Here is a 56,935-nt window from a genome sequence, read left to right on the forward strand (position 1 = left end):
CTCGCCCGCCGCTGCGCCGGCCTGCCCGCCGCGCTCTACGTCGCCGGCCGCTGGATCCGCCGCCACCGGCGCCGCGAACTGCGCCGGCTCGTCGAGGACCTGACCACCGAACTCGACCGGGAGGGACTGCCCGTGGTGGAGGCCGTCTGGGACGCGGCGTACGCGAGCCTCGGCCCCGTCGCGGCGCGGCTCTACCGGCTGCTGCCGCACCACCCCGCCCCCGTCGTCGACGATCACGCGGCCGCCGCGCTGCTCGGCACCGACCTCGACGGGGCCGTCGACGCGCTCGACGAACTCGACACGGCCGGGCTGCTGGAGCGGCGGCCCGACGGCCTCGGCATGCACGCCCTGCTGCGCGGCCACGCGCTGCGCCGGGCGCGGGCCGCTTCGGCTTCCTCGGACGCCGTTGACGCGCGGCGCCGGCTGGTCCGCTGGTACCGGCGGCAGGCCGGGCGGGCCGACCTGGTCGCGGCCGGCCCCCGGCTGACCGTCTCCGCCCCCGCCGCCGAGGTGCCCGCTCCCGCCGAGGTGCCGGACCTCCCCTTCCCCGACGCCGCCACCGCGCTGCACTGGCTGGAGGCCGAACGGCTCGCCCTCTACGGCTGCGTCCGGCTCGCGGCGGAGGACGGGCTCGACGAGGAGGCGGTGGCGCTCTGCGAAGCCCTCTGGACGCACTTCCTCGACCACCGCCACTACGCCGACGCCATCGAGGCCTTCGGGCACGGTGTCGCCGCCGCCGTCCGCTCCGAACGGCTCGCCGCCACCGTCCGCATGCGCTGCCAACTCGCCCGCCCGCTCTGGGAGCAGCACCGCTACGAGCAGGCCGCCGACGAACTGCGGCTGGCCGTCAACGGGGCCCGGCTGCTCGGCGACTCGCCCGAGGAGCGCAAACTCCGGGCCTCCGCCGTCGAGTTCCGCGGCAAGCTCGCCTCCGTGCGCGGCGACTGGGCCGCGGCCGTCCCGGACTTCGAGGCCGCCCGCGAGGAACACCGGGCCATCGGCAACGCCTACGGTGTCATGCTGCAGACCTACCTGCTCGGCCGCGCCGCCGTCGCGATGGGCGAACTGCCGCGAGCGGTCGAGCTGTTGACCGAGGCGCACGCGGAGGCGACCGCACTCGGCCGGGAACGGATGGCCGCCCGGACCGGCTTCGAGCTGGGCAGCGCCCTCCGCGCGGCCGGCCGCCGGGAGCAGGCCGCGAGCCTGTACCGCGCGGCCCTGGCGGCGGCCCGCGAACGGCGCTCCCCGGGCGACGAACTGCGGGTGCTGGAGGCCCTGTCCGCGCTCAGCGAGGAGACCGGCGACGCCGAAGCCGCAGCCACCTACCGCACCGCCGCCGCCACCCTGCGCGGCCCCGACGGAAGCACCGCCGCACCACTCACCTGACGACACCCCGGACCGCGGATCCCAGGAAGTCGGCGGACCCGACTTCCGACTTCCCGCCCGCGGGCCCTCGCCGTCCGCCTGTGCGGGTGGAGCGGCCGCGGTGGTGGGGAGGTGGGCCGGCCTGTGTGCGGCTGGGGGGTGGAGTGGAAAGTCGGCGGGCCCGACTTTTGGGTCTCGCCCGCGGCTCATTGGACCGACGTGCGGCGGTTCGGTGCCCCTGTGCCGGTGCCTGGGCCCGCCTTCCGACTTCCCGCCCGCGGGCCCTCGCCGTCCGCCTGTGCGGGTGGAGCGGCTGCGGTGGTGGGGAGTGGGCCGGCCTGTGTGTGGCGGCTGGGGGGTGGAGTGGAAAGTCGGCGGGCCCGACTTTTGAGTGCCGCATGTGATTTCGCCGGGGCCGATCTATGCGCGTAGATGGGTGGCGAAGTGGGGGCGGTGGAGTTGAATGCCGGGCCCGAGCGGGGTGCGGGGCATGGGGTGCGCCGGCGGGTCGGTGGGGTGGAAAGTCGGCAGGTTCGACTTTTGGGTCTCGCGTGCGAGCCGCGATCCATCTATGCGCGTAGATTCAGGTCGATGGTGGCGGGGTGCAGGGGGTGGAGTGGGAAGTCGATGGGGTCGACTTTTGGGTGGGGGTGTCAGAGGAGGTGCTGGAGGTCGGCGCTGGTGGCTGGGGTGAGGTGGAGGTGGTAGGGGGTTCCGTTGATGCGGCAGGTCAGGGGTGTGGTCGGGGGGTGTTGGCCGCCGAGGAAGGTGTGGGCGGCGGAGAGGGCGGCGGCGGGGTCGGTGTACCGCACTCGGCCGGTGGTCCGGTGCGGGTCGATCCGGAGAGTGAGTGGTTCGCCGTTCCGGCGTCGGACCAGGCAGCGGGTGGGGGAGAGGATGACGGCGGCGGTGCGGCAGCCCGGGTGGTCGGCGAGCGCCTCGGCGGTCCAGTCGGCGGCGGTCCGGTACTCGTGGTGCCGGGCGGCGTCCGGCGGTGGTGCGCCGGTCGTCCGGCGGTAGAGCAGCGCCGCGCTCTGCGTCTCGCGGATCCCGGCGCGGCCGTACTCGGCGGCCAGGTGGTGGTACGGCAGGTCCGTCCACGGCGGGAGCCGGTCGACGTCGATGACGACGCCGTCGGCCCGGTCCGCCCGGTCCGCCCGGTCCGCCCGGTCCGCCCGGTCCGCCCGGTCCGACCGGGTGGCCTGGACGGCGAAGGCGGCCGGAGTGCGGGGCGCGGCCGGCGGGACGGCGAGCGGGCGCGGGTGTGCGGGCCGGGGCGGCGGGACGAGGCCGAGCAGTTTGTACAGCTCCGGGCCGAGCGTCGTCAGCGCTTCCCCCGGGAGGGCGAACGCGGCCTCGGCGAAGCGGCGGGTGCCCGCGGCGGCCGGTTGCGCGGCGAGCACGGCCGCCGCGTCGTCGCCGGACGGGTCCAACCGGGGTGCGGCGGCGAGCAGGCGGGCCATCGGGCTGCCCGGGACCAGCTCCGCGCCGCCGTCGCAGACCGCCACCACGGGCCGGTCGAGCGCGGCCGCGTAGAGGGCGGTCGAGCCGTGGTCGGTGACCACGGCGTCGCCGGCCACCAGTAGCGCCGCCCACTCCTCGTACGGGCCGGCCAGTACCAGTCCCGCGTCCAGCGCGGGCCGCAGTCGCCGGGCCAGGTCGAAGGAGCCCGTCCGGCTGTACTCGTTGGGGTGTACGACCAGCGCCAACTGGTAGGCGTCGTACGGGAGCCGGGTGGCGAGCAGGGCGGGCAGGTCAGGATGCCGCGCGAGCAGCGACTCCGGTCCCCAGGTGGAGGAGAGCACGACCAGCCGGCGTGGACCGGTGCCGAGCGCGGCCCGGAACGCCTCGCGCCGGTCCGGTGAGGCGAGGATCCGGTCGAGCGTCGGGTCGCCCGCCACCAGCGCCGTCGACCCGGCCTGCGGGCACTGCTCGATGAGCCGGGCGACCTGGTCGGGGTGGGCGAGGGCGTGCAGGTCGGCGATCGGGCGCTCGTCGGCGGTGAGCAGGAACGCCGGGTCCAGTCCGGACGGGAGGTGCGGCGAACCCTCCTCGGAGAGCGCCTTGTTGAACCCGGCACCGTGCGGCAGCAGGACCTTGGGGCCGCGCAGCGCGGCCAGCTCACCCTTCGGACTGGCCGTGAGGATCAGGTCGTGGCGGCAGGCCAGCGCCTCCGGCCAGGACAGGCAGCGCGCACCCGACGAGGCGACGGCGGCCAGCGCGTCGACGTCGAAGGCGGAACCGGGGACGAGGGTGAAGCGGCACCGGACCCGGGAGTCGCCGTCGAAGACGGGCAGCAGGTCGAGCAGCCGGTGCAGCGCGGCCGCCGAGCGGACGGCGAAGAGCACGCCGAACGGGGCACCGGGCGGCGTCATCGGATCTCCCGGGCCGGAGACCCGGGGCCGCGGGCCCGCTGCTGGCCGCTGGCCGCTGGCCGCTGGCCGCTGGCCGCTGGCCGCTGGCCGCTGGCCGATTCTCGCGCTTACCACGGCTCAGCGACGCCCGTCGAGCCGCGCCGAGCGGATGCTCGGGTGGCTCGGGGCGGTGCGGCGTCGGCGCGGGCATAGGGGCGATGGTAACCGGCGGACCGCCGACACGGGCCGGACCGCGTGGATCCCACCCCGCTCCGCCGCCACTCCACCCCGAGCCCCCGTCGATCGGACGTTCCGTCAGTCGGATCCGAATCTACGGGAGCGGTGCGCGCGGCGTTCGGGCAGGTCGGGCCGCAGGTGGGGCGGTGTCGGCGGTGCCGGGGCCCGGCGGATCAATCGGCGGTACCCGTCCGGGGTTCGTCGAGGAAGCCGGGCTGCGTTCGGGCGGGTGGCCGGGCAGCATGGCGGGATGCCGGATCTACTGCTGCGGGGCGGCGTCCGGCTCGGAAAGCCGGTGACGTCGAGCCCGGAGTCTGACCCGCTCCACCCAGTTCCGGGGTTCGATCCTGCGGCCGACGGAGTCGTACTGCCGGCGGGTCCGCACATCGGCTGACTGCCGTGGCCGGCCCAGCGGCGAACTCCCGCCTGCTCTGCTGGAACGCGGGGTTGCGCTTCCCGCTCCGGGCCGACGCTCAGCGCGGGGTGGGCGCCCGGTGGGTGCCGTGCACCGCCGCCAGGAGGCCCGCCACCGTCGGCGACCACGGTCGGCCGGCCGGGCCGGTGAGGGTCAGCGTCCGGTGCGCGGCCGGGCGGATCGGGACGAGCACGCAGTCCGCCGGCAGCATCGGCTGGGCCAGCGCCGGCATCACCGACACCCCCACCCCCGCGTGCACCATGCCGATCAGCGTGTTGAGGTCCCGGATCCGGTGCCGGGGCGTGAACCGGACGCCCGCCCGGCGGTAGGCGTCCCGGATGTGCCGCTCGCAGCCGCCCTCCGAGAGCAGGAAGTCGTCGTCCTCCAGGTCGGCCACGTCGACGGTCGGCTCGCCCGCGAGCGGATGGTCGCGGCGGAGCAGCGCGTGCATCGAGTCCGCGCCGAGCGCGACGGCCCCCGGCGGCACCGGGTCCGCGTCCACCAGGACCGCCGCGTCCACCGTGCCGGCCTCCAGCCAGACGCCGAGTTCGTCGTCCTCGCCCTCGAACACCCGCACCGTCAGCCGGGGGTGCTCGATCCGCCAGTCGCTCAGCAGTCCGGGCAGCAGCCCCTGGCAGACGGTGGTCGGCGCGGCCAGCCGGACGGTCCCGGTCAGCCCGCCCGAGTGGTGGGCGGCGATCGTCCGCACGGCGGTGGCGGAGGCGACCGCCGTCCGGGCGTGCGGCATGATCCGTTCGCCCAGCGGGGTCGGCCGGGCCGGTGCGCCCCGGTGCAGGACGGGCGCGCCGAGCGTCCGCTCCAGGGCCGCCACCGCGTGCGAGACCGCCGACTGGCTCACGCCCAGCTCGGCCGCCGCCGCCCCGAAGCCGCCCGCGTCCGCCACCGCGACCAGCGCCCTGAGCTGGGCGAGGTTCACCTCCGAGGCCATGAGACTTCCTCATCCGAGCAGCACTGTCACTTGTTGGACTCATGGTCGGCCGACCCGTCACCCTCTGTCCAGCGCGAAGCCGCGAGAGGCGAGGCGCGTCGACGAGAGCGGAAGGACGGGTGGCCGGGATGGGACGGCGCTGGTGGCCGGGGTTCGTGGCACTGTCGGCGATCTGGGGTGCGAGCTTCGCCCTGATCAAGGTGGCGGTCGACGCCGGGGTGCCCCCGGTGTGGGTGGCGGCCTGGCGTTGCCTGCTCGGCGCGGTCGCGCTCTGGGCGATCCTCGCCGTCCGCCGTGAGGCCGCTCCGCGCGACCTCGCCACCTGGGGCCACAGCGCCGTGGTCGCGGTGCTGCTGAACGCGGTGCCGTTCGTGCTCTTCTCCTACGGCGAGACCCGGGTCAGCTCGGTGCTCGCCGGGGTGATGAACGCGACCACCCCGCTGTTCGCCCTGCTCTTCGCGCTGGCCGCCCTGCCGGGGGAACCGCGTCCGGGGTGGCGTCGGCTCGCCGGACTCGCCCTCGGCTTCGCCGGGGTGCTCACCGTGCTGGGCGTGCAGCACGGGCTCGGCTCCGGTGCGGTGGGCGCTTCCGGTTCCGGGGTCGTGGTCGGCGGGCTCGCCTGCCTGGCCGCGACCTGCTGCTACGGCGCCGGGTTCGCCTACCTGCGCCGCCACCTCTCCGCCCGACCGCACTCGGCCGCCGCCCTGTCCACCGCCCAGATCACCTGCGCCGCCGTCGAACTCGCGGTCGTCGCCCCGCTCGCCGCCGGCGCCCCGCACTGGCCCGGTGCCGGGGCCGCCGTGGCGCTGCTGCTGCTCGGTGCGGTCGGAACCGGCATCGCCTACGTTCTCAACCTCGATCTGGTGCGCACCGCCGGGACGGCCGTGGCCGCCGCCGTCACCTATGTGACCCCGCTCTGGTCCACGGCCCTCGGCGCGCTGCTGCTCGCCGAGCCCGTCGGCTGGAACACCCTGGTCGGCGGCCTGGCCGTGATCGCCGCCGTCGCGCTCACCCGGCAGCCGCCGAGCGCCCCCGACGGCGCGGCGCGGACCGGACGCTGGGGCCGGAGAGGGCGTCAGCCGGTCGGTTAGGGTGGGCCGATGGGCGCGGGGCGGGCAGCGGACGGGGGCACGGGTGTGAACGTCGACGTGGACGTCGGCGTTGACGTCGGCGTTGATGTCGGCGTTGATGTCGACGGAGCCACCGGCGAGACCGTTGACCAGCCCGTCGACGCGACCACCGACGAGGCCGTCGACCGTGCGGCCGACGCGCCGCAGTCCCCGCCCACCGTCGCCGTCCTGGCGGCGCTGCGCGCCCGTCCGCTCCGCTTCCCGTTCACCCGTGACTCGCTGCGCTGCTGGGCCTACCTGGTCGGCGGCGCCCTGCTCGGTCTGCTGGTGGCCGTCCTGCTGGCGGCCCTCGTGGTCATCGGCCTCGGGCTCTCGGTGGTCGGCATCGGTCTGCCGCTGCTCCTGGCCGTCGCCCTCTCCGGCCTGCCGGTCGGCCGCCTGGAACGCCGCCTGCTGCGGCTCGTCGAACCGACCCCGCTGCCCGACCCGCACCGCGCACTGCCCGGGGCCGGCCGCCGCGCCCGGCTCCGGACCAGGCTGCGGGAACGCGCGACCTGGCGCGAACTCGCCCACACCCTGCTCGCCGGCCCGCCGCTCACCGCCGCCGGACTCGGCCTCACCGCCCTGCTGCTGCTCTCCGCGGCGCTGGTCGTCAGCCCCCTCGTGGTCTGGGCGATGGCCCCCGAGACCGTCATGCTGATCCCCGGCCACGCCGTCCCCGGACCGCTGTACGCCCTGCCCGCCACCGCCGTCGGCCTGGCCGGGCTGCTGCTCGCCGGCTACGCCGGGGCGCTGCTCACCGTCGTCCACGTCCGACTGGCCCGGCTGCTGCTCGGCCCCCGCGAGGAGGACCTCGGCCGGCAGGTCGTCGAACTGACCCGCTCCCGGGCCCGGCTGGTGGACGCCTTCGAGGCCGAGCGCCGCCGCATCGAACGCGACCTGCATGACGGCGCCCAGCAGCAGCTCGTCGCCCTCAGCATGACCCTCGGCCTGGCCGCCCACGAACTGCGCCAACGCGCCGGGGCCGCCGGTGCCACCGCCGTGAGCACCGGCGGCGCGACCCCCGGGGCCGGGCCGGTCGGCGACGACCCGGTGCTCGATCTGGTCGACCGGGCGCGCGGCGAGGCCCGGCAGGCGCTGGAGCAGCTGCGCGGCCTGGTCCGCGGCATCCACCCCCAGGTGCTCACCGACCACGGACTGGCCGCCGCCGTCACCGAGGTCGCGCTGCGCCACCCGATCCCCGTCGAGGTCGACCTGGACCTGCCCGGACGGCTGCCCGGTCCGGTCGAGTCCACCGCCTACTTCACCGTCACCGAGGCACTCACCAACGCCGCCAAGCACAGCGGCGCCGCCGCCATCACCGTCCACGGGCGGATCGCGGACGGCCGGCTGGTGCTCCAGGTGACCGACGACGGCCGCGGCGGCGCCGACCCGGCCGCCGGGGCCGGACTCCAGGGACTGGCCGACCGGGTCGCGATCCTGAGAGGACGACTGATGGTGACGAGTCCGACCGGCGGGCCGACCAGGCTCCGGCTGGAGGTGCCGTGCTCCGGCTAGTCATCGCCGAGGACGCCGTGCTGCTCCGGGCCGGCCTGGTCGAACTGCTCACCAGGGGCGGCCACCGGGTGGTCGCCGCCGTGGGCGACGCGGACGCGCTCGCCGCCGCCGTGGACGCCGAGCGGCCGGACGCCGTCGTCACCGACGTCCGGATGCCGCCCGGCTTCCACGACGAGGGGCTGCGCGCCGCCCTCGACCTGCGCGGACGCCACCCCGGCCTGCCCGTCCTCGTCCTCTCCCAGTACGTGGCCACCCCGTACGCCACCCGGCTGCTCGGCGCGGCCGGCGCGCAGCGGGCCGGGCTCGGCTACCTGCTCAAGGACCGGGTCGGTGAGGTGTCCGAGTTCCTGGACGCGCTGGGGCGGGTGGCGGCCGGGGAGACGGTGATCGACCCGGAGGTCGTCCGGGTGCTGCTCCGGCAGCAGTCCGCGGACCGCCCGATCACCCGACTCACCCCGCGCGAGCGCGAGGTGCTGGGGCTGATGGCGGAGGGCCTCAACAACCAGACGGTCGGCGCCCGGCTGAACATCACCGAGGCGTCCGTGGTGAAGCACTGCGGGAACATCTTCATGAAGCTCGACCTCGACCCGGTGGAGGGCAACCGGCGGGTCCTCGCCGTCCTGGCCCACCTCGCCGACCTGCGCGGCGAGTAGCCGGGCGGCTCGGCGGGGTCGGCTCGTTGTCGGTGGCGGGCGCTACGGTGCCCGCCATGACGCAATTCGTACTCGTGGCGGGTGCCTGGCTGGGAGCGTGGGCCTGGGCCGACGTCGTCCCCGGGCTGCGCGCCGCCGGACACGGCGTGCACCCGTTGACCCTCTCCGGCCTCGCCGAACGGCGCGGCCTGCCCGCCGGACAGCAGACCCACGTGCAGGACGTCGTCGACCTCGTGGAGGAGCGCGACCTGCGTGAGGTCGTCCTGGTGGGGCACAGCTACTCGGGCATCCCGGTCGGGCAGGCCGCGGAGCGGATCGGCGACCGGCTCGCCCACCTGGTCCTGGTCGACGCCAACGTTCCCGTCGACGGGCAGGCGTTCGTCGGTGCCGGGCCGTGGGGCGAGGCCGTCGCCGCGTCGATCGGCGCCAACGACGGCTACTGGCCGCCGCTCACCGCCGACGAGTTCGTGGGCCAGGGGCTCACCGACGCGCAGATCTCCCGGATCGTCACCGGCTCCACCGCGCACCCCGGCGGCACCCTCACCGAGCCCGCCGCCCTCGCCGGTCCGCTCGCCGCGATACCCGGGACCTACCTGACCTGCCTCCTCGACAGCCCCGAACCCCCGCCCGCCGTCGTCGCCCTGATCCGCGACGCCGGCTGGCACCACGCCACCCTCGACACCGGCCACTGGCCGATGTTCTCCCAGCCCGGGGCCCTCACCGAGCTCCTCCTGACCGCCGCCCGCCGCTGACCCGCCCGCCCGCCCCCCTGCTCCGCCGAGCGGCGCCCTGGTCGACCCGGGGCCGGGGTCGGGCCCGGCCCCGGCCCGGGCGAGTGGTCCGCTGTTGCCCTCCGGCGTGGGATTGCGACTGGGCCAGGTCGCCCTGGTCGCTGTGGCCGGGGCCATGGAGTCGGGGTGGTTGCCTGTCTCGGGGCGTGCTGATTGCTTCGGTGGTCCGGTCGGCCCGGCCGGGCCGGGGTGTGCCGTCGGGCGGGGTTGTGGTGGCCAGCTTGGCGGGGTGGGCGGCTTTGGTGGGTGGCTTGCTGGGGTGTGCCTCGGCCTGGCAGGCGGGGTGCGTGGGGGCACTGGCTGTGTCGGGTTGGCCCGGTTGGTCGGTGAGGGGCGCGGGGTCAGCGCCGGGGTTGGTCGGGGCGGCTGGGCTGCTGCTGCTGGTGGTGGTGTGCCTGCTCGGGCGGGGTGGGGCTCTCGGCCAGGAGGGTGGCCAGGCGGTGGGCGGTGGTGTCCCAGGACCAGTGGGTGCGGACCCAGTGGCGGCCGGCGGTGGTCATCCGGGCGCGGTCGGGGGCGGAGGCGCGGAGGATGCGGGCGATCGCGGTGGCGACGGCGGACGGGTCGCGGCCGTCGACGACCGTGCCGTTGACGCCGTCGAGGACGGCGTCCGGGGCGCCTCCGGAGCGGCCGACGACGACGGGCAGGCCGGCGGCGGCCGCCTCCAGGAAGACGATGCCGAGGCCCTCCGCCTCCAGGCCGGCCCGGCGGGTGCGGCAGGGCATCGCGAAGACGTCGGCCGCGGCGTAGGCGTCCGGGGTGTCGGCGTGTTCGCGGCCGCCGGCGAAGACGACCGTGCCGGGTTCGGTGAACCTGCGGGCGAGGTCGCGCAGGCGGCGTTCGTCCGGTCCCTGGCCGACCAGGACGAGGACCGCGCCCGGCACGGTCCGCCGGATCAGCGGGAGTGCCCGTATCAGGGTGTCCTGGCCCTTGCGCGGCACGAGTCGTGCCACGCAGAGGATCACCGGCGCCTGCGGGTCGGCCTCCCGGGGGCGTGGGCGGAACAGTTCGGTGTCCACCCCGGGGACCAGCCGTTCCAGGCGGGCCGCCGGGCCGAGCGCGGGCGCGATCCGCTCGCGGGTGTGGGCACCGAGGTAGGTGACGACGTCGACGCTGTCACCGATCCGCCGCAGCAGGCGCCGGGCTACCGGGGTGCGGGCCCACCAGATCTCGTGGCCGTGGGTGGTGGCGACGGTTCGCCGGATGCCGGGCGCCTGCCGCCGCAGCTCCGGGGTCATCGCGGCGAGCGGGGCGGCGGCGCCGAACCAGACCCGGTCGCAGCCGTACGCCCGGGCGAGTTCGGCGGCCCGGCGGGTCACCCGGGGCGTGGGGAGCAGGGTCCGGGACCGGTCGCGGACCACCGGGAACGGGAGCGCGGCGTCATGGCGGGCGGCGCCGGGCTCGTCCGAGGTGTAGACGACGACCTGGTCGGCGCGCAGCCGGGTGGCCATGGCGTGGACGAAGGTCTCGATGCCGCCCTGCCGGGGCGGGAAGTCGTTGGTGACGATGAGTGTGCCGGTCATGGGACGGGGACCACCTGGGGTGTGCGGGGGCGCGGGGCGGCGGACGGGACGGCGCGCGGAGTGGACTGCGGGCGGGGAGGACGGTGCGGACCGGTGACGAGGGGGAGGCGGGGGAGACGGGGGACGAGGGCCAGTACGGCGGGCAGGGCGAGGTAGCCGAAGCGGGTGGCGGGGGCGAGCAGGAACGCCAGGGCGAGGCCGAGCGCGAGCCGATCGGCGGCGGCGACGGTGTCCCGGGGCGGGGTGCGGACCAGCGACGCGGCGACGGCGAGCCCGGCGAGCAGCAGCAGGGCGAGCGCTGTGTACCAGCCGCCGGGGCCGAGGTCGGCGAGCAGCCGGCCGGGCAGCGGGCTGCTCGCCGGGGTGGGCAGCCCACCGCGACCGGTGGGGAAGGCGAACACCTGCTCCACCAGCGGCCCCGGTGCGCGCAGTGCGCCGGGCAGGACCAGCGCGGCCGTTCCGACGGTGGCGGTGGCGAACGCCCGCAGGGCCGACCGGCGTCCGGCCGTGGCGGCGAGCAGGGCGACGACGACCGCGACCGCAGGCCAGGCCGTCCACTTGAGCGCGCAGGCCAGCGCGAGGGCCGACCCGGCGGCGAACGGGCGGGCCCGTCCGGCCAGGGCGAGCGCGAGCAGGCAGAGGCCGGCCAGCGGCAGGTCGACCCCGCTGACGCAGAGCGGCAGCGCGACCGGTGGTGAGGCGACCAGCGCCGCCACCGCGAGAACGGGCACGTTCAGGCCGCCGCCGCCGCCGCCGACGCCGCCGGACGGGCGCACGGACGCGCGACCGCCGGCGTGCGGCGCGGCGCCGGGCCGTCCGGGGCGGACGGCGGCGGCCAGGCAGCCGAGGAACACGGCGGCGCACCACAGGCGGGCGTCGCCCAGCAGCCGGGCCGGCCAGCCGTCCGCGCCGAACAGGGCGCGGGGCAGCCCGAACAGTGCCATCCCGGGCAGGTAGGGGGTGTACTCGGCGACCGTGTGCGGCTCGGCCAGGTACGGAGTCCCGTGCCGGAGCAGCAACTCGCCCGACCGTTCGATGACGGCGACCTCGCTCTGCCCCTGCCCGGTCGCGACCAGGAGAAGCAGCGGCGTGAGCACCGCACCGGCCAGCGCGACCGTCACCGATCCGGCCCGCGCCCACCGCGGCGGCAGCGTGAGCGCGGCGACCGCCGCCGCGAGGTACCCGGCGGCTGCGAGCAGCCCCCAACTCCGGTGCGGCCCCAGCCCGGAGACGACCGGGAACGCCCCCGCCCACCCGGCCGCGACCAGCCACCCGCCGCACCACAGCGCCCTCCGCCCGCCGGGTGGGCGGGGCGGACCGGAGGAACCCGGTGGACGGGGGACGCGGTGGACACGGCCGGTGCGGGGTGGACGGCCGCGGCGGTGGACGGAAGCGGAACCGGGAACGGATCGGGAGGCGGATGGGGAGTCGGTGCCGGACTGGGAGGCAGGGCCGGGGCCGGACGGAAACGCGGTACGGATGCGGTGGATCAGCACCACTTCATTGCAGCGGCGCAGGTCGGCGAGGTCATGACGGTCAGGTCGAGTCCTCAGGTCGGGTTTCCCCTACCACCGGGCGGGAGTCCGGGGCGGCCCCCGCGTCCTGAACACGGCGTCATGGGTGCGGTCGGTGTGCACGGGTGTGGCTCCTCCTCGTCAGCCGGCGTTCCGGACAAGGGAATTCGTATCCGATCTCACGTTCGGTGTCCACCGAATTACGTTCGGTGCTGATGGCTCGCTATCGTGGACCCCGTGGTGAGGTCCTGGGATGCGGCGGTCGGGCGGGCGCAGGAACGGTTGGCGACGGTGCCCGGGGTGCGGGCGGTGAGGGAGGGCGAGGGGCGTGGATTCGCGCTCTGGGACCTCGCCTCCTGCGCCGAGGGGGAGTTGGGCGAGTGCGTCGACCCGTCGGCGATCGGCCCGGCCGAGGAGCGCCGGCTGCGCGAGCGCCTCGGCGAGAGCGGCCGTGAGTGGCCGGGCGGCGAGCTGTACCGCCGCCGCTACTGGCTGCTGGCCGACGGCACCCGGGGCAACGGCGGCACCGGCACCAGCACCGGCACCGGCACCGGCACCAGCACCGGCACCGGCACCGGCACCGGCACCGGCACCGGCGCCGGGGAGGCCGAGCCGGTCGGGATCTTCGCCGTCGACAACTGGACCAGGGGCCCCGGCCAGTTGGCCGTCTCCTCGCTCTACCTCCGCCCCTCGGCGCGCGGCCACGGCCTCGCGGCGAGCGCCCTCGACCACGTCTACCGGGCCGCCACCGCCGAGGGCCTGCCCGGCTACCGACTGGAGGCGCACTGGACCTGGCAGCGCGCCGTCCGCTACCACCTGCGCCGCGGCCTGTGGGTGGTCTCCTGGAAAAACGCCCTCGGCCTCGCCCGGATGCCCCAACTCCCGCCCTACCGCGTCCGGGAGGAGGACGGCCGCCTGGTGCTGCTGGTCGCCGACCGCCCGTCGCCCGACCCGGCCGAGGCGGTCTGGACGCCGCTGCTCGCCGCCGGGAGCGAGGGCCGCCGGCTGCGCCTGGACGAGACCGCCGCCTACCGGCAGGCCGACGGCTGGGTGCACGGCTACGCCCGCTCGACCCTCGCCCTGCACCTCGCGCTCGCCGGCCGTCCGCTGGTGCGCGGCCCGCAGTGGTGGGCGGAGGCCTGGCGCTGGGCGGACATCGGTGAACCGGAGGGCCTCGCCTACCGGATCGGGCACATCGAGCAGGCGGCCCGCGCCGCGGGGCGGGCGGTGGTCACGCCCTACCGGGCCCCGGCCGTCCCGGACCTGCCCCGGCCGTCCGAGGAGCCCCGGCCGGACGTTCCCGCCCTCCGGCCGTCGGACGGCGCGTCGACGACCTGAGGGGCCGCACCCCGCGCACACCACCGCACACCACCGGAACACCACGGACGAGTCGCAGGACCCGGCCTACTGGCGCGCCACCCTGGGCAGGCTCCGCCGGAGGCCGTGCCGACACCGCCCGCAGCAGACCGAGTCGAGGAGCCCGCCATGCCCGCACCCGCAGAGCCCGCCATGCCCGTACCCGCCATGCCCGCACCCGCTGTGCACGAATCCGTCCTCGACGCGATCGGCGGGACGCCGCTGATCCGCCTCGCCCGGCTCGGCGCCGGCCTCGCCGCCCCGGTCTACGCCAAGGCCGAGTTCCTCAGCATCGGCGGCAGCGTGAAGGACCGCGCCGCGCTGTCCATGGTGCTGGCCGCCGAGCGTGACGGGCTGCTGGCGCCCGGCGGGACGATCGTCGAGGCGACCTCGGGCAACACCGGCATCGGCCTGGCGATCGTCGGCCGTCGGCGCGGCTACCGGGTGATCGCGGCGGTGGCGGACCGGGCGGCGCCGGAGAAGTCGGACATCCTGCGCGCGTACGGCGCGGAGGTGGTGCTCGCGCCGACCGCCGTGCCGCTGGAGGACCCGGCGCACCTGTTCAACGTCGTCCGCCGGATCGTCGAGGAGACCCCCGGAGCCTGGCTCGCCGACCAGTACGACAACCAGGCCAATCCCGACGCGCACGTCCGCACCACCGGCCCGGAGATCTGGGAGCAGACCGGCGGCCGGGTGACCCACTTCGTCGCGGGGGTCGGCACCGGAGGCACCATCACCGGCACCGGCGGCCATCTGAAGGCGGTCTCCGGCGGCGCGGTGACCGTGGTCGGCGCCGACCCCGAGAGCTCGGTCTACGCCGGCGGGGACGGCAGCCCGTACTACGTCGAGAGCATCGGCCACTTCGTCCACCCGGACACCGCCGAGGACCGCTGGCCGTTGGCCTACCGGCGGGACGTCGCGGACGCCTTCGAGCGCATCCCGGACCGCGAGTCGCTGCTGACGGCGCGCCGGCTCGCCCGTGAGGAGGGCATCCTGGCCGGGCCGTCCTCCGGCACGGCGGTGGCGGCGGCGCTGCGGGTGGCGCGCCGGCTGGGGCCGGAGGACCTGGTCGTGGTGCTGCTGCCGGACTCGGGCCGCTCCTACCTTTCCAAGGTGCACAGCGACGCGTGGATGCGGCAGTGGGGCTTCCTGGAGGACGGCGTCGCGGCGGGGAACGGCGGCGCGGTGGAGCACGGCGTGCCGACGCGGCCGACCGGCCTGCGGCCACTGCTCGACGCTGCCGGGCCGCTGGTGACGGTCGACGCCGACGCCACCGTCGGCGAGGCGGCGCGGACGCTGCACGGCGTGCCGGGCGGCGTGGCCCCGGCCGTCCTGGCGCGGACGGCGCGCCCGTACGGGGTGAGCGCGGCGGAGGTGGTCGGCGCGGTGTCCCGGGAGGTGCTCGCGGCGGCCCTCGCGGACGGCTCCGCCAAGCCGGACGCTCCGCTGGGCGCCCTGCTCGGGCCGGCGCTGCCGGCGGTGGGCGTCGGGCAGTCGGTGGCGGAGGCCCGCGCGGCGCTCGGAGCGGGGCACCCGGGTGTTCTGGTCCTGGTGGACGGCCGGGCCGCCGGGGTGCTGCCGCGCTCGGCGCTCGCCGACTAGCTAGGCCCCGGGACCGCCGCCCCCGCCCTGCGCCGGCCGGGACCCCTGGGAGACTCGACGCCATGGCAGAGATCGAGATCGACGGAGCGCCCGCCGACCCGGCCCGACTGGCGGCCCTGGGCCTGCTCAACTACGGGCACTTCACCACCCTGCGCGCCGAGTCCGGCCGCACCCGGGGCCTCGCGCTGCACCTGGACCGGCTGGTCCGGGACTGCCGCACGGTGTTCGGTGCCGAGCTGGACCGGGCGGAGGTCCGCACCCGGATCCGCCGGGCGCTCCCGGCCGACGGCGCGCCGGTGATCGTCCGGGTCACCGTGTTCGACCCGGCGCTCGGCCTGGAGCGCCCTTCCGCCCCCGCCGTACCCCACCTGCTGGTCACCACCCGCCCGGCGCCGGCCGCCGCGCCGGGGCCGCTGCGGGTGCGCACCGCCGCGTACCGGCGCGAGCTGCCGGAGGTGAAGCACGTCGGCCTGTTCGGCCTGCTGCACCAGCGTCGGCTCGCCCAACTCGACGGCTACGACGACGCCCTGCTGCTCGACGACGCGGGTCGGATCACCGAGGGGGCCACCTGGAACGTCGCCCTGTACGACGGTCGCGACCTGGTCTGGCCGGACGCCGCCGCGCTGCCCGGCGTCACCGCCGCCCTGCTGGCCGACGCGCACACCGGCCCGCAGCGGCGCGAGCCCGTCACCGCGGACGCCCTCGGCGGCTTCGTCGCCGCCGTCGCCGTCAACGCGGGCGTCGGCGTCCGCCCGCTCGCCGCGATCGACGGCACCGCCCTCGACCCGGCGCACCCGGTCGTCGGCGAGCTGCGCGCCGCCTACGAAGGCGTCGACGGCGAGCAGATCTGACCGCAAGCGCCCGAACCGACGCACCTGACCCGAAGCACGTGATCGCCGGCGCCCGACCCGAAGCGCACCGCCGAACGCACACCGGGCACGCACACCCGGCACGCACGCCCGGCACGCACACCCAGCGCACGCGCCCGCCGCGCACGCCCTGACGCCGCCCGGACACCGCCCGGACACCGGACCGGGGGATAACCCCACCCCCGGTCCGCCAGCGGCCTGCATGGTCCGCCGCATCCCGCCTTCCTAGCCTGGAACTCGTCGACGAGCAGCGACGATCCACGAAGGAAGGCCCACCATGGCACCCCGCCGTTCCCGCCCCCAGCCCGAGCCGACCGGGCGCCCCGCCGCCCACGCCGCGATCGAGCTGCGCGACGTCCGGCGCAGCTACGGCCGCGGTGGCGAGACCGTGCACGCCCTGCGCGGCATCGACCTGGCGCTCGGCCACGGCACCTTCACCGCCGTGATGGGACCCTCCGGTTCCGGCAAGAGCACCTTCCTGCAGTGCGCGGCCGGCCTGGACCGCCCGAGCACCGGTGAGGTCTACCTGGGCGGCGAGGAGATCACCCGGCTGAGCGAGGACCGGCTGACCAAGCTGCGCCGCAGCCGGATCGGTTTTGTCTTCCAGTCCTTCAACCTACTGCCCTCGCTGACCGTGCTGCAGAACGTGCTGCTCCCGCTGCGCCTCGCCGGGGAGCGCCAGGACCGGGCCAGGGCCCGGGAGCTGCTCGCACAGGTCGGCCTCGGCGACCTCGGCCGCAGGCGCCCCGGTCAGCTGTCGGGCGGTCAGCAGCAGCGGGTGGCGATCGCCCGCGCGCTGATCACTTCCCCGGATGTGCTGTTCGCGGACGAGCCGACCGGCGCGCTGGACACCACGACCGCCCACGAGGTGCTCGGCCTGCTGCGGCGCGCGGTGGACACCATGGGCGCCACCGTCGTGATGGTGACCCACGACCCGGTGGCGGCCTCGTTCGCCGACCGGGTGGTCTTCCTGGCCGACGGCGCGCTCGCCGACGAGCTGTACCACCCGGACCCGAAGACGATCGCCGACCGGATGGTCAGCCTGACCGCGCGTCCGGTGGGGGTGGCGGCATGAGCAACGGACTCGCCCGCGCCTCGGTGCGCTTCCGCCCCGCGTCCTTCGTCGGCACGTTCGTCGCGCTGCTGTTCGGTGCCGCCGTGATCATGGCCTGCGGCACGCTGCTGCAGACCGGCATCACCGCCTCGGTGCCGTCCGTCCGGTACGCCGAGGCGCCGGTCGTGGTGGCCGCCGACCCGAACGTCTCCATCAAGTACAAGAAGAACGGCGACGACGACACCCACGAGCAGCAGTTGTCCGAGCGGGCCCGGGTGGACGCGGGCCTGGTGGCCGGGATCGCCGGACAGCCCGGTGTCGCCGCCGCCCGCCCCGATACGGCGTTCCCCCTGCAGGCCGCGGCACCGCGTGGGGCGTCCCAGGGCCCGGCGGGCCCGGCGGGCCCGCTCACCGGCCGGGGCTTCGCGGCGCTCGGCATCGCCGGCCCGCAGGACAAGCTGGTCGAGGGCCGCGCCCCCGGCGTGGACGAGGTCGTGCTGGACGCCGACACGGCGCGCGCCGCCCACCTCGCGCCGGGCGCGACCGTGGTGCTCAGCGCCCCCGGCGGCAGCGGCAGCTACCGGATCTCCGGTCTCGCCGCCGCCCAGCAGGCCGGCCCCACCGCCTGGTTCGCCGACCAGCAGGCCGACCGGATCTCCGGCCACCCCGGCCGGGTGGACGCCATCGCCGTCCAGCCCCGCGAGGGCGTCGACCGCAAGACCCTGACCGCCCAGGTGAAGCAGGCCGTCGGCGGCGCCGCCGAGGTGCTGAGCGGCAAGGGGCGCGGCGAGGCCGAGCAGCCCGTGCTCAACGAGGCCAAGGTGATGCTGGTCGCGATCGGCGGCTCCTTCGGCGGTACCGCCACCATGACCGCGGTGTTCGTGGTGGTCTCCACCGTCGCCCTGGCCACCGGCCAGCGTGCCCGCGAGTTCGCCCTGCTGCGCGCCGTCGGCGCCACCCCGCGCCAGATCCGGCGCACCATCGCCACCGAGGCGATGCTGGTCGCGCCGCTCGCCGCCGCGCTCGGCATCCTGCCCGGCGTGGGCCTGGCCCGCTGGTGGTTCGACGGGATGGTGGAGCGCGGCGTCGTCCCGGCCGACGTCGAGCTGTCCGTCGGACCGCTGCCGATGCTGGTCGCCGTCGTGCTGTGCACGCTCGCGGCCCTCGCGGCCGGCTTCTTCGCCGCCCGCCGCCCCGCGAGGATGCGGGCGAGCCAGGCGCTGGGCGCGGCCGCCGTGGAACCGGCCCGGCTCGGTGTCGTCCGCACCCTGCTGGGCGTGGTCTTCACGGCCGGCGGCGTGGTGCTCGCCGCGGTCGCGGCCAACCTGGACGGCGAGAACGCCGCCAACACCGCGCTCGGCGTGGTGATGTGCTTCCTGGTCGCGGTCGCCCTGCTCGGCCCGTGGGTGGCCCGCTCCGCGGCCTGGGTGCTGGGCCTGCCGCTGCGGGCGGGCGGCGCGCCCGGCTCGCTGGCGGCCGACAACACCCGCGCCAACGCCCGCCGGCTGGCCTCCGCGATCACGCCGATCGTGATGGTCACCGCCTTCTGCGGAACCCTGCTGTTCATGCAGAGCACCATCCGTCACGAGACCGGCGAGCAGGTGCGCACCGGCATCACCGCCGACCACGTGCTCGGCTCCACCGGACCGGGCCTGCCCGCCGCCTCGCACGGCACGCCCGGTGTCGTCGCGCAGGCGGCCGGGGTGCCCGGTGTGGACGCGGCGGTCGGCGTGCTGCACACCGGCATCGTCGTCCGCACCGGCGACCAACTGCTCTCCGCCACCGCGCTGGGCGTCACCGGTGACCCGTCCCGGCTGCCCCGGGTGCTGGACCTCGGAGTGCGCGACGGCGCGCTGGCCGACCTGGGCGGTTCCCCGGACACCGTCGCGCTCTCCACCGAACTGGCCTCCTCCCTGGGCGCCAAGGTCGGTGACCACGTCCCCTTCTGGCTCGGCGACGGCACGGCGGTGAAGCCGCTGCTGGTCGCCACCTACCAGCGCGGGCTCGGCTTCGGCCAGGCGCTGCTGCCCCGGGCGGCGGTCGCGGCGCACGTCACCGCCGCCTACGACGCGCAGGTGCTGGTCGCGGACGCGCCCGGCGCCGACCGGGCCGCGGTCGCCCGGGGCCTGTCCGACCTCGGCGTGGCCGGGCTGACGGTGACCGACCGGGCCGGGTACGCGGCGCAGTCCGACAAGTCGCAGGAGATGGGCTCCTGGGCGAACTCGGTGATGGCCGGCGTGCTGGGCGGCTTCGCCGCCGTCACGGCCGCGAACACCCTGGTGATGACGGTGCTGGACCGGCGCCGCGAGGTGGCACTGCTCCGGCTCGCCGGGACCACCCGGCGCCAGGTGCGCCACATGATGCGCTGGGAGGCGCTGCTGGTGGCCGCGGCCGGTCTGGGCGTCGGCGCGGTGATCGCCTGGCTCACCCTGGTGCCGATCACCCGGGGCATCACCGGCGCCGCGCCGCACGTCCCGGCCGGGACGGCGCTGCCGCTGGCGGCCGCGGCGGTGGTGCTCTGCCTGGGCGCGACGGCCCTGCCGGCCAGGGCCCTGCTGCGGTCGAGTCCGGTCGCCTCGGTCGGCGGGAAGCAGTAGCGGACCCCGGGGCCCTTCCGGGCGCCGGAGCGGGGAGCTCCCGGAGCACACCGGGGGAGTGGACGGGCGGTGCGCGCGGGGGTGGCGCACCGCCCGTCCGGGTGACAAAGACGCGCTGAACAGGCGGGAGCGCGGGGTCGTCGAGCGCAAAGGCCGGGCACCGCACCGATAGTGAGGGGTGGTCAGCCGCGTTCGTGGCCGCGCCCGTCCCGGTGCCGCGTGCCCGGACGCGCCTGTCCCGCCCACACCCCCGCGCCGAGCGCCCTTCGGCATGCCCGTCACCCCGGCGTGCCCACGGCGCCGCGGTGCCCGGCAGAGAGAAGGCCGACCGTTGAGCAGTCCCCCGGTGATCCGCACGCCCCGCCTGCCGCTGTTCCCCCCGGCACGTTCCGCGGACCGCGCGCCGGCGCCCCCGGCCGTGCGCCTGCCGCGGCTGCTGCTGCGCGGCGCCACGACCGCCTCGGCCGTGCTGGTGCTGGCCGAGACGGTGCTGGCCGCCGGTTTCCTGAACGGCCACTACGAGGCGCTGCGGGGGCACGCGCTGGCCGCGATGGCCCTGGGCGGCGTGCTGCTCCTCCAGCTGGCGGTGGCCGTGCCGGTCCGCCGGGTCACCGGGCCGGCGGGGGAGCGGGGGCCCTGGTGGCCGCTCGTGGTCACGGCGCTCCTGCTGTTCGCGGCCGGGGCACAGATCGGGACCGGCTACGAGCGGGCGGTCGGGGTGCACGTGACGCTGGGCGTCCTGCTGGTCAGCGCGCACCTGTTCTGCCTGGTCGGCGCGTGGCGGCTGCCGCCGACGCTGCCCGCGCCCGCGTCGGCGCCCGCGCCCGCGTCGGCGCCCGCGCCGTCGCCGGCGGTGGAGGACGGGACCGGGCGCCTGCCCCGGCCGTCCGGAACCGGCAGCGGAACCGGAACCGGCACCGGCAGCGGAACCGGCGCGGGCACCGGACCGGTGGAGGTGGCGCCGTGAACCGCCGCCGGTTCCTCGGCGCCGGTGTGGCCCTGCTCGGCACGGGCGCCCTCGGAGCCTTCGCCGTCCCCGCGACCGCCCGGCTGCTGGCCGAGGGCCGGCCGGGCCGGCTGCTGCGCAGCGAGGTCCCGCTGCCGGAGGCGTTCCAGGTGCCGCTGCCGGTGCCGGCCGTGCTCGCCCCGGTCCGCTCCGACGCCACCACGGACTACTACGAGATCACCCAGAAGGTCGCCCGGCTGGAGATCCTGCCCGGTCTGCGCACCGAGACCTGGACGTACGGGGGCAGCTACCCCGGGCCGACGCTGTCCGTCCGCTCCGGCCGCCGGACGGTGGTGACCCACCGCAACGAGCTGCCGGTGCCCACGGTGGTGCACCTGCACGGCGGCCACACCCCGGCGGACAGCGACGGCTACCCGGTGGACCTGGTGTTCCCGGTCGGCTCGTCCGCCGAGCACACCGCCGGGCACGGGATGGCCGGAATGGCCGGGATGGAGGGAATGGCCGGCGCCGTCGACCTCGGCCGGACCACCATCGGCACCCGCGACTACACCTATCCGGGCCACCAGCGCGCCGCCACCCTCTGGTACCACGACCACCGGATGGGCTTCACCGGCCCGGCCATCTGGAACGGCCTGACCGGCTTCCACCTCGTCCGCGACGACGAGGAGGACGCCCTGCCGCTGCCGCGCGGCGACCGCGAGCTCCCGCTGGTGCTCGCGGACCGCGCCTTCACCGCCGACGGCTCCTCCGCCTACCCGGCCGTCGACCCCGAGCTCGCCGCCCCGGGCGTCACCGATGACTACATGAACGGCGTCCTCGGTGACGTCATCCTGGTCAACGGCGCCCCCTGGCCGCGCGCCGCGGTGGACCGGGCCCGCTACCGGCTGCGCCTGCTCAACGCCTCCAACGCCCGCCTCTACCGGCTGGAACTCGACCCGCAGCCGCCCGGCGGCGACGCGCTCGTCCAGATCGGCGGCGACGGCGGCCTGCTGGAGGAGCCGATCGCGCACGACGCGGTCGAGATCGCCCCCGCCGAGCGCTTCGACCTGGTGGTGGACTTCTCCCGCTACCCGCCCGGCACCGCGGTGCGGCTGATGAACCGCTTCGGCGGCGGCCGGACCGAGGAGGTGATGCTCTTCGACGTCGGCTCGCGCGCGGTGAGCGACGACTCGACGGTGCCCGAGCGGCTCTGCACCCTCGAACGGCTCGACGCCGAGGACGCGGTCGCCACCCGGGTGTTCGGCTTCCGCCGCAGCCGCGGCGGCGACTGGACCATCAACAACCGGTCCTACGAGCCCGGCCGCGCGCTCGCCAGCCCGGCGCTCGGCAGCACCGAGATCTGGCGGTTCTTCAGCGACGTCCACCACCCCGTCCACCTGCACCTGGACTCCTTCCAGGTGCTGTCGCGCAACGGCGGCGACCCGGGCGCCTACGACGCGGGCTGGAAGGACACCGTCGACCTGCGGCCGGCGGAGGCGGTGGAGGTGCTGGTGCGGTTCACCGACTACCCGGGCTCGTACATGCTGCACTGCCACAACCTGGAGCACGAGGACATGGCGATGATGGCGGACTTCGCCGTGGAGTGACGCGGGCCGCACACCGACCCCCGTGCACCCGGGTACCCGTGCACCCGTTCACTCGTTCGGCGGAGCGCGGGCGAGCGTCCAGGACGCTCGCCCGCGCTCCGACGTGCCGTCCTGCGGCGGCTGCCCTAGCGTCACGGGGAAGGAGGCCGCCCGCCCCGGTCCGCCGGACGCACGTCGAGGAGCCGCGCCATGACCAGTCCGACCGAACGCCGCCGGCGCGGCCGGGCCGCCCGCGAGCTCATCCCGCGGTCCGCCCACGGCCGCTGGATCCCCGCCGCCGACCGCCCCGATCCGCTGGCCGTCCTGGCCCGGCAGGCCGAGGACCGGCTCCCCGATCTCACCCCGATCCGCTACGGCCGGATGGCCGACTCGCCGTTCGCCTACCTGCGCGGCTCCGCCGCCGTCATGGCCGCCGACCTCGCGGCCGTCCCCGAGACCGGCCTCACCGTCCAACTCTGCGGCGACGCCCACCTGTTGAACTTCGGCGTGTACGCCTCCCCGGAGCGGATACTGCTCTTCGACGTCAACGACTTCGACGAGACCTACCCCGGCCCCTTCGAGTGGGACGTCAAACGGCTCGCCGCCAGCGTCGCCGTCGCCGCCCGCGAAAACGGCCAGGGCGACGACAACGCCCGCCGGGCCGCCCTCACCGCCGTGCGCGGCTACGCCCTCGCCGTGCGCCGCCTCGCCGGGCTGGGCGAACTCGACGTCTGGTACACCCGGATCTCCGCCGCCGAGGTCTTCCCGCTGGTCCGCAACCCCGGCCGCCGCAAGCGCGTCGAGGCCACCCTCGACAAGGCCCGCCGGCGCACCAGCCTGCAGGCCTTCGGCAAGCTCACCACGACGGACGAGGAGGGCCGGCGCCGGATCGTCAGCGATCCGCCGCTGCTCGAACCCCTCCCGCGCGACGAACTGCGCCGGGTCGGCAAGATCTTCGGCGACTACCGGGCCACCCTCCCCGAGGACCGCCGCGTGCTGCTCGACCGCTTCCAACTGGTCGACGTCGCCCGCAAGGTGGTCGGCGTCGGCAGCGTCGGCACCCGCTGCTTCATCCTGCTGCTGGAGGGCCGCGATCCGAGCGACCCGCTGTTCCTGCAGATCAAGGAGGCCGGGCGGTCCGTCCTGGAGCAGCACCTGCCGCCGGCCCGCCCGACCGCCGAGGCCCCGGTGGTGCACGGCGGGCAGCGCGTCGTCACCGGCCAGCACCTGCTGCAGGCCGCCAGTGACATCTTCCTCGGCTGGACCACCGGCCCGGCCGGCCGGCACTTCTACGGCCGCCAGCTGCGCGACATGAAGGGCTCCGCCGACGTGGCCCGGATGGCCCCCGGCGATCTGCGCGCCTACGCCGACCTCTGCGGGCGCGCCCTGGCCCGCGCACACGCCCGCTCCGGCGACCGGATCGCCATCGCCGGCTACCTCGGCGGCTCGGACGCCTTCGCCGAGGCCGTCGCCGACTTCGCCCTCGCATACGCCGACCGGACCGCCGCCGACCACGCCGCGCTGCTCGCGGCGATCGACGCCGGTGACCTGACGGCACGGCGAGGCGTCTGACCGGCCGCCGAGGAATCCGGGGACGGACAGGCCCTGCCCTCCACCTGGACGAGCTGTTCCTGGCGTCCTGACCGGCGTCCTGACCGGTGCTACCTCAGCAGCCAGTCCCTGGTGCGCGCCATCACCTCGGCCCGGGTGCGCCCGCCGTGGTCGACGTCGATGAGGTGGTAGCCGATCCGCAGCGTGAACGACACGAAGCTGCGCACCTCCACCTCCTCCGGGTCCGGGCAGAACGCCCCGTAGAGCGACCGCAGGTACGCCATCCGCCGGTCGTCGACCCGCCGCAGCCGCTCGGCCACCGCCTCGTCGCGGCGCGCCCACTCGCGGATCGTCAGATCGAGCGCCACCCCGGTGGCGGGCCCGTCCCCGGGCGTCGCGGCGATGACGAACAGGCGGTCCAGCCGCGTCCGCGCGTCCCCGCCCTCGCCCTCGACCCGCTCGATGACGTCGTCGGTGACCGTCCGCTCCCAGGTGTCGAGCATCTCGGCGACCAGCGCCTCGCGGTTGCGGAAGTGCCCGTAGAAGCCGCCCTTGGTCACCCCGAGCGCCTGTGCCAGCACCTCGACCCGCACTGCCTCGGGACCGCCCCCCGCGAGCGCCCGCAACCCCTCCTCCACCCACCGCCCTCGCGGCGTCCGCGTCACACCCATGCGCCCCACCGTACCGAAGCGGCCGCTCAGGGGTGGACGCGGCCGAGGAGGCGGTCCGGCTCTGCGCCCTGGCCGCCCTGCTCGGCGCAGCCGCCGCCCCGTACCGGCTGCGCGCGCGACCGGTCGACGGCCGGCCGTCCGCGCGGCCGGGCGCACCGGCGAAGGACGAGGTGCCTGCCCGGACGTGCGGGCCCGGCCGGGTGTCAGTGCTCTGTGCCAGGATCTGCGGTCATGCTGGAGATCACGGTGCGGACGGAAGACGACGAGGCCCACCCGCGGGTGAGCGCCGAGGAGCTGGCGGGGCTGGTGCGGCGGATCGGGGGGGCGCAAGGACCGCTTCCTGGTGGTCGAGCGGATACCCGACGAGCCGGACGTCTACGTCCAGGTGTGGCACGAGGGCGAGGGGGAGTACACCCTGGAGCACCGCTCGGGCGGGCCCGACCGGCACTTCCAGGTGCGTCTCGACGCCCCCGATCCGGTGATCACCGCGATGACCGCCTGGGCCCGCCGCGAGCCCGGGTGGGGCGAGGCGTTCGACTGGGAGGCACTGGAACTGGGGTAGCACGGCCGCCGGGCCGTCGGCGCCGCACCGGAAGTCGGACCGGCCGACTTCCGGTGCGACGTCAGCTCATCGACCAGACGGACGGGTCGTGCGGGACCGGCGGGGAGACAGTCGACAGGTGCAGAGAGGTGTACGCCCCGGCCGCCGTTTCCTCCACCACGGCCCCGGTGACCGTCGGCGCTGTCCCGGCCGCCATCGACTCGGACCGGACGCGCACGCACGCCTCGTCGAGCAGGTCGACGGCGGCCCCCGGGAGGACCTGGCCGGCCTGATGGCCGCGGGCGAGCCGGACGGCGGCCTCCAGCGCCTCGCCGGTGATCTCCACGCCGTGGTGCTCGGTCAGCCGGTGCCCGGCGTCACGCAGGATCGCCAGCACCTCGGCGGGGAGCGGTTCCGTCACCGGAAGCAGCTGGATCAGCCGGTCGAGCCCGGAGTCGCGTTCCCAGTGCTGGTACTCGGCGGTGGTGGCGGCCGCGACCACGGAGACGCCCGGCCTGCCGAACACCGGTCGGAAGAACGCCAGTGCCGTCGTCCGGCCCTCGCGGGTGTGCACGGTGGCGAGGGCGTTGTCGAGGAACAGGACGAGACCCGTGGTCCGCTGGACCTCGCCGACCAGCTCCGCCATCAGCTCGGTGAACCGCCCGTGGTGCTGCGGGTCGGCGAAGAGCGCGCCGACGTCGAGCAGGCGGACGGTCCGGTCGCGGAACGGCCGGGGGACGTTCCCGGTCACCACGGCCCGGGCGAGCCCGAGGACCGTACTCGTCTTGCCGACCCCCGGTTCCCCGACCAGCAGCGGGACGTTGCGGCTCTGCCGGGCGACGGTCTGCAGGATCCGTTCGATCTCCGGACGCCGTCCGAGGACGGTGGTGGCCGACCGCTCGGCCATCTCGCGAGTGAGGTTGCGGGTGGCCCATTCCAGGGCGGCCGGCGCCGTCGTGGTGACCCGGTCCTCCAGACGGAGCATGACTTCCTGGAACACCCGGGCCCCGTCCAGACCGAGCGCCGCCCGTGTCCGTGCCGCACCCCCTTCCGCTTCGTCGAGGAGGGCGAGGAGGAGGTGCTCGGTCCCGATCTCGTAGTGCCGGCGGCCGGTGGCCACCTCGGCCGAGCGATGGAGGACGGCCGCGGCCCTCCGGGTGTACGGCATGTGCCCGAGCGCGGGAACAAGGGCGGGCTTGGAGACGGTCAGTACCTGTTTCCTGGCGTTCTCCAGCGACACGCCCAGTGCTCTGAGGGCCTGGCCGGCCACACCCTGCTGCTCGTGCAGGAGGCCCAGGAGGAGGTGCTCGGTGCCGACGCGGAGGTAGTTCAGATGCCTGGCTTCCTGCTGCGCCAGGACGAGGGCCTGGTGCGCACGGTCGGTGAACCGCTCAGACACCTCGCGCACCTCCCTCCAGTGCCGCCAGGTCCTTCCGGGCCCGGACCGTGTGCAGGTGGTTCGAGCCCAGGGTGCGGTCCCGCTCCGCGATCAACTGCCGCAGCAGGGCCGCCGCCTCCTCCCGGGCGCCCGACAGCGCGAGATTGCGGGCGAGCATGTGCCGCGTCCGCAGCGTGTCGACGTGCTCGCCGCCCAGGACCCGGCTGCGGTCGGCGAGCAGGATCCGCAGCATGGCCACCGCCTCCACCCGGTGGCCGGACTCGCCGAGGTTGACGGCGAGGAACTGCCGGGTGTGCAGGGTCTGCGGATGGTCCTTGCCGTGCAGATGGGCGTAGACCTCGGGCAGGGGACGCAGCAGGCGGGCGGCCTCCGCCGGGTCGCCGGCCCCGCCGAGGCAGTGGGCGAGCGCGCGCCGGGAGATCAGGGTGTCCTCGTGCTCGGCGCCCAGGATGCGGGTCTGCTCGTCGACCACGGCGCGCAGGGCCTCGGCGGCGCCCGCCCAGTCGCCCCCCAGGGCCTGCTGGTCGGCCTCCTCCTGCCGCTCGCGCAGGGCCTCGGCGGCGGTGGCGGCGAAGGCCCGGTTGAGGCCGAGGGCGGTCTGGTCGGCGTTCTCGGTGCCCCGGTTGCGCGGCACGGGCAGGTTCTCGGCCCGCATGGTGGTGGCGAGCCGCTTGTAGAGGTCCAGGACGGTGAGCTCCTCCGGGCCGCCGACGATGCCTTCGCGCAGCAGCCGCAGGAGCCGCCCGGAGAACGCGGTGTAGTCCTCGCCGGGCGGGGAGAGGGAGACCTGGTCGCGCGGGGAGGAGGCGAGCACGTACGTGCCGGTGACCTCCAGCTGCGCGATGGGGGTGCCGCTGCCGGCCATGGTGCCGGTGACGGCGCGGCCGGAGAAGCAGCAGTCCAGCACGATGATCTTGGTGGCGGCGCGGCTGTTGAGCACGGTGGCGCGCAGCTTGTCGTATTCGAGAGAGTTGAACTCCGGTGACTCGTACTCGCTGTGCGGCAGCGCCAGGTAGAGGTCGTGCCGGCCGCCTCCGATCAGCCCGTGTCCGGTGAAGTACACCAGCAGCAGGTCCTCGGCCGCCCTCGCGACGTTCCGCAGCGTCTTGCCGATCCGGGTCAGGTCGCCCTCGTCCAGCAGGACGGTGCAGTGCTTCTCGGGGACGATGCCGTGGTCCGGGTCGGTGAATTGGGCGGCGAGGTCGGTGACGGTGCGCCGGACCGCCGGGAGTTCCGGCAGGTCCGGGTCCGTGTAGTCGCTCGCGCCGACGATCACGATCCGGGACCGCTGTGGATCCGGAAGCGGCACGTCAGGCCTGCTCGGCGTCGGTACCGTCCAGGGCGGTGCGCAGGATCGCCTCCAGTTCCCCGGCGCGCACCCGCTTGGCGTCGATCTCGACGACCGCGCCGTCAGGGCGGCGGATCTTCAGCCGGACGTCGCTGCGCCGCGGCTGCGCGAACCACGCGCGCAGCGAGGAGGCGAGCACCGACAGGCCGCCGCCGGCCCCGAAGGCCACGGAGACGGTGTCCAGCACCGACCCCATCTCGCCGGGCCCGGGCGGACGGCCGGTCAGGGTCACGCCCCGGAGCTCGGGTTCTCCCCGGAGCCAGTCGGTCAGCGACTCGGCCTCCGCGACGGTCTCCCCACCGGTCACGGAAATGTGCACGTCCACGAGCGCCCCCCATAAGGCCTGGTGATGGACGGAGTTGAGGGCGGCCAGTCTACTGATCCCGGCCCCTCCGCGCCCCCACCCCCCGGGGGTACGGTGGACCGGTTCCGTGAACCCGTGACGCCCCGGAGGCGGTCGTGCCGTACTACCCCGACGGTTCGCCCTACGTGTACGACGACCTGTGGCCCGAGCTGGTGAACGTCGGCTGGCTGGACGACTCCCACCCGTACCGGCGCGGCGGCGTTCCCGCCGGGCTGGTGGACGCCCTGCTCCGGCCGGCCGCCGACCCGGTGAACGTCACGCGCGGCGTGCACACGTGCCCGTTCTGCGGCGGGTTCTACCTGACGGTGGAGAATCCGCACGCCGCCTCCGGATCGACGCTGCTCGGCAGCGCCGAGATCCACGTCGCAGGGGCCGGGGGCGGCGGTTTCGCGGCGCCGACCCTGGTGATCCACTACATCCTCGACCACGGCTACGCCCCGCCGCCCCCGTTCCAGCGGGCTGTGCTCAGGGGAGCGGACTGAGGAGGTGGAGCGCCGCCGGGGCGGCGGTGACCTCGATCGGCAGGTGGGCCATGAACTCGCCGTCGGCGTAGGAGGTGATGCCCGGGGAGTCGAGGCGCAGCGACGGGGTGCGGTAGGTGGTCACCTCCGGGTGGTGGATGTGGGTGCCCTTCAGCAGGGTCGGGAAGAAGCGGGCGACGCGGTGGCGCGGCATGGCGTCGACGAGGGTGACGTCGAGCAGGCCGTCGGTGGGGTCCGCGTCGGGGCAGACGAGCATGCCGCCGCCGTAGCTGCTGGTATTGCCGACGGCGGCGAGGGTCAGGTCACGGCGGATCTCGGTGCCGTCGGCGAGGGTGATCCGGAACGGCAGGGGGCGCAGGTTGGCGAACTCGACGGCGATGGCGAGGTGGTAGCGCATCCGGCCGCGCGGCCAGCGCAGCCGGTTGGTGCGGTCGCTGACCAGGGAGTCGAAGCCGCTCGCGAGTACGGAGCCGAACCAGCGGGTGGTGCCGTCGGCGGCGGTGATCCGGCCGAGGTCGACGGTGCGGGTGCGGCCGGCGGCGATGACGTCGGCGGCGGCCTCGGGGGCGTCGCGGGGCAGGCCGTGGGCGCGGGCGTGGTCGTTGCCGGTGCCGGCCGGTATGACGCCGAGGGGGGTGGCGGTGCCGGCGACGGCCTGGAGGCCGAGGTTGATCATGCCGTCGCCGCCGACCACGACCAGCGCGTCGCAGTCCTCCGAGGCGGCGGCGGCCCGGGCGAGGGCCAGGGAGTCGGCGGCGGAGGCGCCCGCCCGGGCGTCCACGGTGATGCCGTGGGCGCGCAGGCGGGCGGTGGCGCGGCGGGCCGCCGGTTCGGCGTGGCCGGCGGCCGCCGCGGGGTTGGTGAGGAGAACGACGCGGGCGATGGTTCTCCGGTCGGTCATGGGATCAGCTTGCCGGGGTTGAGGATGCCGGCCGGGTCGAGCTCGGCCTTGACGGCGCGCAGGATGCGCACGCCCAGGTCGCCGACCTCGGCGGCCATCCAGGGGCGGTGGTCGGTGCCGACGGCGTGGTGGTGGGTGATGGTGCCGCCGGAGCGGACGATCGCGTCGCCGGCGGCTTGCTTGGCGGCGGCCCAGCGCTCCAGCGGCTGCTCACCGAGTGCGGCGACCACGGTGAAGTAGAGGGAGGCGCCGGTCGGGTAGACGTGCGAGATGTGGCACAGCACCAGCGAGCCGGGCAGGGCCTCGGTCAGCGCGGCGGTGACGGCGAACCGCAGCCCCGGCAGCTGCTGCCAGCTGGTGGCGGTCTCCAGCGTCTCGCACAGCGCCCCCGCGTCGAGCAGCGCGTCGCGCAGGTACGGGGCGTTGAACCGGCCGTGCTCCCAGGCCCGGGCGGGCGCCTCGCCCAGTGAGCTGCCGCCGGCGGCGAGCAGGGCGGCGCGGGTGAGCTGGTGGCGGGCGGCGACCTGCTCGGCGGTGCCCTCGAAGACGGTGACGGCCAGGCAGCCGCTCACCGCGGGCTCGCCGCCGATCTTCTCGGTCATGGCGAGGTTGACCATGGTCTCGGCCTCGTCGGAGAGCCGGATCACGGTCGCTCCGGTGCCCTGCTGCTCGACGGCGCGCAGCGCGGCGGTGCCGGTGGTGAAGTCGGGGAACGACCAGGCCTCGTACGCCTTGACGGCGGGCAGGGCGTGCACCCGCACCCGCACGGCGGTGATCACGCCGAGGGTGCCCTCCGAGCCGAGGAAGAGCTCGCGCAGGTCGGGGCCGGCGGCGGAGGCCGGGGCGCGGCCGAGGTCCAGCACGCCCGCGGGGGTGACGACGCGCAGGCCGCGCACCATCTCGTCGAACCGCCCGTGGCCGGCCGAGTTCTGCCCGGAGGAGCGGGTGGCCGCGAAGCCGCCGATGGTGGCGTAGCGGAAGCTCTGCGGGTAGTGGCCGAGCTCGAAGCCGCGCTCGGCGAGCAGGGCCTCGGCGGCCGGGCCGGTGAGGCCGGCGCCCAGCAGGGCCTCGCCGGAGGTCTCGTCGAGGTCGAGCAGCTGGTCGAGGCGGCGCAGGTCGAGCGAGACGACGGCGGCGAAGGCGCCGCGCTCCGGGTCGAGCCCGCCGACGACGCTCGTCCCGCCGCCGAACGGCACGACGGCGATGCGGCGTTCGGCGCAGACGGCGAGCAGCGCGGCGATCTCGTCCTCGTCGCCGGGCAGCACGACGGCGTCGGGTGCGTCCTGCGGCTCGCGGGAGCGGCGGCGCAGCAGGTCGGGGGTGGACTTGCCGCCGGCCCGGGGGAGGCGGTCGGCGTCGGCGGTGCTGAGGTGGGCCTCGCCGACTGCGGCGGCGAGCGCCGCGAGGTCGTCGAGGGTGAGGGCGGAGGGCCGCAGCACGACCTCCGAGGCGTCGGGCCCGGGGGCGGCGTCGCCGGTCACGCCGAGGGCGGCCGCGAGCAGGCCCTTGACGTCGGCGGACAGCTCCTTGGCGAGGGCCGGGTCGCCCCAGGCGTCCCACTTCATCGGGGGGAGCGGCAGGGCGGCCGCACCGGCCGGCGCCGCTTGCTTCTCGGGGGTCATGCGTTACAGTTTTACACATCATGTCAAGTAGTAACGAGCACCATCGCGAGCGCGGCACCGACGACGTGATCCTCGACGCCGCCGCCGACCTGATCGTCCAATTCGGCGTGGGCCGCACCCAGTTGGCCGAGATCGCACGCCGCGCCGGGGTGAGCCGGCCGACCGTCTACCGACGCTGGCCGGACGTGCGGGCGGTGATCGGCGCGCTGCTCACCCGGGAGATCGCGGCCACCCGGGACGCCGTCCGGCTCAGCGGCACCGACCGGGCCGCGTTTGTCGACGGGGTCGTCGAGGTGGCCGTCCGGCTGCGCGACCACCCGGTGCTCGGCGCGCTGCTGCGCTCCGCCGACTCCGACACGCTCTTCGAGTACGTGGTCGACCGCCTGGGCGCCAGCCAGCGCGGGCTGCTGGAGGCGCTGCGGGCCGGCATCGCCCAGGGCCAGCGGCACGGCTCGATCCGGGCCGGCGAGCCGGTCGAACTCGCCGCAATGGTGCTGCTGATCGCCCAGTCCACCGTCCAGTCGCACCGGATGGTGGCCCCGCTGCTGTCGGAGGCGGCCTGGCGGCGCGAACTCGCCCGCGCCCTCGACGGCTACCTCGCGCCGTAGCCCCTCGACCGCCGGCGGACCGACCGCCAGAAGCCCCGACCGCCAGAAGTCCCGACCGTCAGCAGACCGACCGCCACGGAGGCCGCAGATGACCACCACCGCCGGGCCCTTCGCCGGGACCACCCGACTCACCGCCCGCCGCCGGCAGCTGGACCTCGACGCGCTCGCCGCCGGGCCGGCCATCGACCTGCTGGTGATCGGCGGCGGCGTGACCGGCGCGGGCGTCGCCCTGGACGCGGCCGCGCGCGGGCTGTGCGTGGCCCTGGTCGAGGCGCGCGACCTCGCGTTCGGCACCAGCCGGTGGAGCTCCAAGCTCGTCCACGGCGGTCTGCGCTACCTCGCCTCCGGGCGGATCGGCGTGGCCCGGGAGAGCGCCGTCGAGCGCGGCGTCCTGATGACCCGCACCGCCCCGCACCTGATCCGGCCGCTGCCCCAACTCGTCCCGCTGCTCGACGGGTTGCTGAAGCCGGGGCAGGCCGCCCTGGTCCGAGCGGGCTTCCACGCGGGCGACGCGCTGCGGCTGAGCGCAGGCACCCCGGGCCGGCTGCTGCCGCGGGTGCGCAAGGTCGACGCCGGACGGGCCCGCGCCCTGGTGCCGGGCCTGCGCGGTGCCGGGCTGTCCGGCGCGCTGGTCGCGCACGACGGCCAACTCGTCGACGACGCACGGCTGGTGGTGGCGCTGGCCCGGACGGCGGCGCAGTACGGGGTGTCCGTGCTGACCCGGGTGCGCGCCGAGCAGGTGACCGGCACGGGCGCCCGGCTCACCGACACCCTGACCGGCGAATCGTTCCACCTCGACGCCCGCGCCGTCGTCAACGCGACCGGTGTGTGGGCGGGCGAGGTGGACCCGTCCATCCGGCTGCGCCCCAGCCGGGGCACCCACCTGCTGGTCGACGCGGCCGCGCTCGGCCGGCCCACCGCCGCGCTCACCGTGCCCGTCCCCGGCTCCACCAGCCGTTTTGTCTTCGCCCTGCCGCAGCAGCTCGGCCGGGTGGCGATCGGCCTCACCGACGAGGACGCGCCCGGCCCGATCCCCGACGAGCCGCAGCCCACCGCGGCCGAGCTGGACTTCCTGCTCGACACCGTCAACACCGCCCTGGAGACCGCCCTGACCAGGGACGACGTGCTCGGCGCCTACGCCGGACTGCGGCCGCTGATCGACACCGGCGACGGCGCCACCGCCGACCTCTCCCGGCAGCACGCCGTGCTGGAGTCCCCGGACGGGGTGATCACCGTGGTCGGCGGCAAGCTCACCACCTACCGCCGGATGGCCGAGGACGCCGTGGACACCGCCGTCCGGCTGCGCGGCCTGCCCGCCCGCGCCTGCTGGACGGCCCGCCTGCCGCTGGTCGGCGCGCCGGACCACCGCGACAGCCGCCCGCTGCCGGAGGGCGGGGTCGCGGCCTCGCTGCTCGCCCGGCACGGCGGCGCGGCGCGCGAGGTGCTGGTGGCGGGGGAGCAGCGGCTGGGCGCGGGCCACGGCGCGCCGGTCGCCGAGGGGATCGACGTCAGCCGCGCCGAGATCGTCTACGCACTCACCCACGAGGGCGCGCTGGACGCCGAGGACGTCCTGCACCGGCGCACCCGGATCGGCCTCGTCCCGGCGGACGCCGAGCGGGCGCGCGCGGCCGTCGAGGAGATCGTGGCGCAGACGGGCTGAGCCCTCAGCGTTCGGTCCGCTCCGCCATCGGGTGCACGGCCCCGCTCAGCTCCAGCGAACAGCGCAGCGGCCGCTCGGCCACGCCGGTCCGCTCCAGCCGCACGGCCAGCGGCTGCGCCGGCTCCTCGAGCGGCCCGGGCAGCTGGGCGGCGAGCGTGAGCGGATACACCCCGTGACCGTGCACCCGGTGGAAGGCCACCTCCTTGCCGTCCACCAGCACCTCGGTCTCGGTGATCCAGCCGGACCGGACGTTCACCGTGACGGAGTGGCCGCCCCGGTCGAGGTGGAAGCTGTGCCGCTGACGCATGGGGGACCTCCCGGCGGATCCGGCGGAGACATGGTCAGTTTAGAACTCATCCGCCAAAGCGCGTAAAAGCGCGGCAAAGGTAATGATCGCGCCAAAAGGCTGACATTGGCAGGAAAAGTTCGGGCAGTGCCATATGACATGTGCCATCTGTTATGTGATTGTCATCTGAACTCCCCTCGGGGATCGGCCGGAGAGTGAGAGGTTGTGCTTCAGCTCCGAACAAGCCGTTCAATTTCTTTGACGACATTTCGGAAGGGTCGATGTCTTCTCACTCCCGAGCCTCGTCCGCGTTCGCGGGCGGGGCTTTTTCATCGCGTTGGATGCGCCGGATATCGGTCGTCCTGACGCTGGGTCTCCTGGTGGAGACCGGTGCCGCGTCAGACGTGCTGACGGCGGCCCCGGCGGCGGCAGCACCCGGGACTCCCTCCACTGCCCCGCCCCCCACCGCCGAGGCACCCGACGAGGCGTCGGCGCTGTTGGCGGCCCGCTTGCAGGGGCGTCGGGTCGAGGTGACGAAGGCTCGGACGGAGTTCGTTACCCTGTGGGCGAACCCGGACGGGACGCTGACCTCGGAGCGGGCCACGGGGCCGGCTGGGACGGCCGGATCGGCCGTAGGCATGGCGCCACGCTTCCGGCATCCATGACGTGATGCCGACCGGGCGCGAACGACTGGAGGCCGCCACCCCCTGGGGTGGCGGCCTTCCGGTGTTCTCTCCAAGGATGGGCGCGGAAGGGAGGCGCGGGTACATCGAGTTCCCTGCCGTCGAGAAGTTCGGGCAGTTCGGATTCTGAGTGCCGCTGCGGAGTTCCCTGCGCGTGGACGCCAAGGGGCGGCCGGAGCGTGATCAGTACCGGATCGGCGACACGGGTGACGGACTGCCTGAGGAGATCGCGGAGGATGTGCGAGAAGCGAGCAGCGCTGAACAGGACGACAGGGAGAGTTCGTGGTGGATGCCCGACGAATGCGGATTGCGACTCGCTTGGCGATAGCGGTGCCCGTTCTCGGCCTGACGGTCGTGGTGTGGCTTGTGGTCTCATCCGGACGGCTTCTGGGTGAGGGAGGTGACCAGTGCTCGGGCCAGGACGCTCGCCTGACCGCGCTCGACAAGCTGGATGCTCTTGCCCTGAAGCCGAGCGGATCGCAAGAGGTCGAGGAGTCGGCGAATGCGGCCGCGTGCGTTGGTGATGATTCCGTGGGTTCCTGGCTGTCCAGCAGTCGCGTGTATTCGTACGGCGGGAGTCAAAGGGACTTGATCGGCTTCTATGAGGGGGAGCTCGCCGGGTTGGGCTGGCGAAGAGAAGGACGGGATGCCGGGCCGGGGGACGTGCGGACGTGTTTCACGAGGAAGTCCGAACTGGGATGGGAGACACTGACGATCACGTTCAGGCCGGGGGGAGAGGCCGGCGCAACCTTCCGGACCACCGCCGAGGCTGCCGTGGACCGTTCGAAGATCGGGTGCTGACCCGCCCCGAATCCGACCATCGGGAGCAGAGCAATCTGGATCCCGGCCAGGAAGGCCGCCCGGGACGCGTGAAGAGCTCGGCCGCGGAGAGAGCGCTCTCCGCGGCCGAGGTGTGTCCGGGCCCAGAGGAGATCGGTCGATCGGGTGGCGGGTTTCCTGAGGAGGCGGGAGAGGGCGGATGTTTCAGTTCAGAGTGGTGAAGTACTCGGCGGAGGAGATGGAGGGGTCGGCGCCGGCGTGGACGGCGATCTCCGACATCGGGCTGAGTTTCGGTGGGGAGGTGCTCACGGAGGCGGAGTACCTGGCGACGGAGGAGCGGTATCTCGCGGCCGTTCGGCGGTTCGCGGCGGTGCAGGGGGTGACCGGGCTGCGGGTCGACGGGCTGGAGGTCCATCCCGAGAGCCCGTGGTGGCAGCGCGTCGCGGACGGGGAGTGGCTGGCGCTCGACCAGGCGATCGAGCTCATCAGGTCGGTGCTCCGGGAGGAGTTCGTCTGGTGCAGATTCGTCGGTGACGGTGACTTCTTTGTGCACATCGGCTACGACTTCTACATGTACATCGGCCTTGTGGCCGAGCCGGAGCAGGCCGTCCGGGATGTCAGGGCGTCCGGATTGAACGTCGATGAGTTCGAGTCGCCGTATCTGACGTAGCCGGCCGGGCCCGTCCTAAACGGGATGATGCGTACAAGGAGTGCAGTCGGCGCAATTGCTGAGAAAGTGGCACGTAATAACGCTGCGTCGACGATCCGTTACTCGATTGTCATCCTGGGAGGTTCCTGGATGTCCGCTGAAGATGAGAGGTTCCTTAAGGTTCTGAACGAACTGAACAGGTGTCATCTACGAGAGAGTCTTGATGAAACGACGGTCTTTGGCCTCGTCCGGTTCCACCGGCGGGGCCTTTTCGATGCGTTGGATACGCCGAATATCAACGGTTCTGACGCTCGGTCTGCTCGTGCAGACCGGTGTCGTCGCCGACGCCCTGGCGTCGAACCGGTCCGGCGGGGTCACGCCGCAGACGCCGCCGGTCGCGCCGGCGGCTCCCGCCACCGAGGCGCCCGACGAGGCGTCGGCGCTGTTGGCGGCCCGCTTGCAGGGGCGTCGGATTGAGGTGACGAAGGCTCGGACGGAGTTCGTCACCCTGTGGGCGAACCCGGACGGGACGCTGACCTCGGAGCGGGCCACGGGGCCGCTTCGGATGAAGGTCGGCGACGCGTGGGTGCCGGTGGACACCACGCTGGTGCAGACGCCGGACGGCAAGGTGGCGCCGAAGGCGCACCCCGAGGGCCTGGTGTTCGAGGGCGGCGACGCCGGGGTGACGGTGGGCGACAGCCTGCCGGGCGCCACGACGCCCGCGACGACGCCCGCCACGACACCGGCTCCGGCGCCCACCGAGCACGCCTCGCGCAGCGCCGCCCGCGGCGCCGCCGACCAGCCCGCCGCTCCGCCCGCTCCGGCCGCTCCCGAGACCAAGCCGGCCGAGCGCCCGCTGGTCACGATCGGCTCCGGTGACCAGCAGATCTCCTTCGGCTGGCTGGGCAAGCTGCCCAAGCCCAAGCTGGAGGGCAAGAAGGCGACCTACGTCGACGCCCGCCCCGGCGTCGACCTGGTCCTCCAGGCGACCCGGACCGGCTTCGAGCAGTTCCTGATCGTGAAGAATCGTTCCGCCGTCTCCCAGACCGGCACGATCACGATCCCGCTGGACACCACCGGCCTCAACGTCGCCCCGCAGCCGGACGGTTCGATCCAGCTGCTGGACAAGGCCACCGGCAAGCAGACCGTCAAGATCCCGGCCCCCGTGATGTGGGACGCCGCGCTCGACGAGGCCTCGCAGGAGCACCTCAACCGCGCGCCGGTGACCATGGAGGTGCGCGGTGAGGGCGCGGACACCGAGCTGGTGTTCACCCCGGACGCGGCCTTCCTGACCGACGCGAAGACCCAGTACCCGGTCACCATCGACCCGGTCGTCGACGTCGTCACCACCTTCGACACCTACATCCAGAACAACGAGAACACCGACAACTCGTCGGCCGATCTCCTCAAGCTGGGCAGCTACGACGGGTCGACCAAGGCCCGTTCGTTCCTGACGATCCCGGGTGCCGACTTCAACGGCAAGCAGATCATCGACGCCAAGCTCAACCTGTACAACTTCCACTCCTCCTCCTGCGTCGCCAAGCAGTGGGAGGTCTGGAACGCGCCGGGCGCGGCCGGGTGGATGCGGTGGAACAACATGCCGCAGGGCGAGAGCCTCTGGGCGACGTCCAACGACACCTACGACAACGACGGCGGCGACACCCACACCTGCACGGCCGGCGACGGCTCGGTGTGGGCGAAGGCCGACGTCACCGGGATGATCCGGTACTTCGCGCAGTTCGGCTACCGCGACTACGGCTTCCTGCTGAAGGCGGCGGACGAGAACAGCAGCCTCTCCTGGAAGAAGTTCGACTCCGCGGAGGGTGACTACCCGCCGTACATCTCGGTCACCTACAACACGGTGCCGACGACCCCGGCCGCCGTCCAGGTGCAGCCCTCGCAGCCGGGCAACCCGGCGTACACCTCGGACGCCAACCCGCGTTTCCAGGTGCAGGCGGCCGATGTCGACGGTGACCAGGTCACGGTCTACTTCGACCTGTGGCGCGGCGGCACCTTCATCGGCAGCATCCCCAAGGTCACCCCGAACGGCGCCATCGCCACCGTCCGTCCGTCCGACTACGGCCTCGCCCGGCTCGACGAGGGCGTGCAGTACTCGATCTGGGCGATGCTCGACGACGGCAAGGCCCGCTCCGGCTGGACCGGCACGACGCTGATCGCCGACACCGTCAAGCCGGGCGCACCGTTTGTCACTTCCGCCGACTACCCGTCGGACTCGCTGTGGCACGGCGCGGCGAACCAGGCCGGTTCGTTCACCTTCACCCCGGCCGGCGGCACGGACGACCTGACCGCCTACGTCTACACCCTGGACGGCGGCACCCCGGTCACCGTCAACGCCACGGCGGCGCTGACCACGTCGATCACCCCGACCACCGAGGGCCGGCGCGTGCTCAGCGTGCAGGCCAAGGACCGCGCGGGCAACCTCTCCCCGCCCACGGTCTACACCTTCCAGGTCGGCCAGGCCGGTCTGAGCTCGCCGGTGAACGGCACCCAGGCGGCCAAGCGCGTCAAGCTGTCCGTGGACGCCCAGGCGCAGTTCAAGCGCGTGGTCTACGAGTACCGTCGCGGCCCCGGCGCCACCGAGTACGCGGTGCCCCGGAGCAACCTGACCAAGGCGGACAACACCCCGGTCACCGAGGACAAGCCGTTGCTGGCGGACCTCGGCCCGCACGCCAACTGGAACGTCCTGGACACCCTGGGCAACGTCGGCGGCGTCCTCCAGGTGCGCGCCAAGCTGTTCCCGCAGGACGGCTCCGGTGCCGGGTACGCCACCGTCTGGAACACCATCACGGTCGACCGCAACGCGGACGGCGCGGCCGGAGCGGGCATCGGCCCGGGCTCGGTCAACCTGCTGACCGGTGACTTCTCCACCGACGTCACCGACGCCAACGAGTTCGGCATGTCGGTGGCCCGTACCGCCTCCTCGCGCGACCTCGGACGGGGCTGGCAGCCGCAGGGTGAGCGTCTGACGGCCAATCAGCGTCAGGTGAGCACCGACACGGCCGGCTTCACCGCCGGTCCGGCGGACATCAGCCGCTCGACCGTGCGCGGTCACGACAGCTCGACCGACTCGCTGCTGGTCAAGCCCAACGGCAATGTGAACTCCTACCTGGAGATCGGTCCGGGGTACAGCCTCGGGCAGAACATGCAGCCGGGGAAGACCTACCGGCTGACCGGCTGGATCTACGTGCCGGGCACCACCGGCCTGAACCCGGACCGCGCCGACATCGGCCTGCGCATCCTGGGCGTCCACCGCACGCCCACCGGCTACACGGACGTGCTGTCGCCGAAGGCCTCGTTCACCGACGGCTGGCAGCAGCTGAGTGTCGACATGACCGTGCCGAAGGACGCCACCGAGGCCTGGTTCCGGCTGATCAACGGCTTCGCCGCACCGGACAAGGAGGTCTTCTTCGACGACCTGTCGCTGAAGGAGATCGTCGCTCCGTTCGGTCCGCAGTGGGCCGGCGGCCCCGACGCGGGCACCGGCTCGGACTACCGTTCGCTGTCGTTCCCGCAGTCCGACCTGGTCGAGATCAAGAGCAACGACGACACTTCCATCACCTTCGCCAAGGGCACCGACGGCACCCTGTTCCCGGAGCCGGGCGCCGAGTCGCTGACGCTGAAGGCCGTGCCGGCCACCAGCGGCGCGCTCGTGCTGTCCGCGACCGGGCAGTGCCTGGAGGTCCCGGGCGGGGCCGCGGGCAACGGCGCCAACCTGCAGTCGGCGCCGTGCACCGGCGGCGCGAACCAGCAGTGGACCCGTGACGACCAGCAGCGCTTCCAGATCCTCGGCAAGTGCCTGGACAACCCCTGGGGCGTGACCGCGGACAACAGCCGGGTCGTGCTGTGGGACTGCAACGGCGGGACCAACCAGAAGTGGGAGGTCCTGGCCGACGGCCAGGTCGTCAACCAGCAGTCGTCCAAGTGCCTGGACGCCTACCAGGGCGGCACCATCTGGTCCTGCTGGCGCGGCCCGAACCAGATCTGGGACGTGCAGACCGCCGGTACCACCTACGAGCTGTCCGAGCTCGACGGTTCGAGGACCGTCTTCGCCCGTCAGGCCGGTTCCAGCATCTACCAGGTGATCAGCGACACCGGTCCCGAGGCGTCCTCGACCACCCGGTACCAGTACGACACCGCCGACGGCCGTTCGCTCGTCAAGCGCGTCATCCCGCCGGTCGAGCCGGGTGTGGACGACGCCAACCACTGCTCCGTCGACCCGCTGCCGCGCGGCTGCGAGGTCATGGAGTACGACTACGCCAAGGTCACCACGGCGACCGCGACGGCTCCGGGTGACTACCTGGACCGCATCCGCGGCGTCAAGGTCTGGTCCTGGAACCCGGTGACCTCCAAGCAGGAGGCCGTCGAGGTCGCCCACTACGCGTACGACGACAAGGGCCGTCTGGCCCAGGCCTGGGACCCGCGTCTGGCCCAGCCGCTGAAGACCTCGTACGCCTACGACGCGGACGGCCGGGTCACCAGGATCGGTGCTGCGGGCGAACTGCCGTGGAACTTCGACTACGGCAAGGCTGCGGCCGACCAGGACCCGGGGCGCCTGCTGAAGGTCCGCCGCGCGGCCCTGACGCAGGGCAGCAAGGACCAGCTCAACGGCGAGGTCGCGACCACCGTCGTCTACGAGGTGCCGCTGACCCGCGGCACCGGCGGTCCGTACGACCTGTCCGGTGCCGAGGCGCTCACCTGGGCGCAGACCGACGCTCCCACCGACGCCACCGCCGTCTTCGGACCCGAGGACGACCCGGGCACCAACACCGCCACGGCGGCCAAGCCGGGCAAGGACGGCTACAAGCCGGCCGCGGTGCACTACCTCAACGCCTCCGGCAACGAGGTCAACACCGCGAGCCCGTCGGTCACGCCCGGCGGTGACGTCGACACCACCGAGTACGACCGCTACGGCCACGCCGTGCGCACCCTGGAGGCCACCAACCGCGCCATCGCGCTCGGCACCCACCCGGAGGCCGACCGCTTCACCGCCGAACTGGGCCTGCCCCAGATCCCGGCCGAACTGCTCGCCGCGAACCTGACCGAGGAGCAGAAGGCGCGCAAGGCCGAGATCACCAAGTCCCGCGCCCGGCTCCTGGACTCGCGCACCACCTACAGCCCGGACGGCCTGGACGTCGTCGAGACGCTCGGCCCGGTCTACCGCGCCTCGCTCGCCGAGCAGGTGAACGGCCAGACCACCCCGGTCTCCGTCACCTCGGAGGCCGAGAAGCTGCCGCAGCTCGGCGCCACGGTGCCGGTCCAGATCGACAACAACTGCTGCGGTCTCATCTGGTCCGGTGGCGCGCACCTGAGCGTGCGGGCGACCGCCGCGGGCGGCTACGTCGCGCTGCGCGTCAGCGTGCCGGAGGAGGGCGACTACCTCCTTTCCGGCCAGCAGACCAGGTACAACGACCACGGCATCGTGCAGTTCGCGATCGACGGCCAGAACCTCGGCCAGCCGATCGACCAGTACTCCGCCGATCCGGCCGTGGCGCCGTATTCGGTCGGGACGCCGGTCCACCTGACGCGTGGTGACCACGAACTCAAGCTCACCGTCACCGGCACCAACACGGCCAGCACCGGCGCGCGCTACCACGCCGGCCTGGACACGGTCACGCTGACCAAGACCACCGTCAACCCGACCCTGCTGGTGGGGACCTCGGTGGTGGCGCGGGACCACAACACCAGCGCCTACGACGAGGGGAAGCCGGACGGCCAGGCGTACCACCTGGTCACGACTCAGACCGACGGTGCCCGGATCGAGGGCTACGCCGACGACGTCGAGCTGCGGGTCACCAGGACCGGCTACGACACGCCGATCGGCGGGACGTCGGGCTGGGCGCTGAAGACCGCGACGTCGGTGACCACCGACGCGCTGGGCGCGAAGCTGACCTCGACGGTCAAGTTCGACGCCTCCGGGCGCGCTCTCGAATCCCGTAAGCCGGGTTCGAACGGTGCGGACGCCGGGACGGTGAAGTCGGTGTTCTACACCGCCGGCGCCAACCCGGACGACGCCCTGTGCGCCAACCGTCCGGAGTGGGCGGGCCTGCCGTGTGTCACCGGGCCGGGCGGTGCGATCACCGGTGCGGACGCGACGCGGATGCCGACCACGCTGCCGGTCAAGCGCGTCACCCGCTACTCGCCGTTCGGCGAGCCGGAGGAGACGACCGAGACCAACGCGGGCAAGTCCCGCAAGACGGTCACCACCTACGACGGCGCGGACCGGATCACCTCCACCGAGATCACCTCGGACGAGGGCAAGCCGCTGCCGAAGGTCACCACCGAGTACGACCCGGCGACCGGCGACATCGTGAAGACGACCGCCGGCGGCAAGTCGCTGACCCGCGTCCTGGACCAGCTCGGGCGCCTGATCTCCTACACGGACGCCGACGGTGGCACCACCACCAGCGAGTTCGACAAGTTCGGCAAGCCGGTGAAGGTCACCGACCCGACCGGTTCCACCACCTACACCTACGACCGCGCCAAGGAGCCGCGCGGACTGGTCACCTCCGTCAACGACAGCGTCGCGGGTGAGTTCACCGCCAAGTACGGTCCGGACGGCCAGCTGGTCGAGCAGACCTACCCCGGTGGCATCGTCCGCAAGGACACCACCAACGCCGTCGGCGAGGCCACCAGCCGCACCTACACCCGCACTTCCGACAACAAGGTCATCTGGGCGCAGAGCGCCGACATCTCCACCCAGGGCCAGGTGGCCAAGGACACCAGCTCCACCGCCACCCGCTCCTACCAGTACGACCGGCTCGGCCGGCTGGTGAAGGCCGAGCAGTCCACGGTCGCCACCGGCTGCGTCACCCGCCAGTACGCCTTCGACGCCCACTCCAACCGCCTGTCCAAGTCGACCTCCCCGCGCGGGGCGGCCGACGGATGCAGCACGGACGGGGCCACGGCGGAGAACCACACCTACGACAGCGCCGACCGCCTCACCGACGCGGGCTTCTCCTACGACGCCTTCGGGCGCACGGTGAAGACCGCGAGCGGTGCGACCAACACCTACTGGGCAAACGACCGGGTCGCCGCCCAGGAGAAGGGGGACACCAAGCAGGAGTGGGCCGTCGACGCCGCCCACCGCCTGACCGCGTTCACCACGTCGAAGAAGCAGGCCGACGGCTCCTGGGCCGGTGCCACGTCGAAGCTGAACCACTACGGCGACGACGGTGACAAGGTCCGCTGGACGATCGAGGACACCACCCAGGGCACCCTGACCCGCAACGTCTCGGGCCCGGAGGGCGACCTCGTCGCCACCACCAGCAGGACCGGTGACGTCCAGCTCCAGCTCACCAACCTGTTCGGCTCGGTCGTCATCACCACCGACACCGCGCTGACCAAGCCGGTCGTGCTCGACTTCGACGAGTTCGGCATCCCGCAGGACGGCCAGACGAACGTCCGCTACGGCTGGCTCGGCGGCAAGCAGCGCTCGGCCGAGGCCCAGGACGGCGACATCCTCATGGGTGCCCGCCTCTACAGCCCGGCCCTGGGCCGCTTCCTGCAGATCGACCCGGTGCCCGGCGGCAACGCCGGCGCCTACGAATACTGCACCGGCGACCCCGTCAACTGCACCGACCTCGACGGCAACTGGGGCATGCCCAAGTGGCTGAAGAAGACGGTCGAGGTGGTCGCCAAGGTCGCCGAGGTCGCCTCCTACATCCCCGGCCCCATCGGCGCCGTCGCGGCCGCCGTCTCCTCGGTCTCCTACGCCGTCACCGGCAACTGGGAGAAGGCCGCCGAGATGGCCGTCACCGCGGTGGCGCAGACCGTGGGCGCGGGCCCCGTCGTCAAGGCCGCAGCAGTGGCCGTGAAGTCGACCCGCGCTGCCGCGCGGGTGGGCAAGGTGGCGGCGGCCGCTCGCACAGCCATCCGACGTACCCCCAGCTCATGCCCCAACTCCTTCGCGCCGGACACCCCGGTCCTGATGGCGGACGGCCGCTACGAGGCGATCAGCGAGATCGAGCCGGGGGACCTGGTAGCCGCGACCGACCCGGAGACGGGGGAGACCCGAGCCGAGCCCGTTCTCGACGTCATCGTCGGTTACGGGTCGAAGCACCTGGTCGACATCTTCACCGGATTCGGCTCGGAAGCCGCTCCGCTCCGGGCAACGGCCGGACACCCCGTGTGGGTGACCGACCGCGGCTGGGTCGACGCGCTCGACGTGCGGCCCGGTGACCTCCTGCGGTCCCCGGACGGCAGCACCCCGGTCGTCACCGAGGTCGACGACCTCGGTGACGTGCCCGATCAGATGGTGTTCAACCTCAACGTCGGGAACCGGCACACCTATGCCGTCCAGGTCGCTGAGGGTGATGCGGTTGTCCATAACTGCTCCACCGCGGTCCTGACCCAGCACCGGTACAACACCCACATCTACCCGCGCCACGTCTCACGGGTCACCTACACGAACAAGTCGAAGTTCCGCACCCAGTCGCCACGGAAGGTGCAGCGTATGATCCGCACGGCGATCAAGAAGTCGGCTGCCCAGCCGAACACGCAGGGGAGGGCCGGCCACATTCACATCCACGACTTCAAACGCAGGGTGGGTACGGCAGGCCAGACCCGGGTGAAGGTGGTGCTCTATCCGAACGGCACCGTGAACACGGCATATCCCTACTGACGCAGAAGGAGGAATCCACCGTGGGCGTGGATGTTGAGTGGCATTCCAAGGCGCACGAACAGTGGGACTGGGAACTGTCACGCAGCACGTTGCTCGCCGAGTTCGGTGACACGGACCATGTGCTCTCCGATCTGATCTCCGCCCTCGATCCCGCGGCCTACCCGGTGCTGGGTGCGGTGGACCCGTACGGGGACACCTGCCTCGACGGCGCAGGGGCACGGGAGGCATTGAGTGAAGTCGGAAAGCTGAAGGCCTTGCAACCCTTGGGATCCGTCCCGCCGCTCGATGCGTTGGAGGAGATCCTGCGGAGCTGCATCGGGCGACCTGGCACGGTGGTCGCGTTCATCGGTGACTAGCGACCGGCAGGGGCGGGCGAGTTCAGTGGGACCCGCCCACGGCTAGGAGCCGGGCGAAGCGGCCCGTACCCGCGCGGAATCCCGCGCGGGTACGGGCCGTCCTGCTGAACCGGGTCGGTTCCGCATACGCCCTCGGACGGCTCGAAGCCCTCCCGAAGAATCCGTCCCACCAGGCAGGGCCCGCCGATCCGGCGGGCCCTGCCTGTCTTCCGGCTGCTTCCGGCTCGTCGAGCGGCTCAGACGAGACGTCCGCCGCCGTCGACGTGCAGGACGGTGCCGGTGACGAAGGGGCTGGTCATGGCGAAGTGCACGGCGCGGGTGAGGTCCTCGGTGGTGCCGGTGCGGCCGGCGGGGTTGCGGGCGGCGGTGGAGTGGAGGAAGGCGGCCTTGTCGGCGCCCAGCCGGTCCCAGGCGCCGGTGTCGACGATGCCGGGGGAGACGGCGTTGACGCGGACGGGGGCGATCTCGACGGCGAGCGCCTGGACGAGGAAGGCGAGGGCGCCGTTGGTGGTGGCCATCACGGTGCGGGCGGGGGCGGGGCGCCAGGCGGCGACGCCGGAGAAGAAGGTGAAGGAGGCACCGTCGGGGGTGTCGGTGGCGGCGTTCGGGGCGAGGTGCTTGGCGAGCAGCAGCGGGCCGTAGACCTTGGCGGCGAACGCGCGGTGGATGTCGGCGAGTTCGAGCTCGGCGAGCGGGCCGTTGGCGGGGATCGCGGCGGTGGAGACCAGGTGGTCGAAGCGGCCGGTGGCGGTGGCGAGGGCGGCGATGGACGCCTCGTCGGTGAGGTCGACGGGCACGACCTTCGCGGGGCCGGACAGTTCGCCGGCCGTCCACTCCAGCTTGCGCGGATCGGGGCCGGCGAGGACCAGCTCGGCTCCGGCGGCGGAGGCGGCGTGGGCGAGGGCGCGGCCGGTGTGGGAGCCGGCGCCGACCACGACGACGCGGCGCGAGGCGAGCGGGAGCGGGAGGGAGAGCGGGAGGGGTACCGGGAAGGTGTTGGCGGTCATGCCGACAAGGCTGCGCGGACCTGGGGTGATGCGTCCAAGGCTTGTTCTTTGCGTCAGCCATAAACTGTGTGCATGGCTACCCTCCGGCAGTTCGAGTACCTGGTGACCGTCGTCGACACCGGCTCCTTCACCCGTGCCGCCGAGCTTCTGCACGTCACCCAGCCGGCGCTGTCGCACCAGGTGCGGGCGCTGGAGAAGGCGGTGGGCGGGCGGCTGCTGGAGCGGTTGCCGCGGGCCGTGCGGCTGACGCCGATGGGGCGGGCGGTGCTGCCGCATGCGCGGGCGGCGCTGGCGGACGCCGAGCGGCTGCGGGCGGCGGCCCGGCAGGCGGCCGGACTGGCGGGCGGGGAGCTGGAGTTGGCGACGGTGTACTCGGTGAGCCTGGGCATCCTGCCGCCGGTGCTGCGGGCCTGGCGGGCCGCGCACCCGGAGGTGCGGATCCGGCTGCGGGAGTTCGCGCACACCGAGGAGCTGCGGGCGGCGATGGCGGCCGGGCAGGCGGACGTGGCGGTGGGGACGCCGCCGGCGGACTGGGAGGGGCCGATCCGCGAGCTGGGGGTGGAGGAGTTCGTGCTGGTCCTTCCGGAGGGCGACGAGGCGGGCGGCGGCCGCGTCCCGCTGGCCGGGCTGGCCGGGCGCGACTGGGTGCACTACGCCCCCGGCAACGGTCTGGCGGACCTGCTGGACGCGGCCTGCGCGGAGGCCGGCTTCCGCCCCCGCGCGGCGGTGCGCACCGAGCAGACGGCGGCGGCGCCGCTGCTCGCGGCAGCCGGGCTGGGGCCCGCGCTGGTGCCGGCGAACATCGTGCCGGCCGGTTTCGACGGGCTGGTCCGCCGGCCCGAACCGCCGGTGCGGCGGCCGCTGGTGGCGTACACCCGGACCAGGCCGGACGCGTTGACGGCGGCGTTCGTCGAACTGCTGGCGCGGCGGGCGTGCCTGCTGCCGGAACACGTGTCCCGGCAGTTGTCGGGTGACGGATGCTCGTGATCTCTACAGTGCTGTAGATTCGTTGGCAGGGAGAGCGACCGAGGAGGGCAATCGTGGGAGTTTCGCTGGCCAAGGGCGGCAACGTCTCGCTGACCAAGGAGGCGCCGGGGCTGACGGCGGTCATCGTCGGGCTCGGATGGGACGTGCGCACCACCACCGGCGCCGACTACGACCTGGACGCCAGCGCGCTGCTCTGCAACGCGCACGGCAAGGTGGTCTCGGACCAGCACTTCGTCTTCTTCAACAACCTGCGCAGCCCCGAGGGTTCGGTCGAGCACAGCGGCGACAACCTGACCGGTGGCGGCGACGGCGACGACGAGCAGATCAAGGTCGACCTGGACGCCGTCCCGGCGCAGGTGGCCAAGGTGGTCTTCCCGGTGTCGATCTACGACGCGGACGCCCGGTTCCAGAACTTCGGCCAGGTGCGCAACGCGTTCATCCGGATCGTCAACCAGGCCAACGGGCAGGAGATCGCCCGCTACGACCTCACCGAGGACGCCTCCACCGAGACCGCGATGGTCTTCGGCGAGCTCTACCGCAACGGCGCCGAGTGGAAGTTCCGCGCGATCGGCCAGGGGTACGCCTCCGGCCTGCGCGGCATCGCCACCGACTACGGCGTGAACGTCTGACCCGACGGAGGGACGACGGGCCACCGGGCTGTCGACTGAGCGGGTCAACGCCCGGTGGCCGAACGGTGGTTCGCGGCGTTGTGGCCTGCCGTGCGTCGTGGCCTACCGTCCCAGCGCCAGGCCGCCGAACCCGCCGGTGGCGCCCAGCTGTCGGCGCCACCAGGCGACCATGCCCGGCTCGTCGATCGCCGACCAGTCCGGCGCCTCGCTGACCTGCGCCCGCCCGAGCCGGCGGCTGAGCTCCACCAACGCCCGCCCGGCCGCGCCGCGTTCGCGGTCGTAGCCGGGCAGCAGCTCGGCCCAGTCGTCGGCCGCCCGCCAGGCGTCCTCGAAGGCGCAGGCGTCCTGGAGCGCCTTGGCCGCGCCGCTGGTGGTGTGCGGGCGCACCAGCGTCGCGGCGTCGCCGGCGAGCAGCAGCCGGCCGGCGGTGCGCCGCGGGGTCTCCAGGTCGTGGATCGGCTGGAGCAGGATCCGCGCGACCGGGGTCAGGTTGACGACGCCCGCCCAGTACGGCGGAAGGACGCGCTCGGCGAGTCCGGCCAGTTCGTCGTGGCGGGCGGTGTCGAGCGCACCGACCGGGAAGCCGAGCGGGTCGGAGTCCTCGGCGGCGCGCCGCAGCCAGGCGGGCGCGGGGGCGTAGAAGACCCAGTTCACCAGGGTGGAGCCGGGGTCCAGCCCCGGGATGCGGTAGAGGACGACCTGGCCGCCGGGGTAGCAGACGGTGATCACCTCCTGCTCCGGCCAGCGGGCCGCGCCGCCCGGGAGGGTGTCGAGCAGCCGGGCGTCGAAGCTGCCGCGCCAGGCGACGTACCCGGCGTACTCCGAGCGGGCCTCGGGGCAGACGGCGGTGCGCACCACCGAGCGGTGGCCGTCGGCGCCGACCACCAGGTCGTGCTCCTCGCGCCCGCCGGCCGCCGTCTCCACCCAGGCGGGGCCGGCGCCGTCGGAACCGCCGACCGCCGTGACGGCCGCGCCGGGGCGGAACTCGACGCTCTCCGGGGTGCGTTCGCGCAGGCCCTGCCAGAGCACTCCCCAGTGGTAGGAGTGCATGGCCATCGGCTGCACCCACAGCGCCCGCCCGCGCGGCGAGCCCTCGGCGTCCCTGGCCACCCAGTGCCGGGCGGTGACGGGGTGGTGGCGGATGCCGTCGTCGATGTGGCCGGCCCGGACGAGTTCCTCGTAGCGGTCCAGCAGGATGCACAGGCCCACCCCGCGGTCCTCCAGGTGTCCCGGGCTGCGCTCCAGGACGGTGACCCGCTCGGCGCCGCCGCGGGCCGCCGCCCGCGCGAGCGCGCATCCCGCGATGCTGCCGCCGACCACCGCCACCGATCCACCCCGCACGGCCGTCCCCCCTCCTCGCCGGAGTCCCGCCGACCCCGTCCGTCGCCCCTCCGACGATACGGCGTGAACTGATGATCCGTCAGTGGAAGCCCCGGGGCGGGGCCCGTCGGTGTTCCCGGGGTCACTTATGCAACTGGTTGCATAGGCGGATCCGCGTCCCCTACCGTGTGGTAACCACCCCGGGGCCGCCGCCCCCGTCCGCCCCAGGAGACGCCCCGATGACGACGACCGCCAGCACCCCGCCGCCCTACCCCCACCTGCTGCGGCCGCTCGACCTCGGCTTCACCACCCTCCCCAACCGGGTGATCATGGGCTCCATGCACGTCGGCCTGGAGGAGACGCCCGGCGGCTTCCACCGGATGGCCGCCTTCTACGCCGAACGCGCCCGCGGCGGCGTCGGCCTTATCGTCACCGGCGGCATCGCCCCCAACGAGGCCGGCCGCCCCTGGGACGGCGGCGCCAAGCTCACCACCGAGGAGGAGGCCGACGAGCACCGCATCGTCACCGACGCCGTGCACGCCGCCGGCGGCCGGATCGCCCTGCAGATCCTGCACTTCGGCCGCTACGCCTACCACCCCGGCCTGGTCGCCCCCAGCGCCCTCCAGGCGCCGATCAGTCCGTTCCCGCCGCGCGCCCTCACCGCGGACGAGGTCGAGCGGACCGTGGACGACTTCGCCCGCTGCGCCGAGCTCGCCCGGCGCGCCGGCTACGACGGCGTCGAGATCATGGGCTCCGAGGGCTATCTGATCAACGAGTTCACCGCCGCCGCCACCAACCACCGCGAGGACGAGTGGGGCGGCCCGTACGAGAACCGGATGCGCTTCCCGGTCGAGATCGTCCGCCGGGTCCGCGAGCGGGTCGGCCCCGACTTCATCCTGATCTACCGGCTCTCCATGCTCGACCTCGTCCCCGGCGGCTCCACCCTCGACGAGGTGATCCGCCTCGCCAAGGCCGTCGAGCAGGCCGGCGCCACCGTCATCAACACCGGCGTCGGCTGGCACGAGGCCCGCATCCCCACCATCGCCACCTCGGTGCCGCGCGGCGCCTACGCCTGGGTGACCAAGCGGGTGATGGGCTCGGTCTCCGTCCCGCTGGTCGCCACCAACCGCATCAACACCCCCGAGCTGGCCGAGCGACTGCTCGCCGACGGCTACGCCGACCTGGTCTCGCTCGCCCGCCCGCTGCTCGCCGACCCCGACTTCGTCGCCAAGGCCGCCGAGGGCCGCCCGGAGGCCGTCAACACCTGCATCGGCTGCAACCAGGCCTGCCTCGACCACACCTTCAGCGGCCGGATCACCTCCTGCCTGGTCAACCCGCGCGCCTGCCACGAGACCGAACTCGTGCTCGCCCCCACCCGGCTCGCCCGGCGGATCGGCGTCGTCGGCGCCGGACCGGCCGGACTCGCCTGCGCCGCCACCGCCGCCGAGCGCGGCCACCGGGTCACCCTGTTCGACGCGGCCGACACCATCGGCGGCCAGCTCGACATCGCCCGCCGCATCCCCGGCAAGGAGGAGTTCGCCGAGACCCTGCGCTACTACCGCCACCGGCTCGACGCCCTCGGCGTGGACCTGCGGCTCGGCGCACGGGTGGAGGCGGGCCCGCTCGCCGCCGAGGGCTTCGACGAGGTGGTGCTCGCCACCGGCGTCACCCCGCGCACCCCCGACCCCGCCGACCTGCCCGGAGTCGACCACCCCAGCGTGCTCGGCTACCTCGACGTGCTCCGCGACGGCGCCGCCGTCGGCGAGCGGGTGGCGATCCTCGGCGCGGGCGGCATCGGCTTCGACGTCGCCGAGTACCTCACCGACGCGGGCGACGCGCCGAGCCTCGATGCGGCCGTGCACCGCCGCCACTGGGGCATCGACGCGGACTACCGCGAGCGCGGCGGCCTCGCCCGCCCCGAGCGCCCCGCGTCGCCGCGCCGCGTCCACCTGCTGCAGCGCAGGACCGGCAAGGTCGGCGCCGGGCTCGGCAAGACCACCGGCTGGATCCACCGCACCGAGCTGAAGCACCGCGGCGTCACCATGGTCGCCGGCGCGGACTACCGGCGGATCGACGACGCCGGCCTGCACCTCACCCTGGACGGCGAGCCGCAGCTGCTGCCCGTCGACACCGTGGTGCTCTGCACCGGCCAGGAGCCGCGCCGCGACCTGGACGCCGCACTGCGCGCCCTGGGCGTCACCCCGCACCTGATCGGCGGCGCCGACGAGGCGGCGGAACTCGACGCCAAGCGCGCCATCAAGCAGGGCACCGAACTCGCCGCCGCGCTCTGAGCCCGCCCCCGCGTGCGGCAGCGGCTCCCGGGACCGGCACCCCCAAGATCGGCACCCCTAGGATCGGTGCCATGTCGCTGCCGCACGCCATCCTCACCGCCCTGCTGGAGAAGCCGTCCTCCGGTCTGGAGCTGACCCGGCGGTTCGACAAGTCGATCGGCTTCTTCTGGTCCGCCACCCACCAGCAGATCTACCGCGAACTCGGCCGGCTGGAGTCCTCCGGCCTGATCCGGGCCCTCCCGCAGGCCGGGCCGGTGCGCGGGCAGAAGAAGGAGTACGAGGTGCTGCCCGCCGGCCGCGCCGAACTGGAGCGGTGGACGGCCGCCGCCGACGACCCCCGGCCGGTCCGCGACCCGCTGCTGCTGCGGCTGCGCGCCGCCGCCGTGGTCGGCACGGCCGGTCTGGACACCGAGCTGCGCCGTCATCTCGCCCTGCACCGGGAGCGGTTGGCCCACTACGAGGAGATCGAGCGGCGCGACTTCCCGGCGGGGGAGCGGCGCGACGGCGATCCGCTCCAGCACGCCGTGCTGCGCGCCGGGATCGGCCTGGAGACCTTCTGGGTGCAGTGGCTCGCGGAGACCGTCGCCACCCTTCCGCCGGCCCCCGAGGACAAGGTCTGACCTGCGGCGATGCCGGCCGGACGGGCGGGGCCCGGTGGCCGGTGGGACACTGGACGCCTGTCCCTGTCCGACCTCATCGATCGGGGGCCGCATGTCTCTCCCGAGGCCTCTCCTCGCCCTCACCGCCGCGGCCGTCACCACCGTGCTGACCCTCGGCACCGCCCAGCTCGCCGCCGGATCGGTACCGGCCGCGCCCGTGACGACCGTCCGCGCCGCCACCGGGCCGCCCACCGACGACCAGCTCAGGTCCGCCCTGCTGACCGCCACCGAGCTGGGCCCCGACTTCACCGAGGTCCCCGCCGACCCCGGATCCACTCCCGACCCCGGTTCCTCGCCCGCGCCGGAGGCCGAGCCCGAACCCGGCGCCGGCGCCTCCCCGGTGACCGGCTGCGACGCGCTGCGCGCCCTGCTGAACAGCACCGGCGCCCACAGCCCGTCCCGGACCCCCCACCAGGAGGTCGAGTTCGACGGCCCCGACGGCAACCCGATGGTCACCGAGTCGCTCACCGCCGGGGAACCCGAGCGCCTGAACGCCGACTTCGCCGCCGCGACCGCCGCGTTCGCGGACTGCCGGAGCCTCACCTTCACCGACAGCACCGGCGAGGCCGTGACCTTCACCGTCACCCCGCTCACCCTCGGCGACCGCAAGGAGGCCCCGGCCGTCCGCCTCGACGGCACCTTCGCCGGCGTCCGGCTCAACGGCTTCCTCGGCATCGAACGCCTCGGCGGCGTCGCCCTCGCCTTCGGCTTCTTCCAGCGCGACTCCGGTGACGCCCGACTCGCCTCGCTCTACTACCGCGCCGCCGTCGCCAAGGCCGAACGCACCCTGGGCGTCCAGGCCGGCTCCACCGCCGCCCCGGGCGCGCACGTCTGACGGCATCCGGCCGTCCCGCAAACCGCCACCCTTCGTCCCAAGACCGTTCGAGCCGCATCGAATTCGGACGGGGCAATGTCCGGGCGGCGCCACGAACCGGTCAGAGCCGCGCAACGCGCCCTGCGCGCCCGACCGTCGCGGCTACGGTGGGCCCACGGCCGCCCGGGGCCGCAGGGATCGGTGGGGGACGTGGCCGGGACGTCGCCGAACCCCGCCGGGAGGCCGACGGAAGGGACCGGATTGCTGCGTATCCACTTCACCCACGACGACCTGACCAGGGTCCGGATCGCTCGGGCACCCGATCCGCTCGCCGAGACGGTCCTGAGCCTGTCGCTGGTCCAGACCCGCGACGTGGGAGGAGTGGCGCTGGAGGGGTGGCGCAGCCGGACCCGCGAACGCCTGCGCCCCCACCTGGGGCCGCTGTTCGAGCTGGCGACGCCCGCCGGGGCGGCGGAGGCGCCGGAGGCGTTCCTGCACGTCGCCACCGACAGCCTGCCGGACAGCCTGGACCACACCTGGTCGCTGTCGCGCCGGCGGTGGGCGGCGGACCTGACGGTCCTGGAGTACCTGCGGCCGAGGACGCCCCGCTGGGTGCGGGAGCTGCACGGCGGTTCCCGGGAGTGGCGCGCCGTGGTGGACCGCAGGCTGCGCGACTACCACGCCTTCGCGGTCGCCCCGTACTGGTCGCAGCTGCTGGCCGCCGCCCACACCGAGCGCACGCTGCGGGCGCTGGCCGCGGTGGACGCCGGGCTGGACGGCCTGCTCGGCTCGCTGCACCCCGAAATCCGTTGGACGTCACCGGTGTTGACGGTGCCCTGCCCGCTGGACGCCGACATCCGGCTGCGGGGGAGCGGCATCCTGCTCGTGCCCACCTTCTTCTGGCCGGAGCCGCTGGCCATGACCGACAACCGCGGCCCGGAGCACCCGATGGTGCTGCACTACCCGCTGGCCCGTGACCTCGCCACCTACCGGACCGTCTGGGCCGCCGCCGCGGAGGAGCCGGCCGGCGCACTGGTCGCCCTGCTCGGCGCGACCCGCGCCCGCATCCTGCGAGCGGCGGCCGACCCGGCCGGCACCGCCGAACTCGCCCGCCGCACCGGCACCTCCGCCGCCACCGCCAGCCACCACGCCGGCGTCCTGCGCGCCGCCGGCCTGCTCACCACCGAACGCACCGGCCCCGGCGTCCGCCACGCCCTCACCCCCCTCGGCCAAGCCCTCCTCGACGACCGCCCACCCCACCCCTGACCCCCTGACCCCCGGCCCCCGATCCGGCCCTCGTCCTTCCCCGGGCTCCCTGGCCGCCGCCTTCGTGCTCGCCGAACTCGCCCACCGCCTGAGCCCCGTGCTCGCCTACGCCCTGGGCGCCCTCGCCGTACTGGTGGCCGTGCTCGGCGTGCGGCAGCTGCGCCGCCCCAAGGAGCGGCGAGGCCGCTTCGCCGGATCCTCGCCGCCGTGACCGCGGGCCTGGGCGTCTGGCTGCTGCTCTGCGTCTTCTCCGCCTCGCTGCGCGAAGCCCTCGGCCTGGCCTCCTTCTGAACCCGCTTCCGAACGCCCCGGAGGCGCCGTTCACGACGCCGAGGCGATCCGGTCAGCGCGTGTGCAGCGCCAGGCCGCTCGCGCCCGGCCGCCCGACGCCCTCCCGCAGCCGCATGTCCCGCCCGTAGTCGCCGCCGTCCAGCCGCCGGAACGGCACCGGCCGCTCCGTGAACAGCCCGTCCAGCCGCCGCCCGTACACCTCCGCGACGGCCGCGAACCCCTCCTCCGCCAGGCCCACCGTCCCGTACGCGGCGAACGGCTCCAGCGCCGCCATACCGGTGAACCAGAGCACGCCGTGCTGCAGCGGGAACAGCACCTCCGCCAGCGGCCCGTGCGCGCCCCGTTCGTCGAACGCCGACTCGCGCGCGCCGACGCTCACCGCCAGCAGCGCGCGCTTGCCGCCGAGCGCGCCCTCGCTGTACGGCGGCGGGACGTCCGGGCCGTGCGCGAAGCCGAAGGTGAGGACCCGGTCGATCCACCCCTTGAGGATCGCCGGCACCGAGAACCACCACAGCGGGAACTGGAACACCACCGCGTCCGCCCAGCGCAGCTTCTCCTGCTCGGCCGCGAGTTCCGCCGCGAGCCGCCCGGCGCGGGTGGCCTCGCCCTGGGCGGGGAGCACCTCCAGACGTGCGTCCGCCGGATGCTCGGGGAAGTCGTCGACGCCGAGCGCGGCCTGCCACTTCATCGCGTACAGGTCGGAGACCCGCACCTCGTGCCCGGCGGCGCGCAGCCGCTCGACGGCGAAGCCGGCCAGCGCGGCGGTGAGCGAGCGGGGCTCGGGGTGGGCGGTGACGATCAGGACGCGCCTGGGGCGCTCGGCGGCAGGCTGCTGCCGCGGTGCGTGGCTGTTCATGCCGCCCACCCTCGCCCGCCCGGCCCGCCGCAGCCAGGCCCCTGTGCGTCCGGCGGACTCCCGGTCCTGGTACTGCCGGGGCCACCCATACTGGAGCCCATGGACACCGCCGCCACCGCCGACGACACCGCCTCCCGTTCCGTCGACCCCCGCCGCGCCCTGGGCGAGTTCCTGCGCGCCCGCCGCGGCCGGGTCGCCCCGGAGCGGGTCGGCCTGGCGGGCGGCGGTCGCCGGCGGGTGCGTGGACTGCGCCGCGAGGAACTGGCGCAGCTGGCGGGCATCAGCGTCGACTACTACGTCCGCCTGGAGCAGGGCCGCTCCACCCAGCCCTCGGGCGAGGTGCTGGAGGCGCTGGCCCGCACCCTGGGCCTGGACCAGGCGGAGCGCCGCCACCTGGACACCCTGGCCTGTGGCCGCCGCCCCCCGGTGCCCGCGCCCCGGGTGAGCGCGGTGCTGCGGCGGATGCTGGACGCGCTGGGCACGGGCCTGCCCGCGTTCGTCACCGACCACCGCCTCGACGCGGTGGCCTGGAACCCGCTGGGCGCCGAGCTCCTCGGCGGCGTCGGGGACGAGGCCCGCCGCGACCGCAACCAGGCCCGCTTCCTCTTCCGGGACGAGGCTTCCCGCGCGGTCCACCCCGACTGGGCGGACCGCGCCGCCGAGGCGGTCGGCCAGCTCCGGGTGGCGGCGGGCACCTGGCCGGACGATGCCGAGTTGACCGCGCTGATCACCGAACTCTCCTCCGCGAGCGCGGAGTTCCGCCGGATCTGGGACTCCGGGGAGGTGGTGATGTGCGCGGCGGGCCGCAAACGCCTGCACCACCCGCTCACCGGCACCCTCACCCTGGACTTCGAGGCCCTGCACGTCCCGGCCGCTCCTGGCGAGACGGGCCTCGTCCTGCACGTCTTCTCCCCGGGGGAGGACACCGCAGCGGCCGCCGCCCTCGCCCGCCTCGCCGGGGCCTGACAACGGGCGGGGGTCGTGGCTGGATGCCACGACCCCCCCGCCCGTCGGATCGGTCCGGTCAGCCGAGGCGGCGCCGGCGGCTGACGGCGACGGCGAGGCCGCCGAGGATCAGCAGTGCGCCGCTGATCGCCGTCGTGGTGAGCGCGGTGGAACCGGTGCTCGCGAGCGCTCCGCCCGACGTCTGCGCGGCCACCGGGGCCACCGGGGCCACCGGGGCGGGCGAGGCCGAGGGGCCCGGGGCCGCCGGAGCCGTGGTCGACGCGCTGGGGGCGGGGGTGCCGGGCGTCTGGCCGGCATCGGTCGGCGTGGCCGTGGGGGTCGGCGTGGGGGTCGGCGTCGAGGTGGCCGTCGAGGTCGGCGTGGGCGACGGGGTGCTCGCCACCGTCGCGGTGTGGCCGGTGGCGCAGGCCTTCTCGGTGTCGCAGGTGCCGCGCTTGGTGTCCGGCGTGGTGACGGCGCTGTCCAACTGCTTGTCGCCGTTGCCGTTGACGGTCACGGAGTACGTGACGGTCGCGCTGCCGCCCTGCGGCAGGTCGCCGGTCCAGGTCAGCTTGCCGTCCTTGACCTCGGCGGTGCCGGAGGTGGCCTTGACGTCGTCGTTGTAGGCGGCGTCGTCGAGCACCTTCGACAGGTCGTCGGTCACGGTCGCGCCCTTGACCTCGCCCGTGCCCTTCTGAGCGACGGTCACGGTGTAGGTGACCTTGTCGCCCGTCTTCACCGTCGAACCCGACGCGGGGTCGGCCGTCTTGGAGAAGACGTACGAGCCCTCCTCGTAGGTGTACTTCGCGGCGGCGGTGGTGCCGCCCGGGGTGGTGACGGTGACGTCGACGGCCCCGGCCGTGCTCCCGGCGGGAGCGGTGGCGGTGATC

Annotated in this window: 43 protein-coding genes and 1 pseudogene (1 of these 44 running past the window's edge); 29 read left to right on the plus strand and 15 right to left on the minus strand. The window is 74.5% G+C overall.

Features of this window, described 5'->3' with window-relative positions; genetic code table 11:
- Positions 1-1,386, plus strand: the 3' portion of a protein-coding gene (locus ACFU9E_RS21480; protein ID WP_380682079.1) for a hypothetical protein. 705 nt of this gene lie to the left of the window's left edge; 1,386 of the gene's 2,091 nt are visible here — the last part of the coding sequence; the start codon falls outside the window, past its left edge; the stop codon is at positions 1,384-1,386.
- Positions 1,387-2,018: 632 nt separating this feature from the next.
- Here the strand turns inward: ACFU9E_RS21480 and ACFU9E_RS21485 are convergent.
- Complete coding sequence (locus ACFU9E_RS21485) at positions 2,019-3,740, minus strand: translation initiation factor 2 (protein WP_380682078.1); 1,722 nt, start codon at positions 3,738-3,740, stop codon at positions 2,019-2,021.
- Positions 3,741-4,429: 689 nt separating this feature from the next.
- The gene (locus ACFU9E_RS21490) at positions 4,430-5,320 is read right to left on the minus strand and encodes a LysR substrate-binding domain-containing protein (protein WP_380682077.1); all 891 of its coding nucleotides are present in this window, start codon (positions 5,318-5,320) and stop codon (positions 4,430-4,432) included.
- Between the two features lie 128 nt (positions 5,321-5,448).
- On the opposite strand from ACFU9E_RS21490, the gene ACFU9E_RS21495 reads away from it, so the two are divergent.
- The 4 genes from ACFU9E_RS21495 to ACFU9E_RS21510 all read left to right on the plus strand — a co-directional run bounded on the left by ACFU9E_RS21495 (position 5,449) and on the right by ACFU9E_RS21510 (position 9,352).
- Positions 5,449-6,411 carry a DMT family transporter gene (locus ACFU9E_RS21495; protein WP_380682076.1) on the plus strand — a complete coding sequence of 321 codons (963 nt, stop codon included), beginning with the start codon at positions 5,449-5,451 and terminating at the stop codon, positions 6,409-6,411.
- A gap of 207 nt (positions 6,412-6,618) precedes the next feature.
- Positions 6,619-7,947, plus strand: a complete 1,329-nt coding sequence (locus tag ACFU9E_RS21500) for a sensor histidine kinase (protein ID WP_380682081.1) — start codon at positions 6,619-6,621, stop codon at positions 7,945-7,947.
- Positions 7,935-8,600, plus strand: coding sequence for a response regulator (locus tag ACFU9E_RS21505; protein ID WP_380682075.1), 666 nt, complete (start codon positions 7,935-7,937; stop codon positions 8,598-8,600). The genes ACFU9E_RS21500 and ACFU9E_RS21505 overlap by 13 nt, the downstream gene beginning before the upstream one ends.
- 56 nt (positions 8,601-8,656) lie before the next feature.
- Complete coding sequence (locus tag ACFU9E_RS21510) at positions 8,657-9,352, plus strand: alpha/beta fold hydrolase (protein ID WP_380682074.1); 696 nt, start codon at positions 8,657-8,659, stop codon at positions 9,350-9,352.
- Between the two features lie 380 nt (positions 9,353-9,732).
- Here ACFU9E_RS21510 and ACFU9E_RS21515 read toward each other — a convergent pair whose 3' ends face one another.
- Complete coding sequence (locus tag ACFU9E_RS21515) at positions 9,733-10,914, minus strand: glycosyltransferase family 4 protein (protein ID WP_380682073.1); 1,182 nt, start codon at positions 10,912-10,914, stop codon at positions 9,733-9,735.
- Positions 10,911-12,035 carry a glycosyltransferase 87 family protein gene (locus ACFU9E_RS21520; RefSeq protein ID WP_380682072.1) on the minus strand — a complete coding sequence of 375 codons (1,125 nt, stop codon included), beginning with the start codon at positions 12,033-12,035 and terminating at the stop codon, positions 10,911-10,913. Before ACFU9E_RS21520 ends, ACFU9E_RS21515 begins: the two co-directional genes overlap by 4 nt.
- A gap of 630 nt (positions 12,036-12,665) precedes the next feature.
- Here ACFU9E_RS21520 and ACFU9E_RS21525 point away from each other — a divergent pair.
- The 8 genes from ACFU9E_RS21525 (at position 12,666) to ACFU9E_RS21560 (ending at position 24,010) form a co-directional block, all read left to right on the plus strand.
- Positions 12,666-13,766, plus strand: coding sequence for a GNAT family N-acetyltransferase (locus ACFU9E_RS21525; protein ID WP_380682071.1), 1,101 nt, complete (start codon positions 12,666-12,668; stop codon positions 13,764-13,766).
- 147 nt (positions 13,767-13,913) lie between these two features.
- Complete coding sequence (locus ACFU9E_RS21530; RefSeq protein WP_380682070.1) at positions 13,914-15,386, plus strand: pyridoxal-phosphate dependent enzyme; 1,473 nt, start codon at positions 13,914-13,916, stop codon at positions 15,384-15,386.
- Between the two features lie 62 nt (positions 15,387-15,448).
- Complete coding sequence (locus ACFU9E_RS21535; protein ID WP_380682069.1) at positions 15,449-16,237, plus strand: aminotransferase class IV; 789 nt, start codon at positions 15,449-15,451, stop codon at positions 16,235-16,237.
- Between the two features lie 295 nt (positions 16,238-16,532).
- Positions 16,533-17,330, plus strand: coding sequence for an ABC transporter ATP-binding protein (locus ACFU9E_RS21540; RefSeq protein ID WP_380682068.1), 798 nt, complete (start codon positions 16,533-16,535; stop codon positions 17,328-17,330).
- Positions 17,327-19,906, plus strand: a complete 2,580-nt coding sequence (locus tag ACFU9E_RS21545) for an FtsX-like permease family protein (RefSeq protein WP_380682067.1) — start codon at positions 17,327-17,329, stop codon at positions 19,904-19,906. Before ACFU9E_RS21540 ends, ACFU9E_RS21545 begins: the two co-directional genes overlap by 4 nt.
- A gap of 331 nt (positions 19,907-20,237) precedes the next feature.
- The gene (locus tag ACFU9E_RS21550; protein WP_380682066.1) at positions 20,238-20,873 is read left to right on the plus strand and encodes a hypothetical protein; all 636 of its coding nucleotides are present in this window, start codon (positions 20,238-20,240) and stop codon (positions 20,871-20,873) included.
- On the plus strand, positions 20,870-22,459 hold the full coding sequence (locus ACFU9E_RS21555) for a multicopper oxidase family protein (protein ID WP_380682065.1): 1,590 nt from the start codon (positions 20,870-20,872) through the stop codon (positions 22,457-22,459). The genes ACFU9E_RS21550 and ACFU9E_RS21555 overlap by 4 nt, the downstream gene beginning before the upstream one ends.
- Positions 22,460-22,648: 189 nt before the next feature.
- Positions 22,649-24,010 (plus strand): DUF2252 domain-containing protein, encoded by a 1,362-nt coding sequence (locus ACFU9E_RS21560; RefSeq protein WP_380684212.1) that lies wholly within the window; start codon positions 22,649-22,651, stop codon positions 24,008-24,010.
- A gap of 89 nt (positions 24,011-24,099) precedes the next feature.
- Here ACFU9E_RS21560 and ACFU9E_RS21565 read toward each other — a convergent pair whose 3' ends face one another.
- Entirely contained in the window at positions 24,100-24,660 is a 561-nt protein-coding gene (locus ACFU9E_RS21565) for a TetR/AcrR family transcriptional regulator (RefSeq protein ID WP_380684210.1), read from the minus strand.
- Between the two features lie 231 nt (positions 24,661-24,891).
- Here ACFU9E_RS21565 and ACFU9E_RS21570 point away from each other — a divergent pair.
- Positions 24,892-25,219, plus strand: a pseudogene (locus ACFU9E_RS21570) (hypothetical protein); the annotation flags it as partial.
- 64 nt (positions 25,220-25,283) lie between these two features.
- Here the strand turns inward: ACFU9E_RS21570 and ACFU9E_RS21575 are convergent.
- The 3 genes from ACFU9E_RS21575 to ACFU9E_RS21585 are packed head-to-tail and all read right to left on the minus strand — an operon-like array spanning position 25,284 to position 28,273.
- Positions 25,284-26,600 carry a Clp protease N-terminal domain-containing protein gene (locus ACFU9E_RS21575; protein WP_380684209.1) on the minus strand — a complete coding sequence of 439 codons (1,317 nt, stop codon included), beginning with the start codon at positions 26,598-26,600 and terminating at the stop codon, positions 25,284-25,286.
- The gene (locus ACFU9E_RS21580) at positions 26,593-27,909 is read right to left on the minus strand and encodes a tetratricopeptide repeat protein (RefSeq protein ID WP_380684208.1); all 1,317 of its coding nucleotides are present in this window, start codon (positions 27,907-27,909) and stop codon (positions 26,593-26,595) included. Before ACFU9E_RS21580 ends, ACFU9E_RS21575 begins: the two co-directional genes overlap by 8 nt.
- Position 27,910: 1 nt before the next feature.
- Positions 27,911-28,273, minus strand: a complete 363-nt coding sequence (locus ACFU9E_RS21585) for a hypothetical protein (protein ID WP_380684207.1) — start codon at positions 28,271-28,273, stop codon at positions 27,911-27,913.
- A gap of 134 nt (positions 28,274-28,407) precedes the next feature.
- On the opposite strand from ACFU9E_RS21585, the gene ACFU9E_RS21590 reads away from it, so the two are divergent.
- The gene (locus ACFU9E_RS21590) at positions 28,408-28,794 is read left to right on the plus strand and encodes a hypothetical protein (RefSeq protein ID WP_380684206.1); all 387 of its coding nucleotides are present in this window, start codon (positions 28,408-28,410) and stop codon (positions 28,792-28,794) included.
- Here ACFU9E_RS21590 and ACFU9E_RS21595 read toward each other — a convergent pair.
- Positions 28,778-29,695, minus strand: coding sequence for a diacylglycerol kinase (locus ACFU9E_RS21595; protein WP_380684204.1), 918 nt, complete (start codon positions 29,693-29,695; stop codon positions 28,778-28,780). The genes ACFU9E_RS21590 and ACFU9E_RS21595 overlap by 17 nt on opposite strands.
- On the minus strand, positions 29,692-31,317 hold the full coding sequence (locus ACFU9E_RS21600; RefSeq protein WP_380684203.1) for an FAD-binding oxidoreductase: 1,626 nt from the start codon (positions 31,315-31,317) through the stop codon (positions 29,692-29,694). Before ACFU9E_RS21600 ends, ACFU9E_RS21595 begins: the two co-directional genes overlap by 4 nt.
- Before the next feature lie 20 nt (positions 31,318-31,337).
- Between ACFU9E_RS21600 and ACFU9E_RS21605 the strand changes: the two genes are divergently transcribed.
- Together ACFU9E_RS21605 and ACFU9E_RS21610 are read left to right on the plus strand one after the other, a co-directional pair.
- The gene (locus ACFU9E_RS21605) at positions 31,338-31,925 is read left to right on the plus strand and encodes a TetR/AcrR family transcriptional regulator (RefSeq protein ID WP_380684202.1); all 588 of its coding nucleotides are present in this window, start codon (positions 31,338-31,340) and stop codon (positions 31,923-31,925) included.
- A gap of 88 nt (positions 31,926-32,013) precedes the next feature.
- Positions 32,014-33,585: a glycerol-3-phosphate dehydrogenase/oxidase gene (locus tag ACFU9E_RS21610; protein WP_380684201.1), complete on the plus strand. Its 1,572-nt coding sequence runs from the start codon at positions 32,014-32,016 to the stop codon at positions 33,583-33,585.
- 4 nt (positions 33,586-33,589) lie between these two features.
- Here the strand turns inward: ACFU9E_RS21610 and ACFU9E_RS21615 are convergent, their stop codons facing one another.
- Positions 33,590-33,892: a hypothetical protein gene (locus ACFU9E_RS21615; protein ID WP_380684200.1), complete on the minus strand. Its 303-nt coding sequence runs from the start codon at positions 33,890-33,892 to the stop codon at positions 33,590-33,592.
- A gap of 944 nt (positions 33,893-34,836) precedes the next feature.
- On the opposite strand from ACFU9E_RS21615, the gene ACFU9E_RS21620 reads away from it, so the two are divergent.
- The 4 genes from ACFU9E_RS21620 (at position 34,837) to ACFU9E_RS21635 (ending at position 44,980) form a co-directional block, all read left to right on the plus strand.
- Complete coding sequence (locus tag ACFU9E_RS21620; RefSeq protein WP_380684199.1) at positions 34,837-35,355, plus strand: hypothetical protein; 519 nt, start codon at positions 34,837-34,839, stop codon at positions 35,353-35,355.
- Positions 35,356-35,533: 178 nt separating this feature from the next.
- Entirely contained in the window at positions 35,534-36,004 is a 471-nt protein-coding gene (locus ACFU9E_RS21625) for a hypothetical protein (protein WP_380684197.1), read from the plus strand.
- Positions 36,005-36,305: 301 nt separating this feature from the next.
- The gene (locus tag ACFU9E_RS21630) at positions 36,306-44,624 is read left to right on the plus strand and encodes a ricin-type beta-trefoil lectin domain protein (RefSeq protein ID WP_380715248.1); all 8,319 of its coding nucleotides are present in this window, start codon (positions 36,306-36,308) and stop codon (positions 44,622-44,624) included.
- 20 nt (positions 44,625-44,644) lie between these two features.
- Positions 44,645-44,980, plus strand: a complete 336-nt coding sequence (locus ACFU9E_RS21635) for a hypothetical protein (RefSeq protein ID WP_380686535.1) — start codon at positions 44,645-44,647, stop codon at positions 44,978-44,980.
- A 236-nt stretch (positions 44,981-45,216) separates the two neighbouring features.
- Here ACFU9E_RS21635 and ACFU9E_RS21640 read toward each other — a convergent pair whose 3' ends face one another.
- Complete coding sequence (locus ACFU9E_RS21640) at positions 45,217-45,987, minus strand: SDR family oxidoreductase (protein ID WP_380685078.1); 771 nt, start codon at positions 45,985-45,987, stop codon at positions 45,217-45,219.
- A 72-nt stretch (positions 45,988-46,059) separates the two neighbouring features.
- Between ACFU9E_RS21640 and ACFU9E_RS21645 the strand changes: the two genes are divergently transcribed.
- Together ACFU9E_RS21645 and ACFU9E_RS21650 are read left to right on the plus strand one after the other, a co-directional pair.
- Positions 46,060-46,974: a LysR substrate-binding domain-containing protein gene (locus ACFU9E_RS21645; RefSeq protein WP_380685079.1), complete on the plus strand. Its 915-nt coding sequence runs from the start codon at positions 46,060-46,062 to the stop codon at positions 46,972-46,974.
- Positions 46,975-47,027: 53 nt separating this feature from the next.
- A complete protein-coding gene (locus tag ACFU9E_RS21650; protein WP_355366530.1) occupies positions 47,028-47,603 on the plus strand; it encodes a TerD family protein in 576 nt (191 codons plus the stop codon).
- A gap of 102 nt (positions 47,604-47,705) precedes the next feature.
- Here the strand turns inward: ACFU9E_RS21650 and ACFU9E_RS21655 are convergent, their stop codons facing one another.
- Positions 47,706-48,944 carry a monooxygenase gene (locus ACFU9E_RS21655; protein WP_380685080.1) on the minus strand — a complete coding sequence of 413 codons (1,239 nt, stop codon included), beginning with the start codon at positions 48,942-48,944 and terminating at the stop codon, positions 47,706-47,708.
- A gap of 218 nt (positions 48,945-49,162) precedes the next feature.
- On the opposite strand from ACFU9E_RS21655, the gene ACFU9E_RS21660 reads away from it, so the two are divergent.
- The 5 genes from ACFU9E_RS21660 to ACFU9E_RS21680 all read left to right on the plus strand — a co-directional run bounded on the left by ACFU9E_RS21660 (position 49,163) and on the right by ACFU9E_RS21680 (position 54,164).
- Entirely contained in the window at positions 49,163-51,214 is a 2,052-nt protein-coding gene (locus ACFU9E_RS21660) for an FAD-dependent oxidoreductase (protein ID WP_380685081.1), read from the plus strand.
- A 71-nt stretch (positions 51,215-51,285) separates the two neighbouring features.
- Positions 51,286-51,834 (plus strand): PadR family transcriptional regulator, encoded by a 549-nt coding sequence (locus ACFU9E_RS21665; protein WP_380685083.1) that lies wholly within the window; start codon positions 51,286-51,288, stop codon positions 51,832-51,834.
- A 91-nt stretch (positions 51,835-51,925) separates the two neighbouring features.
- Positions 51,926-52,708, plus strand: a complete 783-nt coding sequence (locus ACFU9E_RS21670; protein ID WP_380685084.1) for a hypothetical protein — start codon at positions 51,926-51,928, stop codon at positions 52,706-52,708.
- 240 nt (positions 52,709-52,948) lie between these two features.
- Positions 52,949-53,953, plus strand: a complete 1,005-nt coding sequence (locus ACFU9E_RS21675; RefSeq protein ID WP_380685085.1) for a winged helix-turn-helix domain-containing protein — start codon at positions 52,949-52,951, stop codon at positions 53,951-53,953.
- Between the two features lie 64 nt (positions 53,954-54,017).
- Positions 54,018-54,164, plus strand: coding sequence for a hypothetical protein (locus tag ACFU9E_RS21680; protein WP_380685086.1), 147 nt, complete (start codon positions 54,018-54,020; stop codon positions 54,162-54,164).
- A 132-nt stretch (positions 54,165-54,296) separates the two neighbouring features.
- Here ACFU9E_RS21680 and ACFU9E_RS21685 read toward each other — a convergent pair whose 3' ends face one another.
- Positions 54,297-55,100 carry an NAD(P)H-dependent oxidoreductase gene (locus ACFU9E_RS21685; RefSeq protein ID WP_380685087.1) on the minus strand — a complete coding sequence of 268 codons (804 nt, stop codon included), beginning with the start codon at positions 55,098-55,100 and terminating at the stop codon, positions 54,297-54,299.
- A gap of 99 nt (positions 55,101-55,199) precedes the next feature.
- On the opposite strand from ACFU9E_RS21685, the gene ACFU9E_RS21690 reads away from it, so the two are divergent.
- Complete coding sequence (locus tag ACFU9E_RS21690; protein ID WP_380685088.1) at positions 55,200-56,066, plus strand: helix-turn-helix transcriptional regulator; 867 nt, start codon at positions 55,200-55,202, stop codon at positions 56,064-56,066.
- Between the two features lie 58 nt (positions 56,067-56,124).
- On the opposite strand, the gene ACFU9E_RS21695 is transcribed toward ACFU9E_RS21690, so the two are convergent.
- The coding region (locus ACFU9E_RS21695; protein WP_380715250.1) for an LPXTG cell wall anchor domain-containing protein at positions 56,125-56,935 on the minus strand (811 nt) is incomplete at its 5' end.

The sequence above is a fragment of the Kitasatospora sp. NPDC057595 genome (assembly GCF_042800875.1).
GTDB lineage: Bacteria > Actinomycetota > Actinomycetes > Streptomycetales > Streptomycetaceae > Kitasatospora.

Bases quoted from the DNA above. Each gene is read 5' to 3' on its own strand.
- ACFU9E_RS21645 (WP_380685079.1), top strand. From the start codon at position 46,060: ATGGCTACCCTCCGGCAGTTCGAGTACCTGGTGACCGTCGTCGACACC.
- ACFU9E_RS21490 (WP_380682077.1), bottom strand. From the start codon at position 5,320: ATGGCCTCGGAGGTGAACCTCGCCCAGCTCAGGGCGCTGGTCGCGGTG.
- ACFU9E_RS21565 (WP_380684210.1), bottom strand. From the start codon at position 24,660: ATGGGTGTGACGCGGACGCCGCGAGGGCGGTGGGTGGAGGAGGGGTTG.
- ACFU9E_RS21540 (WP_380682068.1), top strand. From the start codon at position 16,533: ATGGCACCCCGCCGTTCCCGCCCCCAGCCCGAGCCGACCGGGCGCCCC.
- ACFU9E_RS21670 (WP_380685084.1), top strand. From the start codon at position 51,926: ATGTCTCTCCCGAGGCCTCTCCTCGCCCTCACCGCCGCGGCCGTCACC.
- ACFU9E_RS21515 (WP_380682073.1), bottom strand. From the start codon at position 10,914: ATGACCGGCACACTCATCGTCACCAACGACTTCCCGCCCCGGCAGGGC.
- ACFU9E_RS21510 (WP_380682074.1), top strand. From the start codon at position 8,657: ATGACGCAATTCGTACTCGTGGCGGGTGCCTGGCTGGGAGCGTGGGCC.
- ACFU9E_RS21530 (WP_380682070.1), top strand. From the start codon at position 13,914: ATGCCCGCACCCGCAGAGCCCGCCATGCCCGTACCCGCCATGCCCGCA.
- ACFU9E_RS21485 (WP_380682078.1), bottom strand. From the start codon at position 3,740: ATGACGCCGCCCGGTGCCCCGTTCGGCGTGCTCTTCGCCGTCCGCTCG.
- ACFU9E_RS21660 (WP_380685081.1), top strand. From the start codon at position 49,163: ATGACGACGACCGCCAGCACCCCGCCGCCCTACCCCCACCTGCTGCGG.
- ACFU9E_RS21595 (WP_380684204.1), bottom strand. From the start codon at position 29,695: ATGACCGACCGGAGAACCATCGCCCGCGTCGTTCTCCTCACCAACCCC.
- ACFU9E_RS21545 (WP_380682067.1), top strand. From the start codon at position 17,327: ATGAGCAACGGACTCGCCCGCGCCTCGGTGCGCTTCCGCCCCGCGTCC.
- ACFU9E_RS21610 (WP_380684201.1), top strand. From the start codon at position 32,014: ATGACCACCACCGCCGGGCCCTTCGCCGGGACCACCCGACTCACCGCC.
- ACFU9E_RS21640 (WP_380685078.1), bottom strand. From the start codon at position 45,987: ATGACCGCCAACACCTTCCCGGTACCCCTCCCGCTCTCCCTCCCGCTC.
- ACFU9E_RS21685 (WP_380685087.1), bottom strand. From the start codon at position 55,100: ATGAACAGCCACGCACCGCGGCAGCAGCCTGCCGCCGAGCGCCCCAGG.
- ACFU9E_RS21615 (WP_380684200.1), bottom strand. From the start codon at position 33,892: ATGCGTCAGCGGCACAGCTTCCACCTCGACCGGGGCGGCCACTCCGTC.
- ACFU9E_RS21605 (WP_380684202.1), top strand. From the start codon at position 31,338: ATGTCAAGTAGTAACGAGCACCATCGCGAGCGCGGCACCGACGACGTG.
- ACFU9E_RS21625 (WP_380684197.1), top strand. From the start codon at position 35,534: ATGTTTCAGTTCAGAGTGGTGAAGTACTCGGCGGAGGAGATGGAGGGG.
- ACFU9E_RS21495 (WP_380682076.1), top strand. From the start codon at position 5,449: ATGGGACGGCGCTGGTGGCCGGGGTTCGTGGCACTGTCGGCGATCTGG.
- ACFU9E_RS21560 (WP_380684212.1), top strand. From the start codon at position 22,649: ATGACCAGTCCGACCGAACGCCGCCGGCGCGGCCGGGCCGCCCGCGAG.
- ACFU9E_RS21535 (WP_380682069.1), top strand. From the start codon at position 15,449: ATGGCAGAGATCGAGATCGACGGAGCGCCCGCCGACCCGGCCCGACTG.
- ACFU9E_RS21665 (WP_380685083.1), top strand. From the start codon at position 51,286: ATGTCGCTGCCGCACGCCATCCTCACCGCCCTGCTGGAGAAGCCGTCC.
- ACFU9E_RS21600 (WP_380684203.1), bottom strand. From the start codon at position 31,317: ATGACCCCCGAGAAGCAAGCGGCGCCGGCCGGTGCGGCCGCCCTGCCG.
- ACFU9E_RS21690 (WP_380685088.1), top strand. From the start codon at position 55,200: ATGGACACCGCCGCCACCGCCGACGACACCGCCTCCCGTTCCGTCGAC.